We start from the raw sequence: 57671 nt of genomic DNA on the forward strand, positions 1-57671 counted from the left end.
CGCCATCCAGATCCGCAAAGCTGCTGCTGACGTCCAGGTTGATGACGTCGGCGTCAGAGCTGGTCTGAAAACTTAACTCGCCGGTCGGCGCAATGTTGACGCTGGTCGGACTGATGGGCTCAGCCGCGATAGCCTGTTCCTCGGTACTCACGGCGCTGAAGCTGCGATCAAGCCCGCTGGTGCGAAAGCCTGCCTGGGGGCTGACTTCCTGACCGGTACGATCCAGCATTACAAAGCGGCTGCCGGAATCACCTGGGCCCGTATCACCGGCACCGGGCGTCTGGCCGGCGGCGGTCGCTTCGGCGATGGCCGTCGGATCCTCACCCGCCAGAATCGCGCTCTGAATGGCATCAACTTCACCCACCGACGCCAGCGCCTTGGTGACACTGTCACCGGAGGCCACCGACTCGGACGGATCGAACTGTGCGATATCGGCATGAAACTCCGGTGCAACCAGAACCTCCTGGCCGGCCACAAGCTCAACGGTATCACCGGCACGATTGGCCAGTCCGATACGACCACCGTTGGCTACACGCACCAGCTCGCCTTCAAATACAGGATCACCAACACTCAGAATGCGTTCGCTGCCATCGGCGGCAATGGCAACGACGGTGCCGATAATGGACGTTACGGTAGCCGCGACAAGTGGCTGAGCATCTTCAGCGCCGCCGGCTCCCTCTGTCCCGGCGACAGCCTGGGACATCTGCAATTCTTCACCACCTTCGAGTACCAACCGGTCGCCCGTGACACTGCTGATTTCAACCCGTGCGCCCTCGTCGGTACGCAGGGCTTCGTGCAGATAAACGGTATCACCCAGCGCAAGCAGGCGCTCGCTGCCATCCGGGCTCACGGCCACTACATCCCCGGTAATAAAGCTGACAGTACCCGCAACTTCCATAATCGCCATGAATCACCTCCGCTATGAATTCGTATCCTTTCAGACTGCCCGCACCATAGGCCAAATGGGCAAGCAGGCCTATTGTACCGAGGTACAGGTAGGCTAAATCATGATAAACACGTGTTTTAACAGAGAGTCCGATTTTTAAATATAAAAAATAAACGGTTACAGATCACTAATGGATAGTATTTTTATCAATATGACAGATTGACTACAGGTTAACTAAACCATAATTCCACTCACGCATCCGGTTCCCTGAACAGATGAAACACAGAAATAACGGGCTACAGATGGCATCAGATCCTGGCGGACGAACTTACACAAAAGCAGGATTACAACAGCCTTCGCATGGGCTCACCTATAGCAGTCCTATCAGACATGCCAGAAGCCAAGACCACAGGAACTGCTAACACCCAGGCAAAAATCAGGCACAAAAAAACCGGCCACTAGGGCCGGTTCTTTCAACAAGCTCAGATCAATTACTTGATCTTGGCTTCCTTGTACATTACGTGCTGACGAACAACCGGATCGTACTTTTTGAACTCAAGCTTTTCCGGGGTGTTGCGCTTGTTCTTGTCGGTAGTGTAGAAGTGACCAGTACCGGCAGAGGAAACCAAGCGGATCTTTTCACGAGCGCCTTTAGCAGCCATGACCTAACTCCTTAAAATTTCTCGCCACGGGTACGCAGTTCGGTCAGAACCGAATCGATACCCTTCTTATCGATGATACGCATACCTTTGGAAGATACACGCAGACGAACGAAACGCTGCTCGCTTTCAACCCAGAAACGGTGCCAATGCAGGTTCGGCAGAAAACGACGGCGAGTTTTGCGCTGTGAGTGGGAAACGTTGTTCCCGGTAACCGGACGCTTGCCGGTAACCATGCAAACTTTAGACATCTCGAAAACCTTCTCGAAAATTTATATAACCCTGTCCAGATACTTATCGATAGCGGTTACGGCGGCTATCTCAGGCGGAGCGTCCAGAAAATCGGACAAAATCCCGTACCAGGAGGACAGAAGGGCGCATATCATACTCAAACATGGGCCGCGACACCAGCCTATTTGCTCAAATATTAGCCCTTTAAAGCAGCCCTCGTTCGGCGAAGGACACCACCTCAGTGTCACCCACTACCATATGGTCCAGCACGCGGATATCCACCAGCGCGAGGGCATCGATCAGGCGACGTGTAATCTGCTGATCGGCCAGCGAAGGTTCGGCCACACCCGAGGGGTGATTGTGCGCCAGAATCAGGGCTGCAGCGTTATGCGCCAGCGCCCGTTTGACGACCTCCCGCGGATAGACAGACGCCGCATCGATGGTGCCGAAAAACAGTTCATCGAAACGAATCACCCGGTGACGGTTATCCAGAAACAGACAGGCAAATACTTCCCGCGCCTGGTGCCGCAGCCTTGCCGTTAGATAACGTCGTACCGCCGCCGGATTCTCCAAAGCGTCTCCCCGCTCCAGCGACGCCTCCAGGTGGCGCCGCGCCATCTCCAGCACCGCCTGCAGCTGGGCATATTTGGCATCCCCCAGCCCCAGCCCCTGGCAGAAGTGCTCACGACTGCTCTCCAGCAGTGGTCGCAGGCCTCCAAAACGATCCAGCAACTCGCGGGCCAGATCCACCGCACTCTTGCCACTGACACCGGTACGCAGAAAAATCGCCAGCAACTCGGCATCGGACAAGGCCGCGGCACCGAGAGACAATAGCCTCTCCCGCGGGCGCTCCTGCGCCGGCCAGTCTGAAATGGACATAAGACACCTCCCTGTGTCAGCTTTCTTTAATTGGCACTACTCAATAAGCAGGGCTGTGTAGCCACTGTAAATGGCCACTTTTTAATTGCCAGGCGCCTGAAGCCAAAAACCCCCGGCCCGCTCCCCTGTTCTTCAGGGCAACAAGGACCGGTTCTATCAAGCCCATAAACCAGACACTAGTGCTCAATGGAGCTTAGCACTGGCGCAGGCCAAGACACCGCCAGCCAGACATCGACTCACCAGCATCCAATCACCAATCACCAATCACAAGGATCGACGCCCAGGACCGGCCGCCCATGCCTACGCAAAGCGGCCCTGAAGTGATATCTTAGGCGCTCTTTTTCAGGCGACGGCAACGCATCGGTTCCGGGTATGCAACGACTTACTAACAGACAAATCATTCTGGGCATTACCGGCGGCATTGCCGCCTATAAAAGTGCCGAGCTCACGCGCCTGCTCAAAGGTGCCGGCGCCGACGTGCGCGTTGTCATGACTCCTGCGGCCACCGAGTTCATTACCCCGCTGACACTGCAGGCGCTGTCCGGCCATGCGGTCCACCAGCACCTGCTGGATCCGGAAGCCGAAGCTGGCATGGGCCATATCGAGCTGGCCAAGTGGGCCGACCTGATCCTGATTGCCCCGGCCAGTGCCGACTTTATCGCCCGCCTGGCCGACGGTCAGGGCAATGACCTGCTCAGCACCCTGTGCCTGGCCACCGAGGCGCCGATCTGCCTGGCACCGGCGATGAACCAGGCCATGTGGCGCAACCGCCACACCCAGGACAACATTGCCCGCCTGCACGCCGGCGAGATCAGCATCTTTGGCCCCGGCAGCGGCGAACAGGCCTGCGGCGACACAGGCCCCGGCCGGATGCTGGAGCCCACGGAACTGGCCCAGCTCACCGCAGCCCAGTTCGATACCGGTATCCTGAGCGGCAAGACCGTCTTTATCACCGCAGGCCCAACCCGCGAAGCACTGGATCCGGTGCGTTACATTTCCAACCACAGCTCCGGCAAGATGGGCTATGCCCTCGCCCAAGCGGCGGTGGATGCCGGCGCCCGGGTCAAGCTGATCAGCGGACCGGTCAATCTGCCAGCCCCCCCACGCATGGAACGGGTACAGGTGCAAAGCGCCGCCGACATGCTGGCGGCCGCCATGGACGGGATCGACAGCTGCGACATCTTTATCGCCGCTGCCGCCGTGGCCGATTACCGCCCCACGGCGGTATCCGAGCACAAGCTGAAGAAGGGTGCCGAGGAGATCATGGAGCTGCGGCTGGTAAAAAACCCGGATATAGTCGCCAGTGTCGCCGCCCTGCCGCGCAAACCCTTTACCGTCGGCTTTGCCGCCGAAACCCGGGATCTGCTCAGCTATGCCCGCAGCAAGCTGGAACGCAAGAATCTGGATCTGATCGTCGCCAACGACGTATCCCAGCCCGGTATCGGTTTTAACAGCGACGAAAACGCCGTGACCCTGGTCAGTCGCGATGCGTCACTGGTGCTGCCCCAAACGTCGAAACGCCAGCTGGCCAGCCAGCTGATCCGTCAAATTGCCGAACTCTATAACCGAGCCCCATGAAGAAACTGCAAGTAAAGATTCTCGATCCCCGCATTGGCAGCGACTTTCCGCTGCCCGCCTATGCCACCGCCGGTTCCGCAGGCCTCGACCTGCGCGCCTGCCTGGACGCACCGGTAACACTGGAGCCCGGACAGACCGAACTGCTGCCCACCGGCCTTGCAATCTATATTGAAGACCCGTCACTCTGTGCCATGATCCTGCCGCGCTCAGGCCTGGGTCACAAGCACGGCATCGTGCTCGGCAACCTGGTCGGCCTGATCGATTCCGACTACCAGGGGCAGCTCTTCGTATCCTGCTGGAACCGGGGCCAGACCACCTTTGTGATCGAGCCTGGCGAGCGTATTGCCCAGCTGGTGCTGGTACCGGTGGTACAGGCAGACTTCGAGGTGGTGGATGAGTTCCACGCCTCCGAGCGCGCCGATGGCGGCTTCGGCTCCTCGGGCCGACACTAAAAGTACCGACAGGCTGCGAGCCCTTGAGCATCAGGGGATCCCACAAAATTCTGCCCAATTTCCAGGGGCAACAATCAATCGGGCAGGGACGCCTGCTTGATTACTTCGATAGAGGAGTGACACAGGAATGGCACTGACACGCAGCGAAGCCATGAACACCGCCCAGGTGCTCAGCGAAGCAATGCCCTACATCCAGCGTTTTGTCGGCAAGACCCTGGTGGTCAAATACGGCGGCAACGCCATGGTCGATGAAAAGCTGCAAAACAGCTTTGCCCGCGACATCGTCATGCTCAAACTGGTCGGCCTGAACCCCATAGTGGTTCACGGTGGCGGCCCGCAGATCGGCGAACTGCTGGAAAAGCTTAATATCGAATCTCATTTTATCAATGGCATGCGCGTAACCGACTCCAAAACCATGGACGTGGTTGAGATGGTGCTCGGCGGCATGGTCAACAAGCAGATCGTAGGCCTGATCAACAGCAACGGCGGCAAGGCCATTGGCCTGACCGGCAAGGACGGCCAGCTGCTGACAGCCCGCAAGCTGCGCGTCAAGCACAAGACCCCCGAGATGCTGGCGCCGGAAATTCTCGATATCGGCCATGTCGGTGAAGTCGAAAAGGTCAACGTCAAGGTGCTGGACATGCTGGTCAACTCGGACTTTATTCCGGTTATCGCCCCCATCGGCGTCGGCGAAGACGGCATGTCCTACAACATCAACGCCGATCTGGTGGCCGGCAAGATCGCCGAAGTGCTGCAGGCCGAGAAACTGATACTGCTGACCAATATCGCAGGTCTGCTCGACAAGGAAGGCAAGCTGCTGACCGGGCTGTCCACCCACCAGGTCGACGGCCTGATCGAAGACGGCACCATCTACGGCGGCATGCTGCCCAAGATCGACTGCGCCCTGAGCGCGGTGAAAAACGGCGTCAACAGCGCCCACATCATCGATGGTCGGGTTGAGCACTCCTGCATGCTGGAAATTTTCACCGACGAGGGTGTCGGCACCCTGATCACCAACCGCACGCTCTAGCAACCTCGCAGACGCCCGCCTCACAGAGTCGCGGGCGTCTGTCGCTATTCAACCGCACGCTTCAAAGGATTTTGCATGAGCGAGCAAACCAAGGTTTCCCGCAGCGAGCAGATTCTGCAGGCGCTGGCACAGATGCTCGAAAGCAACCCGGGCCAGCGCATCACTACCGCCGCACTGGCACGGGAGGTCGGCGTGTCGGAAGCCGCCCTGTACCGTCACTTCCCCAGCAAGGCACGCATGTTTGAAGGCCTGATCAGCTTTATCGAGGAAACGCTGTTTTCCCGTGTCAGCCTGATTCTGGACTCGGACCACGGCGCCATTCGACAGTGTGAACAGATACTCACCCTGGTATTGGCCTTTGTGGAACGCAATCCCGGCATGGCTCGAATCCTCACCGGCGATGCCCTGGCGGGCGAAACCGACCGCCTGCGCGCGCGGGTACACCAGGTTTTCGAGCGCCTCGAAACCCAGCTGCGCCAGATCCTGCGTGAAGCTGAGATCCGCGAAGGTCTGCGCACCCACACCACCGCAGGCGCTACCGCCAACCTGATGCTGGCCACCATCGAAGGCCGTATCCGCCAGTTCGTGCGCAGCGAATTCCGCCAGCGCCCTACCGAACTCTGGTCCGATCAGTGGCCGCGTCTGGCCACAGGTCTGTTCCGCACCGCCGCCTGAGAGGGCGAGTGCCATGTCCTGGGAACTGCTGCTGGAACATATTGGCCTCTTTGTGCTGTCGCTGCTGGCCAATGGCCTCTCCGCCCTTGCCGGTGGCGGAGCCGGTCTGCTGCAACTGCCGGTGCTGCTGTTTCTGGGACTGAGCTTCAGCGTGGCACTGGCGACGCACAAGATTGCCAGTGTGGCGCTGGGACTCGGTGCAACCCTGCGCCACCTGCGCGAAGGCCACCTGGAACCGCGCTTCTGTGGTTACATTCTCGCCTGCGGCCTCCCCGGCGTGGTGCTGGGTGCCTGGAGCGTACTCAAACTGCCCGAAGCCTGGACTCTGCTCGCACTGGGCCTGCTCACCTGCGCACTGGGCATTTACTCAGGCTGCAAAAAACAGCTCGGCATGACATTCAAACCCCGCAATCGTGACCGCCGCGGCCTGATCATTGGCGGCATGGGCCTGCTGCTGATCGGCATCCTGAATGGCTCACTGACCTCAGGTACCGGCCTCTTCGTTACCCTCTGGCTGGTACGCTGGTTTGGCTTCGACTATCAGCGCGCCGTCAGTTATGTGCTGGTGCTGGTCGGGCTCTTCTGGAACGGTCTGGGCGCCCTCACGATCAGCCTGCAGCAGGCGCCTCAATGGCCCTGGCTGCCGGCCCTGCTGCTCGGCGCCCTTATCGGTGCCTACTGCGGGGCGCACCTGTCCATCGCCAGGGGCAACAAACTGGTCAAGCGCGCCTTCGAGACGCTGACCATTCTGGTGGGCATCAAGCTGACTGGAGACGCGCTCTCCCTGCTGCAGCTGTTTCCTGTCATGGAATAGCCGCACTAAAAGTACAACAGACTGTTCGATTTTTGCCCTGTTTCGGTGCGCACCAAAATGGCACAATTACGGCCAACCCCGATTCCCCAGGATCCGGCCCGCTGCGCCCTGCCTCATTCCTTCAGGCTATCCTTCTGAGCACAGCAGCACCCCAATTTCGCGGAGACATGGATGACATTACTCAAAGGCCCCTTTGACGGCCGCAAATGGGCATTTTTTCTTGCCGCCCTCGCCATTCTCTTGGCGGCCGGCAACCTGCGGGGAGGCCTGGTGGTCGTCGGCCCCCTGGTTGCAGACATCCGTGCCAGCCTGAATCTGTCTGCCGGTGCATTCAGTCTGCTGACCGCCCTGCCACTGATCTGTTTCGGCCTGGTCTCGGGCTGCGTTCCAGCCCTGGCGCGGCGCATGCGCGCCCCCATGCTGGTGATCATTGCACTGCTGCTTATTGCCGCGGGGGCGAGCCTGCGCACCACCAGCCTGTTCGGCCTGGTACTGGCTGGCACCCTGCTGCTGGGCAGTGCCATCGCCTTGCTCAATGTGCTGATTCCAGGCCTGGTAAAGGGCTATTTCCCGCGCCAGATCGGCCTGATGACGGGACTCTATTCGGTCGCCCTCAGCCTGGGTGCCGGGCTCGGTGTTTATCTCGCCATACCGTTACGTGATGCCTTTGAGGCCTGGCAGGCACCGCTGCTGTTCTGGGCGCTGCTGCCTCTACTGTGCCTGCCGCTGTGGCTCTACATGCTGCGGATACGCATTCAGGAAGCCCCCGGCCCCAGCGCAAAGGTCACACTCTGGCGCGACCCGACCGCCTGGGCGCTGACCATCTTTATGGGCCTGCAGTCTTTTTTCTTTTATTCCGTCGCCACCTGGCTGCCCAAGATACTGATGGACGCAGGCCTGAACGATCACGATGCCGGCTTCGCCGCGTCCATGATCAACCTGGCGGGTATCCCGGCCAACCTGCTCACGCCAATGATCGCCGCCCGCATGCGCGATCAGCGTCCACTCGCTCTGCTGGTGTTTGTGCTGGGCATCGCTGGGCTCTGCGGTCTCTGGCTGGCGCCGACCGCAGCACCTATTTTCTGGGCCTCGCTGCTGGGGCTGAGTGGCTCGGCATCCCTGAGCTATGCGCTGGCGCTGTTCGGCCTGCGTACCCAGAGTCATGTTGAAGCCACCGCACTGTCGGCGATGGCACAGTCCATCGGCTATCTGCTGGCAGCCACCGGGCCTGTGATGCTGGGTCTGGTGAATGACTGGATGAACAACTGGAGCGGTGCTCTGCTGCTGTTGATGCTACTGCAGCTGACACAGTTCGGCTGCGGCTGGTACGCCGGGCGCCCGGGCTTTGTGGTATCCGATCAACACAGGTGAAGCGGTTGCCGACAGCTCCCAGGCCCACCAATCCGGGCTCGCGGGGGGGGCTGGTAGCGGCAATTCACATTTCACCTGTCCGTATATCAAGCGGGGACAGGTCCATATCTGCGGGCGGCGCAGCACGCGGGATGCCGATACCCTCGAAAAACAGCTCAATCTCGCGCTCACGCCGCGTTACCAGACCAGGCAATTCCCTGCCACCGGCCCTGACCCAGCGTCGCAACTGGAAAGCGACCTCTTGAAACTTCCCGGCATTGATCACTTTGAGCAGCGTCGATTTTCGAAAGTTTCCCCCGCCCACGTTGAACACGAAATCGCACAAGGCTGCATATTGACCATCCGTCAGGTCCACGTTGACGGCCGTCAACACCGACCGCTTCGCGGTACCCATATCCTCGCGCAGCAGTTCGACGCCCCGAGGCTCACTGACACCACCCCGAAACTCTGCAGGCTCGGTTCCGTTACACCTGGCCAGCTTGATGAGATGACCATAGGCGATGGTGCAGTAGCCGGCGGCATCGTTATACAGATTTTCGACAAAGCCCTCCGACTCTTTGGTAAGGCCAATCCCTTTGTCATACACCGATCTGAGCTCCATTCCGGGCGGCAGAACCGCTCTTTCGTCAGGCTCAAGGAAGATACCCGGTGTCTGCCTGTCGAGCGTTGGATAGGTTGCATCCTCGCTCTTGTCGCAACCAGCCAGTAACCCACTGACCAGTGTCAGGGCAATCAACCCTTTTACAGGAAGATTTCGCATTATGCAGACTCCTCGCACAGTACCCTGCTGCGTCGTGATCAGCGCTAAAACCAGGGAGAAAAGAAAGGCATCCTGGCCTCTGGAGCCGGCACAGTCTCGACCGTGCGCTCCTGTACCTTGTTCGTGTTCATCACGGCGGCACCGGCCGTATTTAAACCGACAGCCACATTAAAGATGATCATTGAATTAACCAGATAAAACACCGCGCGCTGCAACATCGGAACCGTTTTGTCCGAGAACACAACCATTCCAAGCATAAAACTCACGGCCAGCGCCGTGTAATTGCCCGGAAAACCAAACTGGCTCACCAGGGTTCCGGTAATCATCGTCGTTGTTGCACCCGCAATACCAGGTGCAAGCATTGACTTGGAATTCAGGTACTCATCCATGCCACCTCCTCACGCATCGATACCGATAAATGCCGCTACTCGGCACAAAACCAGTTGCTGTTTCAGCCGGTTCAAAACAACACATAATGTATGTAACCAACAGTCTCTTGATCATTTTAGTTCAGTACGAAAACCTCAGACTGCAGTGCCAGACAAGCTGTCGTACTATTTACCCGGCGGACAAACAGGTTCCCTACCTATTTGTCCATCACGCCAGAAAAACGGGCGCAAGTACGCGGACATGCTGGTTTCTGTGGCGTTCGCATTGGCCTGCGGCCAATGATGAAGCATCCATGCTTCATGTATTAACCTGCCGGGTTAATAACACTGATCGGCTCGGCTTGGGCAGCCTGCTTCGCACTACCTCCTGCGTCCATGCCGTCGTGCGGAAAAGTCCGACAGCCTCCTGGCTAAAGAGCCCCGCAGTGATTGCGAACATCGCAGGCATTTTCCAGCGCACGCAAGCCGGGTTGCCCGAACAGCCTCCCGGTTTCAGCGCCAAAGGCGCTGTAACGCCAGCAGGCCTTGCGGGTCATCGTTGCTCGATCCCAACGCTCCCAGTCCTGTTTGTTCTTTATCAGTTGATACTCGATGCCGGTGTCAGGCTCAACGTTGAGAGCTTTGCCATTGCCGTCCCAGCCATGGGATCCCCAGGCGATACGTTTTTCCGGGTCTATGACCATGACCACATGACCGTCACCGCGCCCGTCATCTCGATAAACGACGATATCCCCCAGTTGCGGTGATTTCCCGGAGCAGTCCTCAAAGGCTTCCGCCATGGGGGAGTCCTTGCCCACCATCATTTCTGTGCTCAGATAGCGATTGCCCCGGTTGTAAGGCAGTCCTGCACGCGTGAAGAGGTACCAGATGGCCCTTGAGCAGTCGATGCCACGCTGCAGATTGTCCTGGTCCGTCGCAAGGTTCCAGTCATGCTGTTTATAGCCGTAGCCATCGGTCACCGAAGCGCGGGCAAGCTGATCGGCCAGTTGCAGCACCCTGTGCAGTTCAGTCGCGCTATCGTCGGGCAGGTAGGGTCTGATATCGAAACCCGCTATGGTGTATTCGCGTGGCGCTGGCGGTCGGGTCGAACCGGCGGCCGGTTGCAGGACCCCCCTGTTAGCCTCTACCCGGAACCTCATTGTGCTTAACGTCCAGGTGCTATCTTCCACGACGTCATCCGCCAGCGCGGCAGCCCTTGTTCCGGGTTGCAGATAGCGATCCAGAGCACGATACAGGCCTGTCATGGGCGGTCCTGCCGCGCGGCTGGCAGCGGTACTGGTCAACAGGTGCCACTGCACCGGATTGGTCTCCTGGGTGCCGAACACCATCAGCTGATCCCGAACATTGAGCGGCGGCTTGCCAACGAAGGTTTCCAGCCGGTTATCGAACAGCACCTCTTCGCCCGGTCGCAGCGTGACTTTGCGACCATCGGCGGGAAATCCGTAAGTATTGCCATCGGAGGACAATATAACGCCGCCCACCAGCAGGGGCATGGGTGCATCCTGGGACAGCGCAACCCGAACATGCCAGGCGTGACACATCGGGATCACCTGCTCGCTGTTGGCAGGCGCCTGCTCCCAGGTGCCAGCGGCGCAGGGACTCTGCCGTAAAGCCGGTACCAGCTGCACCTGCAGGGTCTGGTTGTCCGTAAAGTCCGCCCCTCCCTCCCCCTGCAGTTGCAGCAGCGCCCGCTGCCTCGCATGCTGCCACAGGTTATTGACCACATCGCTATCCTGAGCATAGATATCGCGCACATTGTTCTGCGGACCTCGCAGCAGCAGCCGGTTACTGGCATCAATGGCAAGTTCAAAATCGCCGGCAGCCTCCGTCAGCGTGACCAGCCCCCTGGCCTCCGGATTCGCTTCAACGGCGCGGCGCAGACTGTCCGCCCGCGCAGAAGGAAGGCCGCCAGGCTCGGCCGAAGGCCGCAAGCGCACCCTGATTTTCAGGTAGATATCCGCCGGCCGTACCAAGACTGCCAGATCCCCGATATCCGGTGGCGGCGCCCCTTCAGACGCGGCCGCAACACGGGCGGTCGCATTCAGGCCGGTCATATCCTCAATGATCACCGTCGCCTTGGCCTTGCCTGGATCACGCGTATCCTCGCCTCGAACGGCACCATCATAGATACGCAGTTCAGCCCCCGTACCTATCCCCGGCAACGGCGGTCCCGATAGCGTTAGCGCAGGGCCCACCGCGACGACATCCCAGCCCAGGGGGCGCGTTCTGCCCTGATTGCTGAACACAGGCGTGTTGAGGTCACCGTGAAAATAGGGGGTCTGATAGCTCCTGGCCGCAACCAGCGGTGGTACCTGACGGGCAACCTGCGCAAAGGTCAGCGCCGTGCCGCTAGCCTGACCCAGCACCTGAATCAAGGCATCGGTAAAAATTCCGTGCCCGCCGGTTTCCAGTGCGGCGGTGCCGTCCGTGGCAGCTGTCAGCACCACCAGGCCAGGCATCGTCTCGGGAACCCAGCCGGCACCGCCGTCCCCCGGCAGTACTTTAGGCGTCTCAGATGTTGCTGGCGTGTCACCTTCTGGCTCGAAGTAGCGCGCGACAAAAGTACCTGCATCCCCACGCGTGGCCGAGCCAGAGTTGCACGAGTCCAAGACGACGGTGATATTCCGGGTCTTTGCGTGCAGCCGCGCCAGCATCTGATTGAACTCATCATCCAGCAGATCCCGCACATTATCGGTGCGCGCATCGTGCAACATGAAGGTCTCGTCCATGCCGTCGGACTCATCATCATTTTCATCGCGCCGCTGCGAACCATGACCGGCATAGAACACCACGGCCAGATCTCCGGGGCGGGCCCTTTCCACCAGCGCCATGTCGAAGGCACGCTTGAACTCGGCCGTAGTGGCTTGCTCGTCGAGCAGCATACAGACATTTTCAGTGGGGAAACCGTAGCCATTGCGGCCGGTAAGCAGTTCAAAGAAGCGGCGGGCATCATTGGGAGGACCTATGAGATCGGGCACGGGAGCATGCTTGTATTGCCCGACCCCAACGATCAGCGCCAGTCGGCGAACGCCATCTGATTCCACTGCCTCGCCCAGCGGGCACAGGCGCTCGCTGGCCATCGCTGTCGACGCAGTAGTCTTTGCCTTGTCGTCGTTGTCACAAGCGCTGAGCCACAGCACCAGGCTGCATACTGCAACGGTTGATATCCATTTAAGCGAACAGCTAGCCCGTGACATGGGGCAGCCCTCCTGGCTTTTTGGTCGTTTAACTCCCAGGCGACTATAGTTGTCAGGTGACAATCCTATAGCTGGATACAGCCATGCTACGGCTCTGACTATGGACGTAACTCGACTATGGACTCCCTTCGCAAGCCGCTGCTTATCGTTGCCGTAATCCTGCTCGTGCTCGCCGTGCTTGTGGAGCTGGGCTCGGCATTTTACATTGCAGCGGATGGCGCTGAAGCAGACCGTTACACTGATATGCCAACACCCGGTCTGGGTATCCGCTATCTCGCAATACTCGACGCTCTGGTGCTCTTTACCCTCGGTATTATCACCGCCCCCTTAGTGTTCCCGGCCCGCATCGTGGGCCGTATTCAGGGCATCATCAGTTTTGTCGTAGCGCTGTTGATACTGTTTGGCACCATAGTGATGATTATAGTAGCGATAAACCTGCTGATACTGATGATCTCGCTGTTCATGGCGGTCCCCTTTGGTACCGCGATCTACTTCGCCAAATTTGCGGACTTCGACACCGGTCAGGCGGCTGCCACCCTGGCGGTGATCATGAGCCTGAAACTGGCTTTTGCCGGGTTTCTGGTCGCTGCGCACCCGCGTTTTATGCAAAACAAGGGGCTGATAGTAATCGTACTGAGCTCTTTTCTTGCCACTATTATTATCGGCTTCCTGCACGGCATGGTACCCCGCATGCTGGCCAGCATTACCGATGATATCGGGGCTATCGTAGTGGGGATTCTGGCGGCGATCTGGGCGCTGATCTATCTGGTAGGCTCAATCCCCGCGGTTATCAAGGCGCTGCGTGTCGACCGGGCCTTGCCATAATATGGCGACTGTTCTGACTGCCTCTGCTAAGCCGGCTAGCTGCTGTTTTGCAAGCAGCGTGCAAGCCGCCGTTTCACTCCTTGAATCGCACCTGCACCACCTGGCTGCCACTGCAACCCGTGCATCGCATCGAAATGCGCCCACCCGCTTTCAATACGACGAGGCGTATCTCATTTTCACCCTGACACTTCGCCTGCGGCGAATCTTCGCCCTCCGGCGTGTAAACAACTTCCAATGACGCGCCTGTCGGGGTGTTATTGGGCCCGGTTGCCGAGCCGCCAGCGTCGCTCCGATCGGGTCTTGGTCGTATCACCGGCATCGGTTTAACCGTTAACTGGCGCAGACCCGGTGCTAGCCCCCGGCTCGCTGTGTTTTGCTGCTTATTCTCACAAGGAAGCCATACGCTGGCCGCATTGCTGATCACCAGGGTGCCCGTCTGGTGATCGCCTTGCACCGCGCTGGCAATCCTGATAACGCACTCCATGGCATCGCGGTTGAACTCATAGCCGCCGTTTTGTTGCCGACAATCGCTCCCCGGGCGCAGCCTTGTACTGCTAATATTTTTACGAAATCGAGCGGTTAAATTATCCAGGCTGGCGAGCCAGCCGTCTCTGTCTATCTGATCATCAGCGGGCTTGGGTAGCAGGTTCATCCCCAGGCCCATCGCGAACACCAGCCCGACGATCACCAGCACCACCATAACCACCTTGCCTCGCTTCTCCATACCTGCTTGCTCCTTAGGCTTTCTCCATCTCACTCCGGGTCAGCGCAACGCGGCGCGATATGGGCCTGCAAAAGCTGCCGACAAATTCAGGCGGGCTAAGCCACACTGAACAGGATAGTCCATTAAATTCGCCGGCCCGCGCATGTTGATGCTCCCTGAAATTGCGCTTTAGCTGCACAGCGGCTCAATGGCTGCGACAAGGCCATGCGCGCTTTGCAATCCCGGCATCAACCGACGTCTGTGCGTTCCAACGTCACCGCTTGCAGCCTGCTGACCTGAGTGCATCAGGACACCCATCCGCCTGCGGCGATTTAGTACTTATACTCAAACGGTAACGCTGGCCTGGTTGCGTCGATGCCGTTGCGGTTTAGCATGACTGTGAATGGAACCGGGTAATGATCATGGGTCTATGGTCACGGGCTCTCGATACCTGGGAGGAGGTGGGAAAATGCACGCAAGCAACCCCGATTCAACACTCTGCAGGACAATGGCCGTTGCCGCCTTCGTTGTTCTGCTGAGCGCATGCACAGCAGCGCCCATGCGACTGGCAGAATTTGCCCCTCAGGGTGGCTACGTTCTGCACGACGAAAACACAACGCCACGTTTCTGGCACCGTGGCCGGCCGGCTGATGTCATCGCCACGCTTTACACCGATGGCAACAATATTTTTCTTGATGACCGCCGAGTGACAATCAATACACCGATAAGGAACGGCGCCCATGTCCGTACCGGACCCGATAGCGGGGCACTGGTCGCATTTGAGCCGGCCAATAGAGGGCGGTGCCATATTGAAGTCCGGGACATTTCCGTGGGCCGCCTGCTGGGCGGGACCGGTGAGTGCCTGTATACCCTGGACACTCCGCAGGGCGGCGCACGGGCCGAAACCCGTTCGACCGAATATCACGTTGATGTGCACCAAGGCCGTACCGAGCTCACAATTCTGAGCGGTCGAATGCAGGTTCTGTTGCGCAGCGCTCCCGGCAGACCGGTGACCGTCAATGCCTTTCAGGAGGTTCTGCTGAGCGCCGACGGAATCATCGGGCCGCGCCCGGTCTCCGCAGAAGAAATTAAACGGCGGACGCAGTGGCAGCATAAATTCAGCTTCCGCCAAAAGGCGCCTGCCAGATTTGAATTCAATTTCCCCATCATAAAAAGGTCCAGATCTAAGCCAGACCCTCGCCCGGATGACGCTGATCAAGCCCCCCCGGCTGATGACCAGTACCGCACTAAACGGATCATCAATTAAGCGCATCTTCTGGGCAGACGCGAATACAACAGATTCAGGAGTGCGATGACCGTGTCGGGAAGATTGATGCCCATAAGCCCGTTTGTCTTCACGCTGATTCTGCTCGCGGGCGGATGCATGATTTCCGACACCCGCACCACCTCGACTGATACATCATGGCTGCAACAAGACGGCGCCAAAGCCTATCTGTCTGGAGACTATGCAAAGGCGCGCTCACGCTGGGAACAGGGTCTGACGCAGGCCACACAACAGGGGCGCGACGCCATGGCCGCGATGCTGCTGATCAACCTGGCAAGGCTCGATGAGAGCGTCGGACACTATGCCCGGGCGCTGAGCCGCGCAGGCGACGCTGTGCAGATTGCGCAAACACTGAATGATGCCGGGCTGAACGCCCGGGCACTGAGCCTAATCGCGCTGATCCACCGCCGCACGGACGACTACGCCGCGGCCCGAGTGCTCGCAGACCAGGCGCTGGTCATTGCCCGACGGATCGGCGATGCCGGACTGGCCAGCGACAATCTGCGCAACCTCGGCGCCATCCATCAGGCCGAAGGCGCTTACGACGCAGCCATGATCCGTTACCAGCAAGCGCTGGAGCTTGCGCGCAGCGACAATGACAAGGCCCGGGAAGCCGAGGCGCTGAACAATATGGGGGGTCTATATCGGCTGCAGGGGCGCTATCAGGCGGCACTGAGCGCTTACAACGCCGCGCTGTCCCTGGAAAAATCGCGCCAAAACCGACCAGGCCAGGCAAAGGTGCTGGGCAATCTGTGTCTGATTCAGCAGAACCTTAATGCGCTCGAACAGGCGCTGGACTACTGCGAGCGCTCGCTGCGCATGGCCCAAAAGATGGGCGACCAAGTGCGCGAAGCCAACAACCACAACAATATCGGTGCGATTTATCGCGCGCGCGGCGTGCCGGACAAGGCCTTGCAGCACTACCTGCGCTCCCTCGCGATCAAGCGGCAGATCCGGGATCAGGCGGGAGCAGCGAGGACGCTCAACAATATCGGCGAGCTCTATCTGGGGCTAGGCGATACAAATGAAGCACTGGGCCATTTCTCCGAGTCGCTGCACATCCAGGAAGCCATCGGGGACAGCGCTGGCCTCAGTGCTGCGCATTACAATCTGGGGCTGCTCTACCACAGGCGCGGCGAGTACGACCAGGCGCTGGAACACTATAAAAAGGCGCTTGTCACCCAGCTCCAGGTGGGGGAGCGCAACCTGCTCTGGCGTATCTACGACGACATCAGCCGCCTGTACGCCAGTATGGCGTCTCCCCAGGTCGGCATATTCTTCGGCAAACTGGCGGTCAACACCCTGGAGTCCATCCGCGGTGGTATGCAGGCGCTCGACAAGGTGACGCAGCGCACCTATCTGGCCGACAAGCTGCATGTGTACAAGCGGCTGGCGGGGCTGCTGATTGACGAGGGCCGCCTGCCTGAAGCACAGCGGGTACTGGATATGCTCAAGCAGGAGGAATACGCCGACTTTGTGGTGCGATCCGGTGCGGCCACTGGCAACGACACACAAAGTGGTTTCGCAGTGTCTGAAACGCCGCTGGCCGAACAACTGCAGGCGTTTGAGGTGGATCTGCTATCCCAGGCCCGGGACTACGAAGCACTGCAAGCAAAGAAACGCCATCTGTATGTGCAGGGCAAGACACTCAGCGACGAGGAGCAGGCAACACTCAGCCGGTATAAACAGGCCATCGAACGCGCAGAGCGCGCACTCAGTGCATTGCTCGTCGAGCTCGAACAGGAGCTACAGAGGGCACAGCAAATATCCGAAGTCGATGCCGACACCCTGGAATACCTGTTCAACCTGCAGGGCACCGTAGGTGAGGTCAGTGAACGGACCGGCGTGCGTGCCGTGATGCTCCACTATCTCGTCACGACTGACTCTCTGTACATTATTCTGACCACCGCCACAGCACAGGTGGCGCGGCAGATACCCCTGTCCGCGACACAGCTCCACCGGCAAATCCAGGATCTGCGAGCCGCGCTGCTCTCACCCTCGAGCTCGGTCAAGCAACCCGCGGCGGCGCTGTACTCACTGCTGATCGCGCCCATTGCCAGCGATCTGAAGCAGGCCGAAGCCGAATTGCTCTGGGTTTCCATGGACGGTGCCTTGCGTTATATCCCCTTGGGCGCCCTGTATAACAGCCAGAGCGGCCGCTGGCTGGCCCAGGACTATGCCGTGGCGATGCTCACCGAGGCCACCCAGAATTCATGGAAAGACCGGCCCTCTGCGGACTGGAAGGTGGCAGGGCTCGGTCTTAGCAGGAAGGTCGCGGGCTTTGCCAGGCTGACGGCCGTCGCCGACGAACTCGAGGGTATTGTGCGGCAGGAAAACGGCGCAGATCCGGACGGAGTGCTGCCCGGGATCATCCATCTTGACGATGCCTTCACGGCTGCCAGTCTGGAGGAATTGCTGGATCTACAGCTGTTCCCGGTCATCCACATCGCCAGCCATTTCGTGCTGCCGGCAGGCGGCAACTACAAGGAAGCATTCCTGGTACTGGGCAATGGCGATCACCTGAACCTCGACCGGTTTCAGAGCTTGCGCTTCGACAAGGTGGAACTGCTGACCCTGTCCGCCTGCAATACGGCTGTTGGCGAACAGGCTCTCGGCGCATCCTCGCAGACAAACGCCGGCTTCGACGCCGCGTCCGGGCGGGAGGTCGAGGGACTCGGATCCCTGGTGCAGCGGCGGGGCGCGTCCAGTGTGCTGGCCACGCTTTGGGAAGTGGCCGACGTCGCCACAGGCACCTTTATGCAGCGGTTCTACCGGCTGCGCACCGAGGGCAGAAGCAAGGCAGAGGCACTGCAGGCTGCGCAGCTGTCATTCATCAGCGAGGACCCGGACAGCCTCTTAGCCCCCGGCAGCGCAGGCCGCGGTGCCGGGCTGGCGGTTACAAGCGGGGAGTCCCCCTACAGCCACCCGTACTTCTGGGCGCCTTTTATCCTGATGGGAAACTGGCAGTAGGGCACCGGCACTAACGCCGTCTGCCCCTCCCATCCGCCAGCCCGTTCGCCGACAGGCACCTCCCAGGCAGTCCGTTCTGTCGGGCTCTTCGTGTGGCTACTGGCTACTCAACCAGGGGGCTATCTTCAGGCGCCACCTCGCGCAGCAGCGCTGCCGGAATTTTCATTCGCTGATTCAGCTGCAGCCCCTTCAATATACTCAGCTGGGCACGATCCAGCACCAGCACCTTGCCTTTCTCGCGCGAGACGACGAGATTCACGGCTGTGCCCTCCTCGACGGATGCATTCTGACCTGGTTGCTGTTCCAGTACCGTGCCTACCGGCTTGCTATCGTCGACTTTTTCCGCGACCGCACCCAAACCCAGGCCCGCCGAGCTGAGCCGCTGCAACGCCGTGGCCAACCTCACATTAGTCACGCCGGGAACTTTTATCAGCAGCTTTTCGGCGATGGTCAGCTGGACCGCCGAGCCTTTTTCCACCTCCGAGCCCGCCACCGGCATCTGTTCCAGTACGCTATCCGGCGCCTCGCGGGACGCCTTCGAGGCAACGGGCATCGAAACTCCAAGCCCTGCGTCCTCGAGCACCGCTCTGGCCTGATCAAGGGGGATGCCGACCACATCGGGGACATCGACGCTTTTCGGCAGGAAATACCAGGTGACGGCGCCACCGATAAGCAGTATCGCCACCAGCACCGCGATCCATTTCGTATACGACGGTTTTGGCGGCGCAGAGGGTGGCGGCGCTTTTTTGGCGGGTACCTCAATCGCAACGGTTTCGCCCTCGGTAAACTCCTCACCGGACTTTCGGGCCGAGTACACCAGCAATCGGTAGCTATAGCGACCCGGCTCGCAATCCGCAGGGACCTGAATTCTGACGGGAATCTGGGTCAGTACATTATCACCCATCTCCAGCTCCGCCGGTGCCTCTATGCGCAGCCAGTTCGCCTGCGTGGCCTTATCCACAAGCACCTTGGCTCCCACAGTGATCGGATGTCCGGAAATATTCCTGACGTTAAACAGCTGCTGCGCGGCACCTTTCTCATCGCAGGATACGACTTTGTCGGGTGCATCAATGGTGACGATGCTCGTGGCCATAACTGACTCCTTTAGCTGAAATTCACGTCACTGCCGGGCTAGGATGTCCAGGCTTGGCATTCATGCGAACACCAGCTCGTAGGTTACATAAGCCGGTTTTTCCTGCTCGACAATCCGCTCAATCAGTGTCCTGTGCTGCGCACATGCCTGGGGCGCGCTGACACGAATATGATAGGGCCGCGGCAGTCCTTCGGAGTCCCGCACCTGCTCATCCAGTTCAAACCCGCTGACCCCTGTTGCGGTTTCCAGAAACCGACGCAAGCCTTGCTCTGTGCCGCGCCATTGCGACAGGTAGGCTGCGGCCGCCATCAGTTCCCGTAATCGTCCGTTACCCGTCGACAGTGCGTCGGCGGCATCATGCCCTGCGGCCCCCCTCCCGCCATCCCGGAAAAAACGGTCGAGATCCACCCATTGGGACAGGTAGGGCACGAAAGACTCAGGCGTGCGATAAGGACTGAAAGTACTTTCGATGCTGGCCAGTAATTCTTCGGCGGGCGCATGGAGTTCCTCCATGACGGCGAGCAGCGCAACCAGCGGACCCTGTTCGCCGAGCGCGGACTGATATACCCGCGGCAACAGTTGTTCAATCTCGCTGCGTTTCATCTTCTGTCACCACCTTGATGTCATGTTCACCGGAGCAAAACAGCCAGGTCCGCGGCAATGTAACCTCGTCGGCAAACTCGCTGTTCGAGACAGGCTCATAGCGTACTCCCTGATCACTGCTGCGATAGACACCCTCGACACCGGCGGCCATGACCAGGTTGCCGCCGGGCGCCGTCGCGACCGCATCGATCGGCTGCAGGCTTTGGCGATCACGCAGCGGTAGCCTGCAGTTTATATCCGGCGCCATCCACGAACATTCGCGCTCGCTAACGTCGAGATGCAGTACCCCCTGGCGCAGTGAGCCCGCAAATACTTTTTCCCCCTGAAAAGCCAGCGAACGACAGCCCCCGGCGTCCCATCCAGCGCTGTAGCTCCGCCAGCCCTCCGGATTTTCCTCATCCCCGGTCAGTTGCCAGCGAAAGCAGCCGTTACCGGGATCAGATCCGACCGCCGCTACGCCGGCCCAGAGATAGCGCTTGGCCCCGTAGTGCTGAATGGCCAGCACTCGTACCAGCTCATGTTCAAGACCAATGGGGATGAAGCTCTCGGGCCGCCCTCCGCTGCCGGACAGAAAAACGCCGAAGTCGCCGCGGGCCGCTACCGCCACACTGGTGCCGCCCCAGACATCGGCCGAGACCGCTATCGCATAAAAACCCAGTGACGGTTGTGCCGCATCGACCAGTATCTGATGCGGATCAGCGCCCGGTCGCGCCTCCAGTTCGTAGAGCCCTTTTTCAGTTGCCAGCAGCAGCAGCGAGACCCCGTCCCGTTCCAGCCAGGCCATGTCTTCTACCCTGAAGGTTGTCGCCAGTCCGGCCTCCCAGGACTCACCGCAGTCGCGCGAGATGTACAGCCGCGAGCCGCCGCCACCCTTATCCAGCGAAGTCGCGACGGCGACCAACCCGGCGTGACCTGCGTTGCTGCTGGCTTCCCGGGGGAACGCCAGCACCCGCAGGACCTGTTCTGCCGGAAAGTGACCTATGGCTTCCCAGCCACTGGCATCATCCATCGAGCGGAACACGGTATCGCCACTGCCGGCATACCAGGTGTGCTGCTGGAATCCATCGGCACACAAGGCTCCGACATCGCTTCCCGGAACCTCGTCGACCAGCATTCGCACTCGGCTAACCGAACTGACGCCGGGTTCTGCACTGATGATCTTGTAGATATCCCATACGCTGAGTGTCTGCCCAAAAGGCCAGCCCCTGCTCTGCGCCGAGGACGACAATGGATTGATCGTGCGCCACAGTCGCCCCATGACTCGCTGGTGCACCGCCGCCGGATCCTCCTCGCGGTGCACTATTACCTCGGCTTTGACCTGCACCGTTTTATAACGCGCCCAATTTACCAGGCAATAGGTGCCCAGGGGTTTGCGCTGATCCAGCGCCGCCTGAATCTGTTCTCGGGCGACATCGGACTCGTGCGCCTCCAGCTGTTCGATGGCAATCCGCCCTCCGCCGTGCGATTCATCAGGAATGTGCGGCACCAACAGGACCTCAACCGTGCCGGGAGGTGCATGCACCCAGAGCGCTGCCTTGGTGAAGGCCGTGGCGCGATCCACAGCCCCCGAGCTGCGGGTCGCTACCAGTTCGAAATCACGAGCGGTCACGGCGCGGTGCAGGGAATGCAGCTCCTGCGGGCCCCGAATCAGGGCGTTGTCGATGCTCTCCGCCGCAGCGCCGCCGGCCGCGGGGCGGGGATTGGTCACCTCCAAGCCAGGTATCGGATCTTTCAGCATGGTTAACATGTTAGCCGTCACGTTTCCCTGAGCCCCTCCGCCACGGCGATACCAAACGCGGATCTCGCAATCCGCGCCAGGTATTTCCGCGAGGGCCCTGGGTGTTTCCTGCAGCAGGCCCGCCGTTTTGTACATGCGGGCCGCAGGGGCGAAGGTGATAGTGCCGGCCAGCCTGTCGGCCACATAGACAAACCGGTTGGCCTCGAGGTTGGAAAAATTCTCCACTTCTCGCCAGATTCGATAGGTCTTGTCGTCGTACTGTATCTCGGTGGCCGAGGCGGCACTTGTCGCAGCCGGCGACTGAATACCGACGACCAGATCCAGCCCGTCTCCCGTGGGCGCTATGACCGGTGGCCGGGCAATGCTCAATGTCAGTCCAGGGGCACCGGTGCCGACCCCGATCAGTTCGGCATCCACCATCTCGCAATGCAGGGCCCGCACCTCAACCTCGGTCTCGCCCGGCGCCAGGGTGACGGCCTCTACGGTGGTAAACACCGGCGGTTCTGCGCCGTCGCTGCGCCCCGTAGTCACGCGTGTGCCACGCGGCACCTGCACCGGGTACTGGTGCGGGCGGCTAAGCCGCAAGCGCAATATGCCCGCCGCCGCCGCCGGAGGCTGCAAACGCACACCGATCAGACGCAGGAACTCGATATGGGCCTTGTCCGGCAGTCGATTCAGGCGATAGATCATGGTCTCGGTGAGATAGGCGAACACCTCCAGCAAGGTCATGCCGGGATCGCCCGGCGACAGATCAGTCCAGTCGGGACAGTGCTGCACAATGAGCCGGCGTGCATCCTCGACGAGCTGAGCGAAACGGCGGTCATCGAGATTGGGTGATCTAAGCGGCATCAGCCCCCCTCCAAACTGAGTTGCAGCGGCAGGACCAGGCCGTCCTGATGCAAAGTGCGCCGCACCCGGTATTCAAGCATGATGTCCATCCGTCCGGGGTCCGCCGCGTTACAGTCGGCATCAAGGCGCAGAATATCAATACGTGGTTCCCACCGCTGCAACGCCTGCCGAACATAATGAATCGCCAGCCCATGTGTCGTGGCGTCATTCGGCGAAAACAGCAGGCGATGCAGATCGCAGCCATAACCGGGCCGCATGACGCGCTCGCCGGGCGCAGTCGTCAGCAACAGCAGGATAGCCTGGCGCACCGAGGCATTGGCCTCCAGCATATCGATGCCGCCGGTGCGTGAAACCCGTAACCCGGGCGCGCCTTCGACCACGTCGAAATCGGGGTGAACAAAGCACCAGGCACGGTAAAGGGGCGTCGCCATCAGACCTCCCTGACCAGCAACTGGCCCGGGTTGCGAACACTGTAGTTGACCATTCCAGGTGGCGTACCGTCAGTCAGCCCGGTCACCGTATCCAGACAGACCCGCTTGCCGTCGATGCGCAGCAGATCCGAGTAGCCCGACCGCACCTTGAGCGTATTGCTGCAGGGCTTTACCGTCGGTCCGTACATGGGACAGCCAACGATCGGCCGCTGCTCAGGGTCGGTCGCGACCAGAACCCGTCGGTGCGCGATTGTCACCCAGCTCTGGGTTGCCAGGATAGCGACGATTCCCAGTTCATGATCGCAGTTCACTATGGCATCCTCGGTTAACAGCTGCATCATGCCCTCTCAAAATCGATTGACTGCCCGCGAATAACAACCGGCTGCCCGGGTGCCTCGATCTCAAGCCGGGTGGCGGCGTGAATGCGACAGCGATCCTGCGTGAGTTCAACCAGGCTGCCCTGGCTGTCGCCCATACAGACCTCCTGGGGAGACAGCTGCAAAAAACTGCCGTCGCTGCATTCGATGCGCAGGGTTTCCTGCACATCGTCAAGCAGCAGCCGCTGCCCGCCGGCTGTGAGCAGCGTAAAACGACGCACCGCTCCTGCCTCGACACCGCTGTCCGGCGCTGCCTGGGTGCCATAAAGTCCCCCGAGAACCAGACCCTGGGCAGGTTCACCATTCACAAACAGCACCAGCACGCTATCATCCACATCCGGCAGCGCGATCAGCCCCTTGCCGCTCCCCGCCCCGGGCAAGACCACGCCCAGCCAGCCGGTCTCAATCTCGTCGTAGTTGGGCAGCATCACCCGCACCCGCCCGAGTGCTTCGGGGTCATCCACCCGGGTCACCCGGCCCAGCGTCATGCTGCTCCCCTGGGCCGGTGCGTTGGTGATACGCGGCGGCGCAGTATCGATCTCGGAGAGAAAACCCTGTTCTCGATCAAGTACATGAGTGACGGCCGTGAGGATATAGCGGCCTTCGAGCGGGGCGGCAACGCCGCTGATCTCGACCGGCGTGCCGGGCTGTAATCCCGGGTTGCCATTGGCCATTCCCCACAGAGTCACTTCACTGGCGACCCGGCGGTCCAGCTCGGCCTGAGCCATGCCCTCTGCCTGGCTGTCTCCCTGCACGGCGACATCGACGATGTCTCGCTGGCCCGATCCACCGACCCGGTCCAGATCAATGCTGGCACCGACTTCTCGCCCGACCCGGGGCGCATCTGCCCGCCCACGATGGGGTTCGGCATGCCAGGGATCCCAGCCGCGGGTCTCGACACTGCGACAAGCCTGATCACTATTCACCCCGATGCACGCCTCCAGCAAGGATGAACCCAGTGACAATGCCACCGGGTTGCCGGTGCCCTCCAGCGTCAGAATGTGCAAAACGTCGTCGCGCAGCGTGAAATAAAGCCCGCTGCGAACAGCCAGTTCGGTGATCATGTCGAGATCAGACTGACGATACTGCACCAACTGTTGCTGCACCGGACTGTCCGAAGCGGCCTGCACGCGCACACCAAGATCGGCGACCAGCGTGCGTACAAGCTCTGCAAGCGACAGCTGCACATGGGTGGCAACCGGCTGACGCTTGCGTAACCGATGCAACAGGTCATATCCCCGCACCCGCACCTGCTGCTGCGCATCAGGCCCGTAAACAAAATCCACTGCGGTTACCTGGCCGACGAAAAGCGGTTCCTCAAACCCCTCAACCGTGATGCGCAAGGCAGCGCCAGGTGCCATCGAAGCCGCCCCGGCGAGGGCGCCTTCAGGCGCATAAAAGGTCAGTTCGCACTGGGTGGGCAGAGACAATGTCTGCTGCACGCGAACAGCGCCCAGGGCACGGGCGTCTTCGGCCGCCATGGTTGCCCCATCCACCATCACCTCAATTCTGGGCAGGCAGACCACGGCACTCATAGGGCATCCCAGCGTTCAAGCAGCACCGACAACGGTGGTATTTCCAGCAAATGGCCTGCTGGCAGGTGCATCGGATCATCGATGTTATTGGCTGCCGCCAGCCCGGGCCCCAAGGCTGTATCCCCGTAATACCGGTAGGCCAGCTGATCCATTCGTTCCCCGCCCTGCGCGGCGGCACCACCCACGACCTCGTGCATCATCGTCTGCCGCGGGCCACCTGACGGCACCACTGACATCAGCTCACCCGCGGGCACAGGCTGATACGGCTGTACAACGGGGTCCAGGGCGCGCAGCAAGCGCAAACGCAACCAGGAGCGACGCGGTACGCCCAAGGCTGTAAAGGATTCGAGGCGTTCCGCCACGGCGCTGACCACACCGGGAAAATTCCAGCTTTTGCCCCATACAAACCGGCACAGCGGCGGTTTTCCATAGGTGTCCTGACGGCGATTTTCAGCCAGGTCCCACAGGGGCCCGGTAAGATCCCGAACATCCTCGCTGCTAACCGATGATCCCGCCAGTGACACATCAAACAGCAGATCGAGGGTCAGGTCGGTATGACCGCCACCGGAGAAAAATAACGGATCATCGGCGAGCTCGGAGCCGGTCACCAGCCCCCCGCCGCACTGGCGGGACTGGATGCCCGCCTGGCGGCGCAGCAGAATAGTCTCGGGGTTAAGCAGGCAACCCAGACGTTCCCCGGTGTCTTCAATCAGAAAGGCTACACGTTCCAAAATCCACCTCTTTGCTCAATATCCAGCGTGCGCTTGCGTTGCATCACGCGCGCCTGCTGTTGTGTCGCCCGCAACGTTTCAGACCGCGACAGGCCCTCCTGACCCGCCGCTTCGTCGGGCAGACTGGGCCAGGGACTCGGTTTCCCCCCGGGTTCGGCGGCTAGATCCGGCTCATCTGCCAGTCGCGGCCAGAGCGGCTCGGAAAAAGCCGGCCTAGTGTCAGCGTCACCGGCGAACGACGCTGTCCGCTGCACTCTTGGCGCCTTGTTCGCCGCGGGCGACGCTGCCTCGCAAGCCCGCGTCCAAGACCTGGCAGAGTGTTCCACTGTGTGTGAAAACGGGCCCGCTGAAGCAAGCGGTGCCCTGGCGGCTGGCGGCTGAGGCACCGGTGCTGTGCCGGCGTCCCCCGAATGGCCCAGTGACGCCTGCGACTCAGTGCACATCACATGACCTGCGCCCCGGTGCGGGGTTCTGCTCAAGCCGTTAGGCGGTGCAGCTGGCGCCCCACTGTTCGGGACAGATCTGGCGCCTGACGGCAAGGCCGATTCCGGCCAGTGCGGTTCAGGCCGCCGCTGTAGGTGCTCCAGCCCATCATTCGGATCACGCAATGCCATTGGCCCAGTGGGTAATGCAGCTGTCTCAGCCTGGGCCCGTGGCCGGCCCTTTGGCGTCCTGTGGCCCGGCTCAGGCCGATTAGGCTGCAGCGTCGCCGTTGCCGTTAGAGCGGGCCGAGGCGCGCTTGTCTGGCTCGCCGACAGGGGCCGCCGCACACCGAAACCCGGCACAGGAGGGACTGAGGGCGGCACGCCGCGGTGAGGCTCGCGGTGCATAACGGGCTCACAGAGACGCGATGTATCGCCTGCGGCTACCGGCTCTAAGACACGGCGACCTTCGGTCCCTGCGCCCTGCGCTGAATCGGGCTGACGCAACGGCGACATTGAGCGGCGCTCCGGCAGCGCCCGTTGCGGCGCCTGGCGCACATCATCAGCGGCTCCCTGGGGCTGATTCCCGACCGCTATGGCTGTCGCAGGCAGGTGCCCTGCCCGCGTCGGGGGCGCAGTCGTTGCCGGCAGAGGCTGTCCGGTTGCAGCGGGGCGCAATAATTGAGGTGCATGGCGACGTACAAGGTTTACCCAGTGCGCCGGAGGTCCGCCCGTGCCCTGACCTGTGCCTGGTGCCCGTTGGGCCTCGTCGTCGATACCTGGCTCTGCCACGGACTCATCGGCCAGTCGGCTGCTGGCGTCCAAACGATCAGCCAGGCGCCCGACCCGTATGTGCAGTGCACGCACCAGCTGGACGAGTACCCTTTTTGCACGCCGGCCCAGATCCATGGTTAAGCCCGCTCCAAGCGCTCAATGACCAGTGTCAGGGTTTCAATCGCCACCTGATTGCCCATGGCTTCCAGCCGCGCTCCACGCCAGTCTGACGGATAGGTGTTGTACAGATTCCAGCGCGTATCTTCCTGCTGACCATCGGGTTTGAGCAGAATCACGGATACATCGCGACGCTCGAAATTCCCTTCGGTCGTCGCCATCAGCCAATCCCAGAGTTCCCGTGATTCGCTCATGCCCCATTTCAGAGTTATATCGGCGTAGCTGACCCGCCCAGGCAGTTTTCGCACTGCCGGCGCACCGCCGCCTTCACGATACTCGATTGTCTCCACCGAAACGCCAAGGCCGCTCACCTCTGAGAAATAACCCGACCCTACACCCTGAATGTCGACCACAAAGTTGTATGCGCGAAAAATTTCAGATTCTGGCATGATTTCGTTCCTTATTACTCGGCGCTTTCTTCAGCACTGGCGGCTTGTTCAGTCTCGTCGCCCCCAGCCCACTGGCCGATACGGAAGATGATGAACTCGGCTGGTTTTACCGGCGCTATACCGACCTCTGTGATCAGCCGGCCAGCATCGACCACCTCAGTCGGGTTTGTTTCGGCGTCACATTTGACGAAGAAAGCCTGCTCAGGCGTCGTGCCCTTGAGTGCACCGTCCCGCCATAACAACGTAAGAAACGCTCGAATATCGCGTTCCACTGACTTCCAGGTGCGTTCATCGTTGGGTTCAAATACCGTCCAGCGGGTGCCGCCGGCGATGGTTTCCTCGATCATGTTGAACAGCCGCCGCACGTTGATATATCGCCATTCGCTGGCCTGCTCCGCAAGAGTACGGGCACCCCAGACCCTGATACCGGCATCAGGGAAGAAACGAATGCAGTTCACACCCTTGCTGTTAAGTTCTCCCTGTTCCTCACGCGTCACCTGGTACGTCAGGCCCAGCGCCCCTCGCACGCCGACGTTGGCTGGTGCCTTGTGCACGCCACGCGTGCTGTCCGTCTGTGCATAGAGCCCGGCGAGATGACCGGATGGTGGCGTATTGACGATCGCGCCAGCGCGCAGCGGGTCGCGCGCCCTGATCCATGGAAAGTAAAAAGCGCCGAAGCCCCGGTCACTGTTGCGAGGGCGCAGTCCCACGGCCGCCTGACCACCCCGGCGACGCGGTGCCGTTTCGCCCTCCTCGGCATCACCACCTTTGGCCGGCGTCACCGCGGCCGTAGCCACCTCTTTCAACAGGTCAATGTTCTCAACCAGCTCCGGGCAGTCGAGGATGGCAAAGCGATCACCGAGCGACTCGCAATGCGACAACAGGGCATCGTGCGACATAACGTCAGATATTCCCGGCGCTGCCACTATGGCTATTTCGTCGATCTGCTCAAGGCAGGTGATCCCGGTGCGTTGCCGTGCGTCGCCTGCAATGGAATTACCGGGCCCCACATTGACGACGTAGCAGCGTCCGCCTCCATTGTTGAAAAAACCGAATACCGCCCGGGCAAGGTCAGTGCTCTCGCTGTCTGGGCTCACGAATTCCCTGACGAACTGTGACCAGTTATTGATCGCCACCGCCTCGTTTAGATGGGCATCGCCCGCCGGCGCCACGCCAAGAAAAGCCGCGGTACTGGTTCCCGCCGCCGTCAGCGGTCTGGCGCCAGTAGAAACCTCCTCGATATAAATGCCGGGTGTCATGTAACTTGTTGCCATGTCAAACATCCTCTGGATCGATATGGATGATGAGAGGCTCCAGATCGCCGGCCCTGTAATGGGCCTCAATCATGAATTCGCGACCCCGGGCCTGAATGTGAAAACGCTGTACCGCCGTCGTGGAAGGGATAGCCGCAAAGCGGAAACACCCGCGTGCATCGGTGTGTGCCCTCAGACGCAACCCCGGGAGCGACACGCGCGCATTGGCGATGGGTATGTCATGTGGCCCCAGCAGCAGTCCTGTCATGCTTTCCATGGGGTATGCATTCAGCTCGATCGCCGACTTGATCAATCTGACAGGTTCTTCGGATCGTTCACGCCGCAGGGATAGACGGAGCATAAACGCAGGACGTGGGACCACCCCGAATGCCTGCCATAGCAGGCTCGATATGGGTGTCAGGTCGACCTCGAATTCAGCCATTTCCATGGCTCCAAACGCCAGCGCCCAGAGCATCGAATGCGACATTTCGGGACTGGGTGCCCAAGCTGTTACCAGATACCCCAGCTCTATTTGTTGCGGACTTCGTCGCGGACCCTTGGCGGGCGAAGAAGCATGGAGATCAAGCAGATAAAGACCAACCAGCGGAGCGGCTCCCTGGTCAGCAGGGGCAGACAGCGAAACAGCCATACCGGGCAACAGTGCATCAACCCAGTCCTTCAGACGCTGATCGGCATCCTCCAGGGTGCTTGCGCCTGAACCCCGTTTGGTACCACCGACCGCAGTGTCTCCATCCTTATCGGTTGAAGCATTCACAACCTGTCCTTGTGGTTCTACCACTGAATATCGTTGTCATTTCGAGGTGATTGGTCACTATCAACTCGCGCCAGCGTAGCGCTTAACTATTAGTTCAGTTCTGATCCGAATTCCATGTTTGGGATCTTGCGCATTAACAGCCGAACTTGAGGAACAAGTTAACGCTGTCTATCACCCGGCGCCCCGTTGTCATTGTCGGTCTATGATCAGGCTAAAAACAGCGCAGTGGTCTCAACCACTGATGTCAAAGGGCCCGGCATCCCTCATCCGGATGGCGCCCGAATGCGCTATCTGAGCTCGCCCCAGTCTGGGTCGGCACACCTATCCACGCCCTTCGCTGTCGAAGTAAGCAATTCTGACTGATACTTAGCGGGCCCACAGGATAACAAGACAGAGAACCATGGCCCTGAACTTTGCACACCACAGCCGCGTAACAACCGACTTGCAGGCGCTAATCAGTGCCCGACATTCCACCCACGAGGCCGAACAGCTGCAGCGCCTCAGCGAGCATGTATTCCACCCCCAGGCCGACGAAGCCGCCGGTGACACCAGCATGACGGCAGAAGACCGCTACGGCGCCCTGCTCAATATCTGGCACAGTCTGCAGCAACGCCTGCCACAGCAAACCCTGATCCGCGCCTACAATCCTGATGCGCAACAGGATCACTGGCACAACTCCCACAGCGTGATCGAAATTGTCATGGACGACATGCCCTTCATCGTCGCCAGCTGTGCCACCGAGCTCGCCCGCCAGGGTCTGTCGATCCACCGCCAGATCTATCCGATATACCGCGTTGAACGCGATGAACAGGGTCGGCTGCTGCAACTTTGCGACAACAGCAAGGACGCTCCCGGCCAGACCGTTGAAACCCTGGTGCGCTTTGAAATCGATCGCCAGACCAGCCCCCAGGTACTGGAGCATCTGGAGTCGCGTCTGCAGCAGGTGCTGCTTGATGTGCGCTACACGGTGGCCGACTGGAAACCCTTGCTGGCACGGGTCGAAGAGGCCGCCAGCTGGTGCGAAAAAAGTGAGGTCTGCAGCCTGTGCGAGGACAACCACGAGGCCGTGGAGCTGTTGCGCTGGATGGCCGATGGCAACTTTCTGTTTGTCGGCTTTCGCTTTTACCGGGTCGAACCCATCGAAGGCAAACGCTACCGACTGCACTATGAGGACGGCAGCGGTCTGGGTTGCTTTCGCGATCCCATTTCCGAGTCCCAGCGCACCCTGGAGCTGGACGACCATCTCAGCCGTCAGCTGGAGGCACCGGAGATGCTGGTGCTGACCAAGTCATCCACCCGCTCCACCGTGCAGCAGCAGGCGCACTTTGATTTCATCGGCGTAAAGAAAACCTCGCCCGACGGCCAGGTCATCGGCGAGTGGCGTTTTTTCGGGCTTTATTCCAGCAAGGCCTATGACACCCCCATCACCCAGATTCCGCGCATTCGCCAACACGTGCAGCGCCTGCTGGATGCCTCCGGCATGCCCAGCGACACCCATGGCTACAAGGCGCTGCGCCATATCATCTACGGCTACCCACGGGACGAGCTGCTGCAGGCCAGCTACGACCAGCTGCACGAAACCATCAACGGTATGCTGGAGTGCGTGGAGCAGCGCCGCTTTGGTGTCTTTCTGCGCCCCGACACCTACGGTCGCTTTATCAACGTCATGATGCTGGTGCCGCGGGATCAGTACAATACCGATGTTCGCATCCGCGTACAGGACATACTGCTGCGCCAGCTGCAGGGGCACAGCGCCGAATACAGCGTGCGCCTGAGCGAGCAGCCGCTGGCCATGATCCAGTTCAGCATCCACTGCAAGCAGGCTCATCGCCAGGAGTACAACCGCGACCTGCTGCGCAGCCTGATCGCCGATACCATCCAGAGCTGGCAGGACAAGCTGCATCAGGCGTTGCTGCACAATTTTGACGAAGCCGAGGCCAATCGGCTGTTTGAGCGTTTTGGGGCGCAGTTCCCCGCCGCCTACCGCGACAATCACAGCCCCCGCACGGCGGTGGCCGACATCCAGGAGCTCAACGCCCTGCACGCGGCCCTGACCACCCAGCTGTACCGTCCCGACACAGGCCCCGTGCGCTTCAAGGTACTGGGGCGCGGCCGCAGCCTGGCCCTGTCCGATGTACTACCGATCCTGGAACACCTGGGTGTTCGAGTGCTGGATGCCACCCCCTATGCCATCGGTGAAGAGGACGAGCAGGCGTTCTGGATCATCGATTTTCGCCTGGACAGCGAAACCGAATTTGACCTCGGCAACAGCGCCCTGCGCGAACAGTTCCAGCAGAGCTTCATCCGCACCTACTACGGCGAACTGGAGGATGACCGCTTCAATCAGCTGATTCTGCGCGCCGGCATTTCCTATCACCAGGTCACCCTGCTGCGGGCCCTGTGCAAGTACCTGCTGCAGCTCGGCCTGCCCTTCAGTCAGCACTATATCGAGCTGGCTCTGTTCCGCAACCCGCAGATCTGCCGCCAGTTGCTGGCACTGTTCAATGCCCGCTTCGACCCCCAGGCACCGCCGGGCAGCAAGGCACTGGGCCAATTGCTGGCGGCCGATATCCTGGCCGCGCTGGAAACCGTCGACAATCTCGACGAAGACCGCATCCTGCGCCACTACCTGGGCGTGATCAACGCCATGCTGCGCACCAACTACTACCAGGCCGATGAAGAGCAGGACAAAGGCTATCTGAGCTTCAAGCTCAATACCCGTGCGCTGACATTCGCCCCCGAACCGCGCCCGGCCTTCGAGATTTTCGTCTATGCGCCCTGGGTCGAGGGCGTACACCTGCGCGCCGGCCCCATTGCCCGCGGCGGCCTGCGCTGGTCGGATCGGCGCGAGGATTTCCGCACCGAAGTACTGGGCCTGGTCAAGGCGCAGATGGTGAAGAATTCGGTCATAGTGCCGGTCGGCGCCAAGGGCGGTTTCGTACCCAAGCAGCTGCCCACAGGTGGCGATCGCAACGCCATCCAGGCCGAGGTGATCCGCTGCTACGAAACCTTTATCCGCGGCCTGCTCGATATCACCGACAACCGCGTCGGCGATGACATAGTGACGCCCGCCAATGTCATCTGCCACGACGACCCGGACCCTTACCTGGTGGTCGCCGCCGACAAGGGCACCGCCACCTTCTCCGACATCGCCAACCGCATCAGCGCCGAGTACGGCTTCTGGCTCGGCGATGCCTTTGCCTCCGGCGGCAGCAATGGCTATGACCACAAAAAGATGGGCATCACCGCACGCGGCGCCTGGGAGTCGGTCAAGCGCCTGTTCCGCGAGCAGAACCGCAACTGCCAGAGCGAAGATTTCAGCGTGGTGGGCGTCGGCGACATGGCGGGCGATGTGTTCGGCAACGGCATGCTGCTGTCACGGCATATCTGCCTGGTGGCCGCCTTCAACCACCAGCACATCTTTATCGACCCCAGACCCGATGCCGACTCCAGCTGGCAGGAACGCAAGCGGCTGTTCGAGCTGCCGCGCTCCAGCTGGGAGGACTATGACCAGAGCCTGATCTCCGCCGGCGGCGGTCTCTACAAGCGCAGCGCCAAGCATATAGACCTGAGCCCCGAAGCCCAGGCGCTGCTTGCCACCGAACAGACCCGCTTTACGCCCAACGAGCTGATCCGGGTAATTCTCAAGGCACCGGTGGACCTGTTGTGGAACGGCGGCATCGGCACCTATATCAAGGCCAGCCAGGAGAGCCACGACCAGGTGGGTGATCGCAGCAACGACAATGTGCGGGTCGACGCCAGCGAGCTGCGCCTTAAGGTCATCGGCGAGGGCGGCAACCTGGGCCTGACCCAGCGCGCGCGCATCGAGTTCGCGCGCCAGGGGGGCCTGATCAACACCGATGCCATCGACAACGCCGGTGGCGTGGATTCGTCCGACCACGAGGTCAACCTGAAAATCCTGCTCAACCAGCAGGTGATCGCCGGCACGCTCGACGCGGACGAGCGCAACCCGCTGCTCGAAAGCATGACCGAGGATATCGCCCGCCTGGTGCTGCGGCACAGCTACGGACAGTGCCAGATTCTCAGCGCCGCCAACCAGGTCGCACCCAGGCGCATCAACGACCACCGCCGCCTGATGCAGCAGCTGGAAAAGGCCGGGCGCCTCAACCGCGAGCTGGAATACCTGCCCAGCGACGAGCAACTGGATGAACTGGCACGCAACGGCCAGGGCCTGACCCGCCCGGAGATTGCGGTATTGCTGGCCTACAGCAAGCTATGGCTGTGCGATCAGCTAATTGCGGACGGCATCGGTGACGATCCCTGTCTGGCCCGGGAGCTGCACAATTACTTTCCCGATGTGATCCAGCAGCGCTTCGGGGCTGCGCTGCAGCAGCACCCGCTGCACCCGCAGCTGATTGCCACCCACTGCACCAACCTGATCTGCAACCGCATGGGCTCGACCCTGGTCAGCTACCTGCAGAGCGAAGCCCATTGCAGCGCGCTGGATGCGGTACGCGCCTGGATGGTCGCCCACCAGCTGCTGGACATGCCCGCGATCTGGCGGGAACTCGAATGCTTTGAAAGTCAGCTGGAGGACAGTCTGTTCCGCCGCCAGCTGCTGCGCATCCATTCGCTGCTCGAACGTACCAGCCTCTGGGTGCTGCGCAGCCACGGCAACAACCTGGACATCGCCGACCTGCTGGCACGCTACGGCAGCAGTGTCACCGAGGTGAGCGACATGCTGCTGCCCTACCTTGATGCCGCTGAGCAGGAACATCTGCAGCACGACAGCGAGGCCCTGCAGGACACAGGACTTCCCGTCGCCCTGGCCCAGCGCCTGGCGACCCTGGCCAACCTGTCCCGCGGACTGGAAATTGTCGCGCTCTGCCTGAAAAGCGGACAGGACAGCAAGACGGCGAGCCGCGTCTATTTCACCCTGGAGCAGCACCTGGAACTGGGCCCACTGCGCAAGATGATCCTGGCGCTGCCGGAACGGGACCTGTGGCAGCGCAAGGCCCGCCGCGCCCTTTCACTGGAAGTCGATGGCGCCCTGGCCCAGGCCTGCGCAGCAGTACTCAGCGGCATCAAAAGCTGCGATGATCTGGATCAGCGCCTGCAGCACTGGCAGACCCAGAGCAGGCCCATCCTGCAGCACCTGCAACAGCTGTTCAGTGAAATACGCAGCAGCGACACACCGGACCTGCCCATGCTGTCCGTCGCCGTGCGGGAACTGAGCAACCTGCGCAACCTGTAATGGAATCATGCGAGAGGACAGCCATGACAAGTACCCCGGTAAACCGGCAAACCTTTGATGAAGTAATGGTGCCCAACTATGCGCCCCAGGCCATAGTTCCGGTGCGCGGCCAGGGCTCGCACCTGTGGGACCAGGAAGGCCACGACTATATCGACCTGGCCGGCGGCATTGCCGTCAACCTGCTGGGCCACTGTCACCCGCAACTGGTGCAGGCACTCAAGGATCAGGCTGACACTCTCTGGCATCTGAGCAACGTCTACACCAATGAACCGGCACTGGCGCTGGCGCAGCAGCTGACCCAGCAGACCTTTGCCGAACGGGTGTTCTTTGCCAACTCAGGCGCCGAGGCCAACGAAGCGGCCTTCAAGCTGGCACGCAAATATGCCTACGACCATGTGGGCCCGCAGAAGCACGAAATCATCGCCTTCGAGCAGTCCTTCCACGGTCGCACCCTTTTTACCGTCAGCGTCGGTGGCCAGCCCAAGTACCGCCAGGGCTTTGAACCGGCTCCCGGCGGCATTACCCATGTGCCCTACAACGATATAGAGGCGCTCAAGGCAGTCATTTCAGAACGTACCTGCGCCGTCGTGATGGAACCCATTCTGGGTGAAGGCGGCATCATCCCGGCCACGGCGGCATTCGCCCGGGCGGTGCGCGAGCTGTGCGACCAGCACAATGCGCTGCTGATCTACGATGAAATCCAGACCGGTGTAGGCCGTACCGGCAAGCTGTTCGCCTATATGGGTATGGGCGTAACACCCGACATTCTCACCAGCGCCAAGGGTCTGGGCGGCGGTTTCCCCATCGGTGCCATGCTGACCACCGCCGATATCGCCGCCAGCTTTGGCTTTGGCGCCCACGGCAGCACCTTCGGCGGCAACCCCCTGGCCTGCGCCGTGGCCGGCAAAGTGCTCGACATTGTCAGCGATCCCGCGCTGCTGGCCGATGTCAGCCGCAAACATGGCCTCATTGTCGAGCACCTGCAACGCATCGGTGACAAGCTGGAAATCTTCAAGCAGATCCGCGGCGCAGGCCTCCTGATCGGTGCAGAACTGATCGATGCCTGGCATGGCAAGGCCGGTGAGTTTCTCGCCGCCGCCCGCGCCCAGGGGCTGCTGATCCTGATGGCCGGCCCCAATGTGCTGCGCTTTACGCCCTCTCTGATCATCCCCGATGAGGATATCAACGCCGCCATGGTGAAGCTGGAAGCGGCCATCGAGCAGGTACTGGCTCAGCAGTGAGTGCCGGTTGTCGGAACTGTTTGCAGACATAGGGCGAGAGCATGGCCTGCACCAGGGCACCGTAGCCTGGAACAAAGCGGATCCGCTCGCCGATACGGTGCGGCCCGCTGCGGGTCAGGTCCAGGATCAGGTGATCCGACGAGGCCCCGATCACCTCGATTCGCGGATCGGCAGGCCTGAGTGTTGCCAGGTCCGTATCGAGGCGGCCGAGCCCGACAATCCCGCGGATCCGGGGCCCGCGGTCCTCGAAGTGCGGCACCTGGCCAAAGGCATCCAGTACCACCTCGCCCTCCGGCAAGGAGGGTTTCGTCTGGATCTCGATCAGTTCGGCCTCCAGCTCGAAAACCCCGGTATGCAGGCCCGGCAGCGGCTCATCGGTATAGGGATTACGCCCCAGCAGCATCGAAAAGCCGACCCGCAGCTGATTGATTCCCGCGGGCAGACGCCCCTGGAGCAACAGCGGCAGGGCGCCGGAATTGCCGCCGGACACATGCTCCAGGCGATAACCCAGCCGGGCTTCGACGTCCCTGGCACAGCGCACCAGTTCCGAAAGATTGGTTACCGTAGTGCGCACGCCCCCCAGACAGCCGAAATTGCTGCCGATACCGACGACCCGGACCCCGCCCAGTGGTCGCAAGCGTTCAACCAGGGTCGGCAACTGCGCCGGCACCACACCTTCGCGACGATCGCCCAGTTCGACCATCAGCATGATCCGGTGCACCCGCCCCTGGCGCAACGCCGCCAGGTGCAAGGCCTCGATGGCGTCGTATTCCGAGTTCAGGCTGATGTCCGCGAGCCTGACCACCGCATCGGCGTGCGAGGGGGACGGCAGGCGCAACAACACCATGGGTGCATCAACCCCGGCCTGCTGCAGGCGCCCGATATTGTCCAGACGCGAATCGGCCAGCATGCCACAGCCGCCGGCCAGAACCGCCCGTGCGATGCCCTCCAGACCACAGCCGGCCTTGACCACGGCAATCAGCTCAACGCCCTGGCGCTGGCACAGGGCCTGCAGCAGGCGCACGTTCTCGCTCAATAGCTGTTGATCAATATGCAGGCAGGCACTGGGATTCATGGCGATGATACCGGTCAGACTCGGGAGCGGGCCCGTTTCACGGCGGGCCCGATGGATAAGTCGACGGTAACAGAGCACCGAATATTGATAAAAATGTTATTCTAAATCTCGAATATAGATTTAATCTATACTCTGCCAACGCCACGCCAACAGCCTGTCGAGGGACCCCATGGCCACCGAGTTCAACCCGCACAATCAGCTCGAACGCTTCGCCACCCGGCTGGACTGGAATCTGCTGCGCACCTTTATCTTTATCGTTCAGGCCCGCGGTATCAGCGCCGCGGCCGACCGCCTGAGCCTGCAGCAGCCCACCGTCAGCGCCGCGTTGAAACGCCTTGAGGGTTCCGTCGGGCGCAAGCTGATCGACCGCCGACCGGGGCATTTCGAACTGACGCCGGCCGGACAGAAACTGTACGAGGAAGCCACCCAGGTCTACCGCCAGGTTTCGCGCCTGAATGAAGTCATGCACGACGCCGATGTCGATACCACCGGCCATGTACGCATTATCAGTATCAGCCAGGTCACCAGTGACCGGCTCGATCAGTTGCTGCAGCGCTTTTTCGGGGCCCACCCGGGGGTGACACTGACAATTGAGATTGCGACCACCGCGGAGGTGATCCGGGCGGTGGAAAAGAGCACCGTCACCCTGGGCATCTGCGATGCCGACATACCGACACCGCTGCACAAGGTGCTGCTCGGCCGCGAACAGTACGCCATCTTTTGCGGGCGCACGCACCGACTGTTCGGACGTCAGGGGCTGGAGCTGGAAGACTTGCGGGGCCAGGGCTATATCGGCTTCACCTCCGATGTGCTCGGGGGGGACTACATGGGTCCGGTGACCGCCATGCGGGCACTGGCGTCGATCGGCCAGCAGGTGCGGGGCTCCTCGAGCAATGTCGAGGAGGTCTGCCGGATGATCGTCAACGGCATCGGCATCGGCGCCCTGCCGGCACACCTGGCCCGCCCCTTCGTCGAGCGAGGCGAGTTATGGCAACTACCGCCGTACAATGATTTACCGGAAGCGGACATCCAGCTGATCTACAATCCGCAATCGCGCTTCAGCGATGGCGAACGGGCCCTGATCGATGCGCTGGCAACGCTGTGAGTGACGATGGGGCAAGATGGGGTAAATAGTGAAGCGCACCCGTATTACACGGCTGCGCTTCGCACTGCTCTACGGCACCACAACAATAGTCGGACAATCGCAGGATGAACTTCAGCCCGACAGCGACCTCAGAAATTGCTGCTGAGGAACTGCCGGAAGCGATCGGACTGCTGCTCTTTGAACAGCACCTGGGGCGCGCCCTCCTCCTCCACCCGTCCCTGATGCAGGAACATCACATGGGATGACACCTCGCGGGCAAAGGCCATTTCGTGCGTCACTACTATCATGGTGCGGCCCTCTTCGGCCAGCTTGCGCATCACCAGCAGCACTTCCCCCACCAGCTCCGGATCCAGTGCCGAGGTCGGCTCATCGAACAGCATGACATCGGGCTCCATGGTCAATGCCCGGGCTATGGCCGCGCGCTGCTGCTGGCCGCCGGACAGGTGGGCCGGGTAGTGCTGCATGCGCTCATCGAGGCCAACCTTGTTGAGATAGTAGCGCGCCCGTTCGGCGACCTCCGCCTTCGGCTGTTTCAGCACCCGCAGCGGGCCGATCATGCAGTTTTCCAGCACAGTCATATGGGACCAGAGGTTGAACTGCTGGAACACCATGCCCAGATGGGCGCGGATACGCTCCACCAGTTTTTCATCCACCGGCACCGACTCGCCCTGGCGGTTTTTCTCGATATGCACCTGCTGACCATGCACCAGAAGATCACCGGAATCCGGCACTTCAAGCAGATTCAGGCAGCGTAGAAAAGTACTCTTGCCCGAGCCGCTGGAGCCGAGAATCGCAGTCACGTCCTGCTGTCGCGATGTCAGGGATATGCCCTTGAGCACCTCGAAATTGCCGAAGGATTTGTGGATGTCACGGGCCACCAGCGGTATCTGATCCGTCTGAGGCCGGCCGTTGTGCAAAACCTGAGTAGTCATAATCGTGCTTCCGAATCAGTTAGGTCGTCTGGCCCCTGGCAGCCGCGGCGGGTGCCGGCGTCACCATCACCTGGCGGTACAGGTGCGGATTGATGCGCTTTTCCAGATAGCGCCACAGCCGCACAATCAGCATAGTGATGACCAGATACAGCAGGGCCGCCCAGAGGTAGATGGAGAAATCAAAGGTCTTGGCAAAGATAGCCCGGGTCTGGCCCATCAGATCAAACAGCGTTACCACGCTGGCGATGGCACTGCCCTTGAGCAGCAGGATGACCTCGTTGCCCAGTGCCGGGAAGGCGATGCGGTAGGCGTGCGGCAGGATGACCAGCCGATAGCGCAGCCATGCGGACATGCCATAGGCCTTGGCCGCTTCGACCTCTCCCAGCGGCACGCCCAGAATACCGCCGCGCAGCAGTTCCGCCTGATAGGCCGCGGTATTGAGGATGAAGGTCAGCAAGGCGCAGTAGAAGGGATCCCGAAACAGCCACCAGAGGTCCAGCGCCTGCAATTCGTGGCGATACTGCCCGGCGCCGAAATAGACCAGAAACAGCTGCGCCAGCATCGGCGTGCCGCGAAAAAACGAGATATAAATGCGTACCGGAATGGCCAGCCAGCGCCGCGGGGAACTGCGCGCGATTGCCATCGGCATCGCAATGCAGGCGCCGAACAGCAATGCCAGACCGGACAGCTTCAGCGTCAGCCAGGCGCCCGACACTAATGCCAGTCCGTATTCAGTGATGAGAGTCATGCTCAGGCCCTCCTGATGCCACGATTGGCGCGGGTTTCAAGTCTGGCCAGCACTATCTCGGACAGAATGCTCAGTATCCAGTAGGCAGCACACGCCAGCAGAAAGAAGGTGAAGGGTTTCTTGGTGGCCCCGACCGCGATGTTGGTCATGCGCAACAGGTCATTCAGCGCGATGATCGACACCAGCGCCGTATCCTTGATCAGATTGACCCAGAGATTGCCCAGACCCGGCAAGGCAAAGCGCCAGATCTGCGGCAGCTTGATAAACCAGAACAGATCCAGCCGGCTCAGCCCGACGGCCAGCCCGGCCTCGACCTGTCCCGGATGCAGCGCCTGAAAGGCTCCGCGCAGCACCTCGCCGGCAAAGGCGCCAAAGACGACACTCAGCGCCACGACACCGGCAACGAAAGGACTCAGCTCGACGAAACCGGACTGTGGATCAAACCAGCGCCAGGCCGCGTTGAGCAGGATAGCGACACCGTTGTAGACCAGGAACAGCGTCAGCAGCTCCGGAATACCCCGGGCCGCCGTGGTGTAGGCCCGGCCAAAACGGCGCAGCCACGGATTCTTCGACAGCGACGCACCCGCCACGGCAAAGCCGATCAGCAGGCCCAGCGGCAGGGTCGTCACGGCCAGCTGCACGGTCACCCACAGGCCGGACAACAGTTCGTCGCCCCAGCCATCGGCACCAAAGCCAAGCAAAGCGAGATCATTCATAGGGACTCTCCGGGCGGGTTCGCCAAGAGGGCAGCATTCAGATCAGGCGTATCAACCGGGCACCTGGGTGCCGATCTGTCGTCGATGCTGAACCTGCCCCTTGTTACGGGAGGAAGTTACGGGATGAAACCAGGGCGGCATCCCGAGCAGAATGGATGCTCAGGTCCGCACTGGCGAGCGGCTCTGATGCGCCTACTTCATCTCGTAGATATTGATCGGGAAATATTTGGCATTGATCGCCTGGTAGGTGCCATCGGCAATGATGGCCGCCAGGGCGTCATTGAGCTTCTGGCGCAGTTCCTGGTCCTCCTGGCGGATCGCCATACCGGTGCCTTCACCGGCGTACTTGGCATCCATGATGGGTTCACCCACCAGTTTGCAGCACTTGCCATCGTCGCTGTTCGTTACCCAGTCCAGCATGGGCAACAGGTCGCTGACCTGCAGATCCAGCCGGCCACTGGCCAGATCCAGGTTCACTTCATCCTGGCTGCGGTACAGACGCACATCGGATTCGGGATAGTTGGCCTGCAGGAACTCCGCCTGGGTCGACGCACTGAGAGCGCCTATGGCCAGGCCTTCCAGCGCGGCCGGGCTAAAATCGGTGAGGCTGCTGTCGGCGGGGCCGGCGAAGGTCAGCGCCGCCTTGTAGTAGGGATCGGTGAAGGCGACCTGCTGCTTGCGCTCCTCGGTGATGGACATCGAGGCCAGAATCACATCGTATTTGCCGGACAGCAGCGCCGGAATCATGCCATCCCAGTCCTGGGCAACAAAGGTACAGTCGGCCGCCATCTTGGCACAGAGCGCCTGGCCGATCTCGATATCAAAGCCCACCAGCTCACCGCTGGCATTGAAGAAGTTGAAGGGAGGGTAGGCCCCTTCGCTGCCGATGCGCACCGAACTCCAGTCCTTGGCCCAAACCGGACTGGCGACCAGTCCCAGCAGCGTCAACAGGGTACAAAGCCGTCTCGAAATTTTCATGGAAACTATCCTCGGTGCTCGTTTTTGTTATTGATGGATGGCGCAATCCGCCTCGCATGACACCCGGCCCGTAACCGGGCCGCGATCCAGTGCTAGTAACTTAACAGAATCACCCGACGCACTTTTTAGCCCACAGGACATGGTTTTTCACTGTCGCGACCGTTTTTTCTAAAGTCCCGGCAAGGGCGCGAACATGCACCTGAACAGGGCACTAACGCAGTGCAACAGGGGCTTAAATTCGCCTTGTTTGTTGCCATATGGGTTTGTAAACGGACGACTGCCGTAACGGCCGGCGCAGAGCCGGGCGACAGCTGGAAAAACACCGCACAGGTGAACAGTCAGGTTCGGAAAAGCATCTCGGCCACCGCTCGGGAATGCCGCTTATCGGCGGGTCTCAGCGCTCAAAGGAGCGCCCAAAGCTGGACTGCAGTTCGGGAGAGCTCGCCGGCGGATGGGCATTGCGCCTTTCCTCGCGCGGCGTCTGGCCGAAGTGGTTGCGATAGGCGGTACTGAAATAGGAGGCGCTGGAGAAGCCGCACATCAGGCCGACCTGCAGGATGGGCTTGTCATCGGTACGCAGCAGCACCCGGGCCCGGTCCAGCCGCAACTCCAGGTAATACTGCGACGGCACACTCTGCAGGTGTTGTTTGAACAGGCGCTCCAGGTGGCGCCGCGAGACACCCACATGATGGGCCAGATCATCGGTGCTCAGCGGCTCTTCGATGTTGGCCTCCATCAGCGTTACCGCCTCGATCAGATTCGGCTGCAGGGTACCCAGGCGCACTTTCAGCGGCACCCGCTGCACTTCATCACTGAGCCGGATGCGTTCGCAGACGAACTGCTCCGAGATCGAGGACGCCAGGTCCATGCCATGCTCGCGCCCGATCAGGAACAGCAGCATGTCCATCGATGCGGTACCACCGCTGCAGGTATAGCGGTCACGATCCGTCTCGAACAGATTGCCGGTGGCCTCGACCCGGGGAAATGCCTCACGCAGCGTGGCTATATCCAGCCAGTGAATGGTGGCCCTGTAGCCATCCAGCAGCCCGGCGCGGGCCAGCAGATAGCTGCCGGTGCCGATGCCGCCCAGACTCGGTATCCCGCGCGACTGGCGCCTGAGCCAGGCAATGAGTTTTTCGTGGCCACTGTGCAGCACCGGCGTCGGACCACAGACAAAGAGCGCATCAAGCTGCGTTACCTGGTCAGGCGGCATATCCACCCTGACCTCGACGCCACAGCTGCTGCGCACCAGTTCGCTGTCGGCACCGATCAGCACCACCTCGTACAGGGTTTCGCCCGCCAGGCTGTTGGCGGTACGCAGCGCTTCCACCGCGCAGGAAAAGGCGGTCAGGGAGAATTCCGGCACCAGCACAAAACCGTATCGCCTCGTGCGGCTCTTTTGATCTGTGTTCTTCAATGTCAGTAACCGGCGCCAGTTAAGCGACTGCAGTAAGAATAGTCGTCGCATCTTAACCTTCTACTTTACCAAAAGCGTCGCTGTGCGATGCAGATGGCAACAGGGTGAAAGTCAGGGTCGCCTGAGCAAAATTCCACACCTGTCAGCCCGTGGCGCGATCCCTGATAATCATTTCACCCCCACTCCCGTTGATAACAAGAAGTTGAAATCACCGATGGAAACATTGCCGTTAGTCAAAACAAGTTCGATGCCCGCCGGCGTACAGGACCTGATTGCGAACCTGCATGACAGCCGCCAGGCCTCGCTGCTGCAGACCCTGCTGGCCCACTATTTTCAACACCAGCAACAGGATGAACAGCAGCAGCCGGGGCAACAGCTTTACGGCGCCCTGATGTCCCTGTGGCAGCGCCTGCAGCAACGGCGCAGCGGCACCATCGAGGTCGCCGTCTATAACCCGGACCCCGCCCGGGACCAGTGGCACAGCGACCACAGCATTATCGAAATCCTGATGGATGACATGCCCTTTATCGTCGCCAGCAGCATCACCGAACTGGCGCGTCTGGGTATCGGCATCCACCAGCAGGCCTATCCTGTTTTGCACCTGCGCCGCGATGCCGATGGCCGTCTGCTTGATTTCTGCGCCAGCGGGGACCAGGGCGCGTGCAGCGAAACCCTGGTGCGGTTCGAGATCGATCACCAGGCCAGTGCGGAACAGTTGCTCCACATCCGCCAGCGGCTGCAGCGGATACTTGAGGATGTGCGCTGCACGGTCGCGGACTGGCGGCCGATGCTGAGCCAGATCGACACCGCGGCCAGGGCCTGCGAACAGTCACCAGAGCCGGACCGGGAGACGGTCGCCTTTCTGCGCTGGCTGGCCGACGAGAACTTTCTCTTTGTCGGCTTTCGTTACTACGATGTCGAACCGGGCGAGGACGGCTGCTATCAATTACGTTACCGCGATGGTTCGGGGCTGGGCTGCTTCCGTGACCCGGTGTCCGAGTCGCAGCGCCGCATTCAGCTCGACCGCTACCTCAGCGAACTGCTGGAGTCGCCACAGCGCCTGGTGCTGACCAAATCGACCACCCGCTCGACGGTGCAGCAGGACGTGCATCTCGACTATGTCGGCATCAAGAATACCGACACCGCCGGCCGGGTCATCGGCGAGTGGCGCTTCTTCGGCCTTTACTCCAGCAAGGCCTATGACACCCCGCTCCCCCAGATTCCGCTGATCCGCCAGCATGTCAGCCGTCTGCTGCAGTCCTGTGGCCTGCCCACCGACAGCCACAGCTACAAGGCGCTGCGCCATATCCTGTTCAACTACCCCCGCGACGAGATGCTGCAGGCCAGTTACGCCCAGCTGCAGGAAACGGTCACCGGCATGCTGGACTGCGTCGAACGCCGCCGGCTCGGCCTCTTCCTGCGCCCCGACACCCATGGCCGTTTCATCAACGTGCTGCTGCTGGTGCCCCGCGACCAGTACCACACCCAGTTGCGGATACGGGTGCAGGACATACTCCTGCAGGCACTCAAGGGCCACAGCGCCGAATTCAGCGTGCGCCTGGGCGAACAGCCGCTGGCCCTGATCGAGTTCAGCATTCACTGCCAGCATGCCCGCCAGGTCAGCTATGACGTAGCGCAGCTGACGCAGCAGATCCGCGATGCCATGGAAACCTGGCACGACAAGCTGCATGGGGCCCTGTCGGACCAGCTCAGCGAGGCCCAAGCCAATCGCCTGTTCGACCGCTTTGCACAGCGCTTTCCGGCCGCCTACCGTGACGATACCCCGCCACGGGCAGCAGTCGCCGACATGCGCCAGCTGGACCGCCTGGACACCGAACTCGCGACCCAGCTGGAGCAGACCGCGCCTGGCAGCCTGCGTTTCAAGGTGCTGGGGCGGGGCCGCGACATCACCCTGTCCGACGTGCTGCCGATCCTCGAACACCTTGGCGTGCGCGTCTGCAGCGCAACCCCCTATCAGCTGGCCGCCGCCAGCCCGCACGGCGATGCTGACGAGGCGTTCTGGATCATCGATTTCCGCCTGGCCTGCGATACCGGGCTGGACCTGGCACCGGAACCCCTGCGTACCCAGTTCCAGCAGACCTTCAGCCGCACCTACTACGGTCAGCTCGAAGATGACCGCTTCCACCAGCTGATCCTGGGGGCCGGTCTGGACTATCGCCAGGTGCTGCTGCTGCGGGCCATCAGCAAGTACCTGCAACAGCTGGGCGTGCCCTTCAGCCAGCACTATATCGAGCAGGCGCTGTTCCGTAATCCGCCGATCTGCCGCCTGCTGGGCCAGCTCTTCAGTGCACGTTTTGCGCCCGGCGCCGACGCCAGCCGTGATGCGCGTCAGCAGAGCCTGGTCGACGCCATCAACGCCGCCCTGGATGCCGTCGACAACCTCGACGAAGACCGCATCCTGCGCCACTACCTGGGCGTCATCCAGGCCATGCTGCGCACCAACTATTATCAGACGGACGGGACCCGGCAGGACGACGGCCAGGGGAAGGGCTATCTCAGCTTCAAGCTCAACACCCGCGCGCTGCCCTTCGCCCCCGAGCCGCGCCCCGCGTTTGAGATCTTCGTCTATGCGCCCTGGGTCGAGGGCGTGCACCTGCGCGCCGGGCCCATTGCCCGCGGCGGCCTGCGCTGGTCGGACCGGCGCGAGGATTTTCGCACCGAGGTACTGGGCCTGGTGAAAGCCCAGATGGTCAAGAATGCCGTCATAGTGCCGGTCGGCGCCAAGGGCGGCTTTGTACCCAAGCAGCTGCCCGAAGGCGGTGATCGCAACGCCGTCCAGGCCGAGGTGATCCGCTGCTACGAGACCTTTATCCGCGGCCTGCTCGACATCACCGACAACCGCGTCGGCGATGCCATAGTGCCGCCGCCGCAAGTGGTTCGCCACGACGGCGACGACCCCTACCTGGTGGTCGCCGCCGACAAGGGCACCGCCACCTTCTCCGACATCGCCAACCGCATCAGTGCCGAATACGGTTTCTGGCTCGGCGATGCCTTCGCCTCCGGCGGCAGCAACGGCTACGACCACAAGAAGATGGGCATCACCGCCCGCGGCGCCTGGGAATCGGTCAAGCGGCTGTTCCGCGAGCAGAACCGCAACTGCCAGACGAACGACTTCAGCGTGGTCGGCATAGGCGACATGGCCGGCGATGTATTCGGCAACGGCATGCTGCTGTCCCGCCATATCTGCCTGGTGGCGGCCTTCAACCACCAGCATATCTTTATCGACCCGACCCCGGATGCGGCCTCGACCTGGCAGGAGCGCAAGCGCCTGTTCGAGCTGCCGCGCTCCAGCTGGGAAGACTATGACCAGAGCCTGATTTCGGCCGGCGGCGGTCTCTACAGGCGCAGCGCCAAGCATATCGATCTGAGCCCCGAGGCGCGGGCGGCGCTGGGTACCGACCAGACCCGCTTCAGCCCCAACGAGCTGATCCGGGTGATCCTCCAGGCGCCGGTCGACCTGCTCTGGAACGGCGGCATCGGCACCTACGTCAAGGCCAGCCAGGAGACCCAGACCGACGTCGGCGACCGCAGCAACGATAACCTGCGCGTCGACGCCAGCGAGCTGCGCGTCAAGGTCATCGGCGAGGGCGGCAACCTGGGCCTGACCCAGCGCGCGCGCATCGAGTTCGCGCGCCAGGGTGGTCTGGTCAACACCGATGCCATAGACAACGCCGGCGGCGTGGACTCCTCCGACCATGAGGTCAACCTGAAGATTCTGCTGAGCCGCGAGCTGGCGCAGGGCGCGCTCGATGACGACAGCCGCAACCAGCTGCTCGGGAGCATGACCGACGAGGTCGCCGCGCTGGTGTTGCGGCACAACTTTCAGCAGAGCCAGATTCTCAGCCTGTGCGATGCCCAGGCGCCGACCCGGATCAACGACCATCGCCGCCTGATGCAGCAGCTGGAAAAGGCCGGCCGTCTCAACCGCGAGCTGGAATACCTGCCCGGTGACGAGCAGCTGGATGAGCTGGCGCGTAACGGCCAGGGTCTGACCCGGCCCGAAATCGCAGTACTGCTGGCCTACAGCAAGCTGTGGCTGTGCGATCAGCTGATCGCCCAGGGCATCGGCCAGGACCCGGACCTGGGCCTCGAACTGCCGGGCTATTTCCCCCACCCCGTGCGCCAGCACTACGGCGAGCAATTGCAGCAGCATCCGCTGCGCAGCGAGCTGCTGGCAACCCATGTCACCAATCAGACCTGCAACCGCATGGGCGATACCTTCGTCAGCTACCTGCAGGCCGAAACCCACTGCACGGCGCTCAATGCCGTGCGTGCCTTAGTCGCGGCACGGCGCATCCTGGATATCGACAGCCTCTGGCAGGCGCTCGAAACCCTGGAAAACAGCCTGGACGACAGCCTGTTCCGGGATCTGCTGGCCCAGATTCAGGATCTGCTGGACCGCACCACGCTCTGGCTGCTGAGGCGCAATGCCGGCCTGATCGCCATCGCCGACTGCACCTCCGCCTACGACAGCCAGGTGACCGGCCTCATGGCGCAGCTGCCCGCGCTGCTGGCCGAAGACGACCTGGCGCAACTGCAGCAGGCACGCGACACCCTGATCGAGGCCGGCGTCCCGGCCGTGCTGGCAGATCGCCTGGCCACCCTGCCCTACCTGTATCGGGGGCTGGAAATCGTCCAGCTGGCGCACAGCAGCGGCCAGGACAGCCTGGCCACCGCCGGCATCTATTTCGCGCTGGAACAGCTGCTGGCGCTCAAGCCCCTGCGCCGCTGCATCGCCGCGCTGCCCGAGCGCGACCTGTGGCAGCGCAAGGCACGTGCCGCGCTGGCGCAGGAGGTTGATGCGGCCCAGATCCAGGCCTGCCGCCTGATCCTGGGTAGCACCGATGCCGCCGCACTGCCAACCGCACGCCTGGCGCAGTGGCGTGAGCAGGCCGCACAGCTGCTCGACAACCTGCAACAGACCTTTAGTGAAGTCCGGTTTAACGAGACGCCGAACCTCGCCATGCTGTCCGTCGCCGTGCGCGAACTGGGCAGCCTGAAACACCCCTGATACGCAACAGAGAGACGCACCCATGACCGATACAACCGTAAGCCGTGCCACCTTCGATGACGTGATGGTACCCAACTACAACCCGCCGGCCATTATTCCGGTACGCGGCCAGGGCTCCCGTCTGTGGGATCAGCAGGACCGGGAATATATCGATTTCGCCGGCGGCATCGCGGTCAACGTGCTGGGGCACCGCCACCCGGCACTGCTGCAGGCCCTGACCGATCAGGCCGACAAGGTCTGGCACCTGAGCAACGTATACACCAACGAGCCGGTGCTGCAGCTGGCCCGCAAGCTCACCGACAGCACCTTCGCCGAGCAGGTGTTTTTCTGCAACTCCGGTGCCGAGGCCAATGAAGCCGCCTTCAAGCTGGCGCGCAAATATGCCCACGACCGTGTTGGCCCCCACAAGCACGAGATCATCGCCTTCAACCAGGCCTTCCACGGCCGCACCCTGTTTACTGTCTCCGTCGGCGGTCAGGCCAAGTACCGCGAAGGCTTTGAGCCGGTGCCGGCCGGTATCGGCCATGTGCCCTACAACGATATAGAGGCGCTGCGGGCGGCCATGTCCGAGCGCACCTGCGCCGTGGTGATGGAACCGATCCAGGGTGAAGGCGGCGTGATTCCGGCCGATCCCGACTTTGCCCGGGCCCTGCGCGAGCTGTGCGACGAACATGACGCCCTGCTGATCTTCGACGAAGTCCAGACCGGCGTGGGCCGCACCGGCAGCCTGTTCGCCTACATGGACATGGGCGTGACGCCGGACATCCTCACCAGCGCCAAGGGCCTGGGCGGCGGCTTCCCGATCGGCGCCATGCTGACCCGTCGCGATATCGCCGCCAGTTTCAATGTCGGCAGCCATGGCACCACCTACGGCGGCAACCCGCTGGGCTGTGCGGTCGCCAGGGCGGTGCTGGATACGGTCGACGACCCGGCATTGCTGGCCGGCGTGCGCCACAAGCAGCAGCTGTTCGTCGAGCAGCTGGAGGCGATCAATAACCGTCACCACTGCTTCAGCGACATTCGCAGCGCCGGCCTGCTGATCGGTGCCGAACTGATCGAGAGCCTTCACGGCCAGGCGCCCAGGGTACTGGCGGCGGCTCGTGAACTCGGTCTTATGCTGCTGGTCGCCGGTCCCAACGTGCTGCGCATGACGCCGTCGCTGATCATTCCCGACCAGGATATCGTCCAGGGCATGGCCCGGCTGGAACAGGCCATAGCGGCGGCGCTCAAAGTCGAACAGGCCAGCTGAGGCCTGGCGCCCGGGTCGGCTTCTGCCGGATCGGGCGTACTGTTTGGACCTAATAGGTAGTTACAGGGCCCCTCAACTAAAAAACCAGGTCGCCTGAGCAATAGTTCGCCCCTGTCAGTCAGGGCCACAATCAACAATAATGACTCTACGCCAAAATACTGAGGACAAGGTCGCCATGACGTTTGAACCCCGCTACGCTCCCTGGCTTGAATGGCTCGACAGCCAGCACGACTGCATGCTGGCCCGGACCATCGAACTGGCCGGGATCAACTCCGGCAGCCTCAATGCCGCCGGAGTGAATCGCGTACGGGAAACCCTGCAGCAGTACTGCAGCGTGCTTGGCGGCGACACCGAGGTACTGCCACTGCCGCCCTATACGGAAGTGACCGAACAGGGTGAAAAGCAGCAGTTCACACTGGGCGACGCACTGCGTATCCGCAAGCGTCCCGAGGCCCCGCTGCAGATTTTCTTCTGCGGTCACATGGATACGGTGTTCGCGGCCGATCACCCTTTCCAGTCCGTGCGCTGGCTTGATGACAATACCCTCAACGGCCCCGGCGTCGCGGATCTCAAGGGCGGCCTGATGGTCATGCTCAAGGCCATCGAAGCCCTGGAGCGCAGCCCCTTCAGCGACCGGATTGGCTGGGAAATCCTGTTCAACCCGGACGAGGAAATCGGCTCCCTGAGCTCTGCGCCGCTGATCAGCGAAGCGGCTGGTCGCTGCGACCTGGGGCTGATCTACGAACCCTGCATGCCGGACGGCAACCTGGCGGGCGAGCGCAAGGGCAGTGGCAACTTCAGTGTCGTGGTGCAGGGCCGCGCGGCCCATGCCGGGCGCGAACATCATCTGGGACGCAACGCCGTACGTGCCCTGTGCGACTTCGTCAGCGCGCTGGATGATCTCAATGGCCAGCGCGATGGCGTGACCATCAACCCGGGCTTCATTCATGGCGGCGGCGCCGTGAACGTGGTGCCCGACCATGCCATGTTCCGCTTCAATATCCGCCTGTCCGACCCTGCCGACGAAAGCTGGTGCCTGGCGCAGCTGCAGCGCCTGGGTGACGACATCAACAGCCGCGACGGCATCAGCCTGCAGCTGCACGGCGCCTTCGGCCGCAAGCCCAAGCGGCTGACGGATGCCAACCTCGCGCTGTTCGAACTGGTGCGTGACTGCGGCGAACAGCTGGGCATGGCGCTGGAATGGAAACCCACCGGGGGCTGCTGTGATGGCAACAACCTGGCGGCAGCCGGTGTACCCAATATCGATACCCTGGGCGTGCAGGGTGGCAAGATTCACAGCAGCGATGAGTTCATGTACGTCAGCAGCCTGACGGAACGTGCCAAACTGAGCGCAATGTTACTCATGAAGCTGGCCGACGGCGCGCTGAGCGCCCACCTCAACAGCAAAGGGAGCGCACGCTGATGCTGATTATCCGACCCGTTGATTTTCCGGATTTGCCGGCGCTTGAACAGCTGGCGCTGCTGTCCCGCGGAGGCATCACCACGCTGCCGGCGAACCGCGAGCACCTCGGCCAGCTGATCGGCCAGACCCAGAGTTCGCTGCGCAAGAAGGTCAGTCTGCCGGGCGGCGAATCCTACCACTTCGTGCTGCAAGACACCGACAGCGGCCAGATACTGGGCATCAGCGGTATCGAAGCCTGTATCGGGCTGGATTCGCCGTTCTACAGCTACCGCATCGACGAGATCGTACACGCCTCGCGCGAGCTGCAGATCCATAACCGCATACCGTCGCTGCACCTGTGCCAGGACTACAACGGCACCAGCCGGCTCTGTACCCGCTTTCTGGTACCGGACGCCGATACGCCGGCCAATGCACACCTGCTGTCACGCGCGCGCATGCTGTTCATGGCCGAACACCCCAAACGCTTTGCCCGTCGCACCGTGGTCGAGCTGCAGGGCATGGTCGATGAAAACGGCAAGTCGCCGTTCTGGGAATCCGTGGGCCGGCATTTCTTCAGCATGGACCTGTCCAAGGCCGACTACCTGACCGGCATCAACCGCAAGACCTTTATCGCCGAGCTGATGCCGCACTACCCGGTCTATGTGCCGCTGCTCAACGAGGCGGCGCGCAACGCCATCGGCCAGCCCAGGCCCGATATCGAGCCGATCATGGACCTGCTGGAAGACGAAGGCTTCGAGTACCGCGGCTACCTGGATATTTTCGATGCCGGCCCCACGCTGGAGGCACGCACCGACAATATCCGCTCCATCTGGCAAAGCCAGAACAGGACCCTGCGAATACGCCAGGGTACATCAGCAGCCGATACCGCCGACAGCTGGCTGATGCTGAGCAATAACGACACCGGCGGTTATCGCGCCCTGCTGACAAGGGGCAACCCGGATGCGCCGCACATCGATGCCGCCGCCGCCGCACAACTGCAACTGCGCGATGGCGACAGCGTACGCGTACTGCAACTGGACGCCGATGACCTGGCGCTGTAGCGCACCCATTTCCCTGACGCACCGGTACAGGCCAGACGCCTGTACCGCATGATTCAAGAGAACCAGAGCAATGATGATAGTAAGACCGGTGCACCGGGACGACCGGGCCGCACTGCGCGAACTCGCGCGCAAAACAGGGCCCGGCTTCACCTCGATGCAGGATGACGACCAGCATGTACAGGGCATGATCGACGCAGGCTGCGCGGCCTTTGCCAGCGACACGCCCAAGCGCGATGCCTATTTCCTGTTTGTGATGGAAGATACCGACACCGGCCAGGTGGTGGGCACCTGCGCCATTCAGGCCGCCGTGGGCCTGGATGACGTCTGGTACAGTTACCGCGTCGGCACCCTGGTACACGCCTCGCGCGAACTGGGCATTTACAGCCAGCTCAACACCCTGACCATCAGCAACGACCAGACCGGCTGCAGCGAACTCTGCACCCTGTTCCTGGACCCCGAATACCGCCGCAGCCTGAACGGCCATCTGCTGTCCAAATCGCGTTTTTTGTTCATGGCGGAATTTTCCAGCCTGTTCAGCGACACCCTGGTGGCCGAAATGCGCGGCTATTCAGACGAGAACGGCGTATCGCCGTTCTGGGAAGGCCTGGGGCGCCATTTCTTTTCCATCGACTTCACCCAGGCGGATCAGCTGTCGACCCGCAACAAGGTGTTTATCGCCGAGCTGATGCCCAAGCACACCATTTACACCAACCTGCTGCCGGAAACAGCCCGTGCCGTGATCGGCAAGACCCACGATGCGACAGCGCCGGCACGGCGGCTGCTCGAAAGCGAAGGCATGCGCTATACCCACTTTGTCGACATCTTCGATGCCGGCCCCATGCTCGAAGCGCCGGTGCAGGATATCCGTGCCGTGCGTGACAGCCGCTACTACAAGGCGCGTATCGAGGATGTGCCCGAACAGGATCAGCCCTACCTGATCAGCAACACCCGCCTCGGCGATTACCGCTGCGGTGCCAGCCACAGAGTGTCGCTGAACAACAGCATCGCCAGCCTGGACGCCCGAACAGCCACCGCCCTGAACATCAGCAACGGCGACACCCTGCGGGTCGTACCGCTGTTTGCCCAACGGAGAACCTGAACATGACCGCCAGCCTTTTCATCAATCAGCAATGGGTCACCGGTGCCGGCCAGGCCTTCAACTCGCGCAATCCCGCCACCGGTGAAAGCCTCTGGCAGGGCTGCGCCGCCGATGCCGACCAGGTCGATGCAGCCGTGCGGGCCGCCCGAGCCGCCTTCGAAGCCTGGGCCGACCGCACGGTCGCGGAACGCGCCGACCTGTGCCGCCGCTTCGCCGCCCAGCTCGAGAAAAACAAAGACAGCCTGGCCCACGCCATCGGTCGCGAGACCGGCAAGCCCCTCTGGGAGGCCCGCACCGAAGTGGCCGCCATGATCGGCAAGATCGAGATATCGATTCGCGCCCAGGACGAGCGTAGCGGCAGCCGCGAAAGCGAACTGGCCGGTGCCCGGGCCGTGCTGCGCCACCGTCCCCACGGCGTGGTGGCAGTGTTTGGACCCTACAACTTCCCGGGGCATCTGCCCAACGGCCATATAGTCCCGGCCCTGCTGGCCGGCAACACCGTGCTGTTCAAGCCCAGCGAGCTGACGCCGCTGGTCGCCGAACAGGTGGTGCAATGCTGGGAGGCCTCCGGCCTGCCTGCTGGCGTGCTCAACCTGCTGCAGGGCGAGAAAGACACCGGCATTGCCCTGGCCCGCCACCCCGGGCTTGATGGCCTGTTCTTTACCGGCAGCTCCCAGACCGGCGAGCTGCTGCACCGTCAGTTCGCCGGCCATCCGGGCAAGATCCTGGCGCTCGAGATGGGCGGCAACAACCCGCTGCTGATCGGCGACGTCGCCGACCTGGCCGCCGCCGTGCATGAAACGGTGCAGTCAGCCTATATCAGCGCCGGCCAGCGCTGCACCTGTGCCCGCCGTCTGCTGGTGCCTGAGGGCCCGCAGGGTGACCGTTTCATCGACGCGCTGCTCTGCGCCATCCGGGGCATCCGGGTCGGCACTTACGACGCCGAGCCGCAGCCCTTCATGGGCAGCCTGATCTCGGAACAGGCAGCCGATGCCCTGCTTGGCGCACGCCAGCGCCTGCTGGAGCTGGGTGCGACGGAACTGGCCCCTCTGACTAAACTGCAACCCGGTACCGGACTGCTGTCACCGGGGCTGATCGATGTCACCGCCGTGGCGCAACTGCCGGATGAAGAATATTTCGGCCCGCTGCTGCAACTGATTCGCTACAGCGACTTCGACCAGGCGATCGAGACGGCCAATAACACCCGCTTCGGCCTGTCGGCCGGCCTGCTCAGCGACAGTGTGCAGCAGTACCAGCAGTTCGCGCGCCGGATCCGCGCCGGCATCGTCAACTGGAACAAGCAGCTGACCGGGGCCAGCAGCGCAGCCCCCTTTGGCGGCATTGGCGCCTCGGGCAATCACCGCGCCAGCGCCTACTACGCGGCGGACTATTGCGCTTACCCGGTCGCCGGCCTTGAGCTCGACAAAGTCCAGCTGCCACAAACCCTCTCCCCTGGACTGGATCTGGGTAGCGAGTAACAAACTGATCGCAGGCTGGGTGCAGCTAAGCGCAACCCAGCAGCCTTTTGCCCGCGCAACCGGCACCTGCAGGCACTGTTGGGTGCCGGCCAGCCGGCCGTCACCCAGCCTGCGAAGACAAAGCGCGCCGCGCACAACCTGACAAATATCGGCCTGACCGAACAGGAGAAATAACAAGATGAAAGCCTACGAAGCGAACTTTGATGGTCTGGTCGGGCCGACCCACAATTACAGCGGCCTGTCGTTCGGCAATATCGCCTCGGGCCAGAACCAGGCCCAGGCGTCCAATCCACGACTCGCCGCCAGGCAGGGCCTGGTCAAGATGAAGACCCTGCACGACCTGGGTCTGGTGCAGGGCGTGCTCGCGCCCCAGGAAAGGCCCGATATCCATACCCTGCGCCGGCTGGGCTTTAGCGGCTCCGACGCCGCCGTGCTGTTCCAGGCCGCCCAGTATTCGCCCCGGATCCTCGCGGCCTGCTGCTCGGCCTCCAGCATGTGGACGGCCAACGCCGCCACCGTGTCCCCCAGTGCCGACACCCACGATGGCCGGGTGCATTTCACCCCGGCCAACCTGACCAACAAGTTCCATCGCTCCATCGAGCACGAAACCACCGGGCGCATTCTGGGCGCCACCTTTGCCAATGAACGCTATTTCAAACACCACAGCGCGCTGCCCGGCGCCGAGCATTTCGGTGACGAGGGCGCCGCCAACCATACCCGCTTCTGTCACGACTATGGCCAGCGTGGTATCGAGTTTTTCGTGTTCGGACGCCATGCCTTCGACAGCCGTCAGCCGGCACCGCAGAAGTTTCCGGCGCGCCATACCTTCGAGGCCTCCCAGGCGATCGCGCGCAAGCACCAGCTCAGCAGCCAGCACGTCATCTATGCACAGCAAAACCCGGACGTGATCGACCAGGGCGTGTTTCACAACGACGTGATCGCCGTCGGCAACCGTAACCTGCTGTTCTGCCACGAGCAGGCTTTTCTGGATCAGTCAGGCGTCAAGCAGAAGCTGACCCAGGCCATGCAGGGAGATTTTCGCATCATCGAAGTGCCCACCAGCGCCGTTTCCGTCCGGCAGGCGGTGCAGTCCTACCTGTTCAACAGCCAGCTGCTGTCCCTCCCCGACGGCCGCACCCTGCTGGTGGTGCCGCAGGAAAGCCAGAACATGGCACCGGTCTGGCAGTACCTGCAGGAGCTCGTGGCCGCCACCGACAGCGGTATTGATGAGCTGAAAATTTTCGATTTGAAACAGAGCATGAGCAATGGCGGCGGGCCTGCCTGCCTGCGTCTGCGGGTGGTGCTGAACGAAGCCGAACGGGCTGCGGTTAACCCCGGCACACTGATGAACGAAACGCTGTTCGCGACGCTCAACGCCTGGGTGGACAAGCATTACCGCGAGCGACTGGAAGAAAAGGATCTGGCCGATCCGCAGCTGCTGCTGGAGTCCCGCACGGCACTGGATGAGCTGACCCGCATCCTGCAGCTTGGGTCCATCTATCCGTTCCAGCGCTAGTACAAAACGGCCTCCTAGGCCATGCCCCAGTGGCGGCGATGGGTGTTGATCAAGCGCGGATCGGCGGGATTGAGGCTGTGAAAATCCGCTTGCTGACGCAGGAAGGCAGACACCGTCAGACGCTGAAACCCGAGTTCGTCCAGCAACGGCAGCGCCTCGTGCAGGTAGTCCAGGGTCACATCATGGGGGTGGCCGATCAACAGTGCAGAACCATAGTCACGGGCGATCCTGAGCCCGCGGCGGAACTCGCGATGCACGAATTCCCGCGTCTGCTCATGATCCAGAAAGACATCACGCATCAGTGAGGGCACCCCCTGCTCCTGCGCCACCTGCCAGGCCAGGGTGCTGGCGGTGGTGCGGCTGTCGACAAACCACAGACCGCGCTCGCGCAGCACTTGCATCACCCATTCCATCGGCTCGCGGCTGGATGTCAGCAGGCTGCCCATATGATTGTTCACACCCACAGCGTGGGGAATCGCATCCAGATCATCGCGCAGAATACGCTGCAATTCGGCTTTGTCGAGATCCGGTGTCAGGGCACCCGGGCCCAGCGCCAGCTGCTGGCTGTTGGCCATGGGGGCATGCAACATCACGCCCTTGCCCAAAGCGCGGGCTTCCTGCGCCAGGGTACGACCATGGCTGGAATGAGGCAGGAAGGCGCAGTTGAGGGGGCCCGGCAGCGCCAGGGTACGACGACCTGAGGCGAGACTGTGCCCCACATCGTCGATCACCAGCAGCAGGCGCGGCTGTTCAACATTGCCCAGGCCCGGCACCCGGGCCAGCGCTGGCAGCGCAGCTGCACCCGCCAGGGCCGCAAAACTGGCCAGCAAGGCGCGCCGGCGCATCAGCCCTGCTTGAGCGGAGGCTGCAGAATCACCAGTGCCTTGAGCAGGTTCAGGGCTTCAAACAGCTGGAAGTCCTGTTCCACCAGTTTGGCATCAGCCCCTGTTGTAGCCTTGGCGGAACCGTTACCGTTCTCCAGATGGCCACTCAGATCGCTTTCCTTGACCCGGTCGCCATTGTCCAGATTGCGTACTTCGGCTTCCTCCACCCGGATATCCGGCACTATGCCCTGGGCCTGAATGGAGCGGCCATTGGGGGTAAAGTAACGTGCGGTGGTGAGCTTGACGGCACGATCCGATGTCAACGGCAGAATGGTCTGCACAGAGCCCTTGCCAAAGCTGTCAGTGCCCAGCACCAGAGCGCGCTTGTGATCCTGCAGCGCACCGGCGACGATTTCAGACGCCGAAGCGGAGCCTGCGTTAATGATCACCACCATAGGCACCTTGGGCGCCACCGTGGTCGCACTGGCCTTGAAACGCAGCGCCGAGTTGGCCAGACGCCCTTCGGTATAGACAATCAGACCCTCGTCGATAAAGGCATCGCTGACCTCAACCGCCGCCTGCAGCACGCCGCCGGGATTGTTGCGCAGATCCAGCACCAGGCCGCGCAGCGGGCCCTTGCTTTCCAGCGACTTGATCGCCTTGCCGAGTTCCTTGCCCGTATTCACCTGGAACTGAGACACCCGCAGGTAACCGTAACCCGACTCCAGCAGA

General features: G+C 61.7%; 45 protein-coding genes (1 of these 45 running past the window's edge). 19 read left to right on the forward strand and 26 right to left on the reverse strand.

What is annotated here, in order from left to right; translation table 11 throughout:
- From MRS74_RS14870 to radC, 4 genes are all read right to left on the reverse strand, one after another.
- On the reverse strand, positions 1–907 hold a 907-nt coding region (locus MRS74_RS14870; protein ID WP_254581065.1), incomplete at its 3' end, for a retention module-containing protein.
- A gap of 470 nt (positions 908–1377) precedes the next feature.
- The gene (rpmG, locus tag MRS74_RS14875) at positions 1378–1548 is read right to left on the reverse strand and encodes a 50S ribosomal protein L33 (protein ID WP_254581066.1); all 171 of its coding nucleotides are present in this window, start codon (positions 1546–1548) and stop codon (positions 1378–1380) included.
- Positions 1549–1559: 11 nt separating this feature from the next.
- Complete coding sequence (rpmB, locus tag MRS74_RS14880) at positions 1560–1796, reverse strand: 50S ribosomal protein L28 (protein ID WP_254581067.1); 237 nt, start codon at positions 1794–1796, stop codon at positions 1560–1562.
- Between the two features lie 184 nt (positions 1797–1980).
- A complete protein-coding gene (gene radC / locus MRS74_RS14885) occupies positions 1981–2655 on the reverse strand; it encodes a RadC family protein (RefSeq protein WP_254581068.1) in 675 nt (224 codons plus the stop codon).
- Positions 2656–3027: 372 nt separating this feature from the next.
- Here radC and coaBC point away from each other — a divergent pair, with 372 nt between their 5' ends.
- From coaBC to MRS74_RS14915, 6 genes are all read left to right on the forward strand, one after another.
- The gene (gene coaBC / locus MRS74_RS14890; RefSeq protein WP_254581069.1) at positions 3028–4233 is read left to right on the forward strand and encodes a bifunctional phosphopantothenoylcysteine decarboxylase/phosphopantothenate--cysteine ligase CoaBC; all 1206 of its coding nucleotides are present in this window, start codon (positions 3028–3030) and stop codon (positions 4231–4233) included.
- Entirely contained in the window at positions 4230–4685 is a 456-nt protein-coding gene (dut, locus tag MRS74_RS14895; RefSeq protein ID WP_254581070.1) for a dUTP diphosphatase, read from the forward strand. Before coaBC ends, dut begins: the two co-directional genes overlap by 4 nt.
- A gap of 127 nt (positions 4686–4812) precedes the next feature.
- Positions 4813–5715, forward strand: a complete 903-nt coding sequence (gene argB / locus MRS74_RS14900; protein ID WP_254581071.1) for an acetylglutamate kinase — start codon at positions 4813–4815, stop codon at positions 5713–5715.
- A gap of 75 nt (positions 5716–5790) precedes the next feature.
- The gene (gene slmA, locus MRS74_RS14905) at positions 5791–6390 is read left to right on the forward strand and encodes a nucleoid occlusion factor SlmA (RefSeq protein ID WP_254581072.1); all 600 of its coding nucleotides are present in this window, start codon (positions 5791–5793) and stop codon (positions 6388–6390) included.
- 13 nt (positions 6391–6403) lie between these two features.
- Positions 6404–7204: a sulfite exporter TauE/SafE family protein gene (locus MRS74_RS14910; RefSeq protein ID WP_254581073.1), complete on the forward strand. Its 801-nt coding sequence runs from the start codon at positions 6404–6406 to the stop codon at positions 7202–7204.
- 171 nt (positions 7205–7375) lie between these two features.
- Entirely contained in the window at positions 7376–8575 is a 1200-nt protein-coding gene (locus MRS74_RS14915; protein WP_254581074.1) for a CynX/NimT family MFS transporter, read from the forward strand.
- A gap of 64 nt (positions 8576–8639) precedes the next feature.
- Here MRS74_RS14915 and MRS74_RS14920 read toward each other — a convergent pair whose 3' ends face one another.
- The 3 genes from MRS74_RS14920 to MRS74_RS14930 form a co-directional block, all read right to left on the reverse strand.
- On the reverse strand, positions 8640–9335 hold the full coding sequence (locus MRS74_RS14920; protein WP_254581075.1) for a lysozyme: 696 nt from the start codon (positions 9333–9335) through the stop codon (positions 8640–8642).
- 44 nt (positions 9336–9379) lie between these two features.
- Positions 9380–9724: a hypothetical protein gene (locus MRS74_RS14925; protein ID WP_254581076.1), complete on the reverse strand. Its 345-nt coding sequence runs from the start codon at positions 9722–9724 to the stop codon at positions 9380–9382.
- Positions 9725–10134: 410 nt separating this feature from the next.
- Positions 10135–12921 (reverse strand): caspase family protein, encoded by a 2787-nt coding sequence (locus MRS74_RS14930; protein WP_254581077.1) that lies wholly within the window; start codon positions 12919–12921, stop codon positions 10135–10137.
- 117 nt (positions 12922–13038) lie between these two features.
- Between MRS74_RS14930 and MRS74_RS14935 the strand changes: the two genes are divergently transcribed.
- Positions 13039–13746 carry a hypothetical protein gene (locus tag MRS74_RS14935; protein ID WP_254581078.1) on the forward strand — a complete coding sequence of 236 codons (708 nt, stop codon included), beginning with the start codon at positions 13039–13041 and terminating at the stop codon, positions 13744–13746.
- Between the two features lie 73 nt (positions 13747–13819).
- Here the strand turns inward: MRS74_RS14935 and MRS74_RS14940 are convergent, their stop codons facing one another.
- Positions 13820–14470 carry a hypothetical protein gene (locus tag MRS74_RS14940; RefSeq protein ID WP_254581079.1) on the reverse strand — a complete coding sequence of 217 codons (651 nt, stop codon included), beginning with the start codon at positions 14468–14470 and terminating at the stop codon, positions 13820–13822.
- 448 nt (positions 14471–14918) lie between these two features.
- Here MRS74_RS14940 and MRS74_RS14945 point away from each other — a divergent pair, with 448 nt between their 5' ends.
- Both MRS74_RS14945 and MRS74_RS14950 read left to right on the forward strand, forming a co-directional pair.
- Entirely contained in the window at positions 14919–15716 is a 798-nt protein-coding gene (locus MRS74_RS14945) for a hypothetical protein (RefSeq protein ID WP_254581080.1), read from the forward strand.
- Between the two features lie 66 nt (positions 15717–15782).
- Positions 15783–18704: a CHAT domain-containing tetratricopeptide repeat protein gene (locus MRS74_RS14950; RefSeq protein WP_254581081.1), complete on the forward strand. Its 2922-nt coding sequence runs from the start codon at positions 15783–15785 to the stop codon at positions 18702–18704.
- A 103-nt stretch (positions 18705–18807) separates the two neighbouring features.
- Here the strand turns inward: MRS74_RS14950 and MRS74_RS14955 are convergent, their stop codons facing one another.
- The 10 genes from MRS74_RS14955 to MRS74_RS15000 all read right to left on the reverse strand — a co-directional run bounded on the left by MRS74_RS14955 (position 18808) and on the right by MRS74_RS15000 (position 29851).
- The gene (locus MRS74_RS14955) at positions 18808–19797 is read right to left on the reverse strand and encodes a PASTA domain-containing protein (RefSeq protein WP_254581082.1); all 990 of its coding nucleotides are present in this window, start codon (positions 19795–19797) and stop codon (positions 18808–18810) included.
- Positions 19798–19857: 60 nt separating this feature from the next.
- Positions 19858–20400: a phage tail protein gene (locus tag MRS74_RS14960; protein ID WP_254581083.1), complete on the reverse strand. Its 543-nt coding sequence runs from the start codon at positions 20398–20400 to the stop codon at positions 19858–19860.
- A complete protein-coding gene (locus MRS74_RS14965) occupies positions 20381–22987 on the reverse strand; it encodes a baseplate J/gp47 family protein (RefSeq protein WP_254581084.1) in 2607 nt (868 codons plus the stop codon). Before MRS74_RS14965 ends, MRS74_RS14960 begins: the two co-directional genes overlap by 20 nt.
- A complete protein-coding gene (locus MRS74_RS14970) occupies positions 22987–23418 on the reverse strand; it encodes a GPW/gp25 family protein (RefSeq protein WP_254581085.1) in 432 nt (143 codons plus the stop codon). The genes MRS74_RS14965 and MRS74_RS14970 overlap by 1 nt, the downstream gene beginning before the upstream one ends.
- Positions 23418–23759: a hypothetical protein gene (locus tag MRS74_RS14975; protein ID WP_254581086.1), complete on the reverse strand. Its 342-nt coding sequence runs from the start codon at positions 23757–23759 to the stop codon at positions 23418–23420. Before MRS74_RS14975 ends, MRS74_RS14970 begins: the two co-directional genes overlap by 1 nt.
- Positions 23756–25330 (reverse strand): phage baseplate assembly protein V, encoded by a 1575-nt coding sequence (locus MRS74_RS14980; RefSeq protein ID WP_254581087.1) that lies wholly within the window; start codon positions 25328–25330, stop codon positions 23756–23758. The genes MRS74_RS14975 and MRS74_RS14980 overlap by 4 nt, the downstream gene beginning before the upstream one ends.
- On the reverse strand, positions 25327–26061 hold the full coding sequence (locus MRS74_RS14985; RefSeq protein WP_254581088.1) for a CIS tube protein: 735 nt from the start codon (positions 26059–26061) through the stop codon (positions 25327–25329). The genes MRS74_RS14980 and MRS74_RS14985 overlap by 4 nt, the downstream gene beginning before the upstream one ends.
- A 1333-nt stretch (positions 26062–27394) precedes the next feature.
- A complete protein-coding gene (locus tag MRS74_RS14990; RefSeq protein ID WP_254581089.1) occupies positions 27395–27823 on the reverse strand; it encodes a phage tail protein in 429 nt (142 codons plus the stop codon).
- A 14-nt stretch (positions 27824–27837) separates the two neighbouring features.
- Positions 27838–29097 (reverse strand): phage tail sheath family protein, encoded by a 1260-nt coding sequence (locus MRS74_RS14995; protein ID WP_254581090.1) that lies wholly within the window; start codon positions 29095–29097, stop codon positions 27838–27840.
- Between the two features lies 1 nt (position 29098).
- A complete protein-coding gene (locus MRS74_RS15000; RefSeq protein WP_254581091.1) occupies positions 29099–29851 on the reverse strand; it encodes a hypothetical protein in 753 nt (250 codons plus the stop codon).
- 400 nt (positions 29852–30251) lie between these two features.
- Here MRS74_RS15000 and MRS74_RS15005 point away from each other — a divergent pair, with 400 nt between their 5' ends.
- Together MRS74_RS15005 and MRS74_RS15010 are read left to right on the forward strand one after the other, a co-directional pair.
- Positions 30252–35066: an NAD-glutamate dehydrogenase gene (locus tag MRS74_RS15005; protein WP_254581092.1), complete on the forward strand. Its 4815-nt coding sequence runs from the start codon at positions 30252–30254 to the stop codon at positions 35064–35066.
- A 23-nt stretch (positions 35067–35089) separates the two neighbouring features.
- Positions 35090–36307, forward strand: coding sequence for an aspartate aminotransferase family protein (locus tag MRS74_RS15010; protein WP_254581093.1), 1218 nt, complete (start codon positions 35090–35092; stop codon positions 36305–36307).
- Here the strand turns inward: MRS74_RS15010 and MRS74_RS15015 are convergent.
- Positions 36249–37382 carry an alanine/ornithine racemase family PLP-dependent enzyme gene (locus MRS74_RS15015; RefSeq protein WP_254581094.1) on the reverse strand — a complete coding sequence of 378 codons (1134 nt, stop codon included), beginning with the start codon at positions 37380–37382 and terminating at the stop codon, positions 36249–36251. The two genes, MRS74_RS15010 and MRS74_RS15015, sit on opposite strands and share 59 nt — an antisense overlap.
- Before the next feature lie 169 nt (positions 37383–37551).
- On the opposite strand from MRS74_RS15015, the gene MRS74_RS15020 reads away from it, so the two are divergent.
- A complete protein-coding gene (locus MRS74_RS15020; RefSeq protein WP_254581095.1) occupies positions 37552–38487 on the forward strand; it encodes a LysR family transcriptional regulator in 936 nt (311 codons plus the stop codon).
- A gap of 128 nt (positions 38488–38615) precedes the next feature.
- Here the strand turns inward: MRS74_RS15020 and MRS74_RS15025 are convergent, their stop codons facing one another.
- The 5 genes from MRS74_RS15025 to MRS74_RS15045 form a co-directional block, all read right to left on the reverse strand.
- A complete protein-coding gene (locus tag MRS74_RS15025) occupies positions 38616–39419 on the reverse strand; it encodes an ABC transporter ATP-binding protein (protein ID WP_254581096.1) in 804 nt (267 codons plus the stop codon).
- 19 nt (positions 39420–39438) lie between these two features.
- Positions 39439–40167 carry an ABC transporter permease gene (locus MRS74_RS15030; protein ID WP_254581097.1) on the reverse strand — a complete coding sequence of 243 codons (729 nt, stop codon included), beginning with the start codon at positions 40165–40167 and terminating at the stop codon, positions 39439–39441.
- A 2-nt stretch (positions 40168–40169) separates the two neighbouring features.
- Positions 40170–40883, reverse strand: a complete 714-nt coding sequence (locus tag MRS74_RS15035; protein WP_254581098.1) for an ABC transporter permease — start codon at positions 40881–40883, stop codon at positions 40170–40172.
- A 192-nt stretch (positions 40884–41075) separates the two neighbouring features.
- Positions 41076–41861, reverse strand: coding sequence for an ABC transporter substrate-binding protein (locus MRS74_RS15040; protein ID WP_254581099.1), 786 nt, complete (start codon positions 41859–41861; stop codon positions 41076–41078).
- Positions 41862–42255: 394 nt separating this feature from the next.
- The gene (locus MRS74_RS15045; protein ID WP_254581100.1) at positions 42256–43278 is read right to left on the reverse strand and encodes a GlxA family transcriptional regulator; all 1023 of its coding nucleotides are present in this window, start codon (positions 43276–43278) and stop codon (positions 42256–42258) included.
- 247 nt (positions 43279–43525) lie between these two features.
- On the opposite strand from MRS74_RS15045, the gene MRS74_RS15050 reads away from it, so the two are divergent.
- From MRS74_RS15050 to astB, 7 genes are all read left to right on the forward strand, one after another.
- Complete coding sequence (locus MRS74_RS15050; protein ID WP_254581101.1) at positions 43526–48310, forward strand: NAD-glutamate dehydrogenase; 4785 nt, start codon at positions 43526–43528, stop codon at positions 48308–48310.
- A gap of 22 nt (positions 48311–48332) precedes the next feature.
- Positions 48333–49559: an aspartate aminotransferase family protein gene (locus tag MRS74_RS15055; RefSeq protein WP_254581102.1), complete on the forward strand. Its 1227-nt coding sequence runs from the start codon at positions 48333–48335 to the stop codon at positions 49557–49559.
- A gap of 175 nt (positions 49560–49734) precedes the next feature.
- Positions 49735–50982, forward strand: coding sequence for a hydrolase (locus tag MRS74_RS15060; protein WP_254581103.1), 1248 nt, complete (start codon positions 49735–49737; stop codon positions 50980–50982).
- Positions 50982–52022, forward strand: coding sequence for an arginine N-succinyltransferase (locus MRS74_RS15065; protein ID WP_254581104.1), 1041 nt, complete (start codon positions 50982–50984; stop codon positions 52020–52022). The genes MRS74_RS15060 and MRS74_RS15065 overlap by 1 nt, the downstream gene beginning before the upstream one ends.
- Before the next feature lie 70 nt (positions 52023–52092).
- Positions 52093–53121 carry an arginine N-succinyltransferase gene (gene astA / locus MRS74_RS15070; RefSeq protein WP_254581105.1) on the forward strand — a complete coding sequence of 343 codons (1029 nt, stop codon included), beginning with the start codon at positions 52093–52095 and terminating at the stop codon, positions 53119–53121.
- 2 nt (positions 53122–53123) lie between these two features.
- Positions 53124–54599 carry a succinylglutamate-semialdehyde dehydrogenase gene (astD, locus tag MRS74_RS15075; protein WP_254581106.1) on the forward strand — a complete coding sequence of 492 codons (1476 nt, stop codon included), beginning with the start codon at positions 53124–53126 and terminating at the stop codon, positions 54597–54599.
- 178 nt (positions 54600–54777) lie between these two features.
- On the forward strand, positions 54778–56115 hold the full coding sequence (astB, locus tag MRS74_RS15080) for an N-succinylarginine dihydrolase (RefSeq protein ID WP_254581107.1): 1338 nt from the start codon (positions 54778–54780) through the stop codon (positions 56113–56115).
- A gap of 14 nt (positions 56116–56129) precedes the next feature.
- On the opposite strand, the gene MRS74_RS15085 is transcribed toward astB, so the two are convergent.
- On the reverse strand, positions 56130–56960 hold the full coding sequence (locus tag MRS74_RS15085; protein ID WP_254581108.1) for a divergent polysaccharide deacetylase family protein: 831 nt from the start codon (positions 56958–56960) through the stop codon (positions 56130–56132).
- On the reverse strand, positions 56960–57671 hold the 3' portion of the coding sequence (locus MRS74_RS15090; protein ID WP_254581109.1) for a S41 family peptidase. The gene runs 614 nt beyond the window's last position; only the last 712 of its 1326 coding nucleotides appear in the window; its start codon lies off the right edge, out of view; the stop codon is at positions 56960–56962. Before MRS74_RS15090 ends, MRS74_RS15085 begins: the two co-directional genes overlap by 1 nt.

It is taken from the genome of Marinobacterium sedimentorum (assembly GCF_024267675.1).
Taxonomy (GTDB): domain Bacteria; phylum Pseudomonadota; class Gammaproteobacteria; order Pseudomonadales; family Balneatricaceae; genus Marinobacterium_A; species Marinobacterium_A sedimentorum.

Coding starts and splice junctions, on each gene's coding strand:
- rpmG (WP_254581066.1), bottom strand. CDS start 1,548: ATGGCTGCTAAAGGCGCTCGTGAAAAGATCCGCTTGGTTTCCTCTGCC.
- rpmB (WP_254581067.1), bottom strand. CDS start 1,796: ATGTCTAAAGTTTGCATGGTTACCGGCAAGCGTCCGGTTACCGGGAAC.
- radC (WP_254581068.1), bottom strand. CDS start 2,655: ATGTCCATTTCAGACTGGCCGGCGCAGGAGCGCCCGCGGGAGAGGCTA.
- coaBC (WP_254581069.1), top strand. CDS start 3,028: ATGCAACGACTTACTAACAGACAAATCATTCTGGGCATTACCGGCGGC.
- dut (WP_254581070.1), top strand. CDS start 4,230: ATGAAGAAACTGCAAGTAAAGATTCTCGATCCCCGCATTGGCAGCGAC.
- argB (WP_254581071.1), top strand. CDS start 4,813: ATGGCACTGACACGCAGCGAAGCCATGAACACCGCCCAGGTGCTCAGC.
- slmA (WP_254581072.1), top strand. CDS start 5,791: ATGAGCGAGCAAACCAAGGTTTCCCGCAGCGAGCAGATTCTGCAGGCG.
- MRS74_RS14910 (WP_254581073.1), top strand. CDS start 6,404: ATGTCCTGGGAACTGCTGCTGGAACATATTGGCCTCTTTGTGCTGTCG.
- MRS74_RS14915 (WP_254581074.1), top strand. CDS start 7,376: ATGACATTACTCAAAGGCCCCTTTGACGGCCGCAAATGGGCATTTTTT.
- MRS74_RS14920 (WP_254581075.1), bottom strand. CDS start 9,335: ATGCGAAATCTTCCTGTAAAAGGGTTGATTGCCCTGACACTGGTCAGT.
- MRS74_RS14925 (WP_254581076.1), bottom strand. CDS start 9,724: ATGGATGAGTACCTGAATTCCAAGTCAATGCTTGCACCTGGTATTGCG.
- MRS74_RS14930 (WP_254581077.1), bottom strand. CDS start 12,921: ATGTCACGGGCTAGCTGTTCGCTTAAATGGATATCAACCGTTGCAGTA.
- MRS74_RS14935 (WP_254581078.1), top strand. CDS start 13,039: ATGGACTCCCTTCGCAAGCCGCTGCTTATCGTTGCCGTAATCCTGCTC.
- MRS74_RS14940 (WP_254581079.1), bottom strand. CDS start 14,470: ATGGAGAAGCGAGGCAAGGTGGTTATGGTGGTGCTGGTGATCGTCGGG.
- MRS74_RS14945 (WP_254581080.1), top strand. CDS start 14,919: ATGCACGCAAGCAACCCCGATTCAACACTCTGCAGGACAATGGCCGTT.
- MRS74_RS14950 (WP_254581081.1), top strand. CDS start 15,783: ATGCCCATAAGCCCGTTTGTCTTCACGCTGATTCTGCTCGCGGGCGGA.
- MRS74_RS14955 (WP_254581082.1), bottom strand. CDS start 19,797: ATGGCCACGAGCATCGTCACCATTGATGCACCCGACAAAGTCGTATCC.
- MRS74_RS14960 (WP_254581083.1), bottom strand. CDS start 20,400: ATGAAACGCAGCGAGATTGAACAACTGTTGCCGCGGGTATATCAGTCC.
- MRS74_RS14965 (WP_254581084.1), bottom strand. CDS start 22,987: ATGCCGCTTAGATCACCCAATCTCGATGACCGCCGTTTCGCTCAGCTC.
- MRS74_RS14970 (WP_254581085.1), bottom strand. CDS start 23,418: ATGGCGACGCCCCTTTACCGTGCCTGGTGCTTTGTTCACCCCGATTTC.
- MRS74_RS14975 (WP_254581086.1), bottom strand. CDS start 23,759: ATGATGCAGCTGTTAACCGAGGATGCCATAGTGAACTGCGATCATGAA.
- MRS74_RS14980 (WP_254581087.1), bottom strand. CDS start 25,330: ATGAGTGCCGTGGTCTGCCTGCCCAGAATTGAGGTGATGGTGGATGGG.
- MRS74_RS14990 (WP_254581089.1), bottom strand. CDS start 27,823: ATGCCAGAATCTGAAATTTTTCGCGCATACAACTTTGTGGTCGACATT.
- MRS74_RS14995 (WP_254581090.1), bottom strand. CDS start 29,097: ATGGCAACAAGTTACATGACACCCGGCATTTATATCGAGGAGGTTTCT.
- MRS74_RS15005 (WP_254581092.1), top strand. CDS start 30,252: ATGGCCCTGAACTTTGCACACCACAGCCGCGTAACAACCGACTTGCAG.
- MRS74_RS15010 (WP_254581093.1), top strand. CDS start 35,090: ATGACAAGTACCCCGGTAAACCGGCAAACCTTTGATGAAGTAATGGTG.
- MRS74_RS15015 (WP_254581094.1), bottom strand. CDS start 37,382: ATGAATCCCAGTGCCTGCCTGCATATTGATCAACAGCTATTGAGCGAG.
- MRS74_RS15020 (WP_254581095.1), top strand. CDS start 37,552: ATGGCCACCGAGTTCAACCCGCACAATCAGCTCGAACGCTTCGCCACC.
- MRS74_RS15025 (WP_254581096.1), bottom strand. CDS start 39,419: ATGACTACTCAGGTTTTGCACAACGGCCGGCCTCAGACGGATCAGATA.
- MRS74_RS15030 (WP_254581097.1), bottom strand. CDS start 40,167: ATGACTCTCATCACTGAATACGGACTGGCATTAGTGTCGGGCGCCTGG.
- MRS74_RS15035 (WP_254581098.1), bottom strand. CDS start 40,883: ATGAATGATCTCGCTTTGCTTGGCTTTGGTGCCGATGGCTGGGGCGAC.
- MRS74_RS15040 (WP_254581099.1), bottom strand. CDS start 41,861: ATGAAAATTTCGAGACGGCTTTGTACCCTGTTGACGCTGCTGGGACTG.
- MRS74_RS15050 (WP_254581101.1), top strand. CDS start 43,526: ATGCCCGCCGGCGTACAGGACCTGATTGCGAACCTGCATGACAGCCGC.
- MRS74_RS15055 (WP_254581102.1), top strand. CDS start 48,333: ATGACCGATACAACCGTAAGCCGTGCCACCTTCGATGACGTGATGGTA.
- MRS74_RS15060 (WP_254581103.1), top strand. CDS start 49,735: ATGACGTTTGAACCCCGCTACGCTCCCTGGCTTGAATGGCTCGACAGC.
- MRS74_RS15065 (WP_254581104.1), top strand. CDS start 50,982: ATGCTGATTATCCGACCCGTTGATTTTCCGGATTTGCCGGCGCTTGAA.
- astA (WP_254581105.1), top strand. CDS start 52,093: ATGATGATAGTAAGACCGGTGCACCGGGACGACCGGGCCGCACTGCGC.
- astD (WP_254581106.1), top strand. CDS start 53,124: ATGACCGCCAGCCTTTTCATCAATCAGCAATGGGTCACCGGTGCCGGC.
- astB (WP_254581107.1), top strand. CDS start 54,778: ATGAAAGCCTACGAAGCGAACTTTGATGGTCTGGTCGGGCCGACCCAC.
- MRS74_RS15085 (WP_254581108.1), bottom strand. CDS start 56,960: ATGCGCCGGCGCGCCTTGCTGGCCAGTTTTGCGGCCCTGGCGGGTGCA.